49 protein-coding genes and 3 pseudogenes (2 of these 52 only partly in view) are annotated in these 56,583 nt (G+C 71.4%); 18 read left to right on the top strand and 34 right to left on the bottom strand.

Going from position 1 to position 56,583, the window contains the following annotated elements; genetic code table 11:
• The 3 genes in view from BMZ82_RS14590 to BMZ82_RS14580 are tightly spaced (at most 3 nt apart) and all read right to left on the bottom strand, a layout consistent with a single transcriptional unit that may run on beyond the window.
• Window positions 1-26 carry the 5' end (the start) of a tetratricopeptide repeat protein gene (locus BMZ82_RS14590; RefSeq protein ID WP_093775626.1) on the bottom strand. The gene continues 2,929 nt to the left of window position 1, outside the view, so the window shows 26 of its 2,955 coding nt (coding positions 1-26); it begins with the start codon at window positions 24-26; its stop codon lies off the left edge, out of view.
• Between the two features lie 3 nt (window positions 27-29).
• Complete coding sequence (locus BMZ82_RS14585) at window positions 30-1,442, bottom strand: hypothetical protein (RefSeq protein WP_093775624.1); 1,413 nt, start codon at window positions 1,440-1,442, stop codon at window positions 30-32.
• Window positions 1,442-2,845: a hypothetical protein gene (locus BMZ82_RS14580; protein ID WP_177244494.1), complete on the bottom strand. Its 1,404-nt coding sequence runs from the start codon at window positions 2,843-2,845 to the stop codon at window positions 1,442-1,444. The genes BMZ82_RS14585 and BMZ82_RS14580 overlap by 1 nt, the downstream gene beginning before the upstream one ends.
• Before the next feature lie 98 nt (window positions 2,846-2,943).
• Between BMZ82_RS14580 and BMZ82_RS14575 the strand changes: the two genes are divergently transcribed.
• From BMZ82_RS14575 to BMZ82_RS14570, 3 genes are read left to right on the top strand one after another with little or no spacing between them, the layout of a single operon-like run.
• Entirely contained in the window at window positions 2,944-3,366 is a 423-nt protein-coding gene (locus tag BMZ82_RS14575) for a hypothetical protein (RefSeq protein WP_093775622.1), read from the top strand.
• Window positions 3,363-3,494, top strand: a complete 132-nt coding sequence (locus tag BMZ82_RS41790; RefSeq protein ID WP_256251914.1) for a hypothetical protein — start codon at window positions 3,363-3,365, stop codon at window positions 3,492-3,494. Before BMZ82_RS14575 ends, BMZ82_RS41790 begins: the two co-directional genes overlap by 4 nt.
• A gap of 1 nt (window position 3,495) precedes the next feature.
• On the top strand, window positions 3,496-4,350 hold the full coding sequence (locus BMZ82_RS14570) for a DUF3592 domain-containing protein (protein ID WP_093775620.1): 855 nt from the start codon (window positions 3,496-3,498) through the stop codon (window positions 4,348-4,350).
• Between the two features lie 45 nt (window positions 4,351-4,395).
• Here the strand turns inward: BMZ82_RS14570 and BMZ82_RS14565 are convergent, their stop codons facing one another.
• The 4 genes from BMZ82_RS14565 to BMZ82_RS14550 form a co-directional block, all read right to left on the bottom strand.
• A complete protein-coding gene (locus BMZ82_RS14565) occupies window positions 4,396-6,024 on the bottom strand; it encodes a serine/threonine-protein kinase (RefSeq protein WP_093775618.1) in 1,629 nt (542 codons plus the stop codon).
• Between the two features lie 129 nt (window positions 6,025-6,153).
• A complete protein-coding gene (locus BMZ82_RS14560; protein WP_093775616.1) occupies window positions 6,154-7,593 on the bottom strand; it encodes a DHA2 family efflux MFS transporter permease subunit in 1,440 nt (479 codons plus the stop codon).
• A complete protein-coding gene (locus BMZ82_RS14555) occupies window positions 7,593-8,438 on the bottom strand; it encodes an alpha/beta fold hydrolase (RefSeq protein WP_093775614.1) in 846 nt (281 codons plus the stop codon). Before BMZ82_RS14555 ends, BMZ82_RS14560 begins: the two co-directional genes overlap by 1 nt.
• A gap of 56 nt (window positions 8,439-8,494) precedes the next feature.
• The gene (locus BMZ82_RS14550) at window positions 8,495-8,953 is read right to left on the bottom strand and encodes a cupin domain-containing protein (RefSeq protein WP_093775736.1); all 459 of its coding nucleotides are present in this window, start codon (window positions 8,951-8,953) and stop codon (window positions 8,495-8,497) included.
• Between the two features lie 175 nt (window positions 8,954-9,128).
• Here BMZ82_RS14550 and BMZ82_RS14545 point away from each other — a divergent pair, with 175 nt between their 5' ends.
• From BMZ82_RS14545 to BMZ82_RS14535, 3 genes are all read left to right on the top strand, one after another.
• A complete protein-coding gene (locus tag BMZ82_RS14545; RefSeq protein ID WP_093775612.1) occupies window positions 9,129-9,734 on the top strand; it encodes a TetR/AcrR family transcriptional regulator in 606 nt (201 codons plus the stop codon).
• Window positions 9,735-9,988: 254 nt separating this feature from the next.
• Window positions 9,989-10,900, top strand: a complete 912-nt coding sequence (locus BMZ82_RS14540) for a DUF2236 domain-containing protein (RefSeq protein ID WP_256251913.1) — start codon at window positions 9,989-9,991, stop codon at window positions 10,898-10,900.
• A gap of 391 nt (window positions 10,901-11,291) precedes the next feature.
• Entirely contained in the window at window positions 11,292-13,589 is a 2,298-nt protein-coding gene (locus tag BMZ82_RS14535) for a LuxR C-terminal-related transcriptional regulator (protein ID WP_256251912.1), read from the top strand.
• A gap of 31 nt (window positions 13,590-13,620) precedes the next feature.
• On the opposite strand, the gene BMZ82_RS14530 is transcribed toward BMZ82_RS14535, so the two are convergent.
• Window positions 13,621-14,460, bottom strand: a complete 840-nt coding sequence (locus BMZ82_RS14530) for an MOSC domain-containing protein (protein ID WP_093775610.1) — start codon at window positions 14,458-14,460, stop codon at window positions 13,621-13,623.
• A 214-nt stretch (window positions 14,461-14,674) separates the two neighbouring features.
• Between BMZ82_RS14530 and BMZ82_RS14525 the strand changes: the two genes are divergently transcribed.
• Entirely contained in the window at window positions 14,675-15,112 is a 438-nt protein-coding gene (locus tag BMZ82_RS14525) for a glutaredoxin domain-containing protein (protein WP_093775608.1), read from the top strand.
• A gap of 17 nt (window positions 15,113-15,129) precedes the next feature.
• On the opposite strand, the gene BMZ82_RS14520 is transcribed toward BMZ82_RS14525, so the two are convergent.
• The 7 genes and pseudogenes from BMZ82_RS14520 to BMZ82_RS14490 form a co-directional block, all read right to left on the bottom strand.
• Window positions 15,130-15,924, bottom strand: a complete 795-nt coding sequence (locus BMZ82_RS14520) for an aminoglycoside phosphotransferase family protein (RefSeq protein ID WP_256251911.1) — start codon at window positions 15,922-15,924, stop codon at window positions 15,130-15,132.
• On the bottom strand, window positions 15,917-16,096 hold the full coding sequence (locus BMZ82_RS14515) for a hypothetical protein (protein ID WP_143098858.1): 180 nt from the start codon (window positions 16,094-16,096) through the stop codon (window positions 15,917-15,919). Before BMZ82_RS14515 ends, BMZ82_RS14520 begins: the two co-directional genes overlap by 8 nt.
• A 237-nt stretch (window positions 16,097-16,333) precedes the next feature.
• A pseudogene (locus BMZ82_RS14510) lies at window positions 16,334-17,239 on the bottom strand (amidohydrolase family protein); the annotation flags it as partial.
• Between the two features lie 144 nt (window positions 17,240-17,383).
• A complete protein-coding gene (locus BMZ82_RS14505; protein WP_256251910.1) occupies window positions 17,384-17,662 on the bottom strand; it encodes an Atu4866 domain-containing protein in 279 nt (92 codons plus the stop codon).
• A gap of 94 nt (window positions 17,663-17,756) precedes the next feature.
• On the bottom strand, window positions 17,757-18,929 hold the full coding sequence (locus tag BMZ82_RS14500) for an MFS transporter (protein WP_256251909.1): 1,173 nt from the start codon (window positions 18,927-18,929) through the stop codon (window positions 17,757-17,759).
• 140 nt (window positions 18,930-19,069) lie between these two features.
• Window positions 19,070-19,759 carry a hypothetical protein gene (locus tag BMZ82_RS14495; protein ID WP_093775602.1) on the bottom strand — a complete coding sequence of 230 codons (690 nt, stop codon included), beginning with the start codon at window positions 19,757-19,759 and terminating at the stop codon, window positions 19,070-19,072.
• A gap of 67 nt (window positions 19,760-19,826) precedes the next feature.
• Window positions 19,827-20,966 (bottom strand): serine/threonine-protein kinase, encoded by a 1,140-nt coding sequence (locus BMZ82_RS14490; RefSeq protein ID WP_256251908.1) that lies wholly within the window; start codon window positions 20,964-20,966, stop codon window positions 19,827-19,829.
• A 188-nt stretch (window positions 20,967-21,154) separates the two neighbouring features.
• Between BMZ82_RS14490 and BMZ82_RS14485 the strand changes: the two genes are divergently transcribed.
• Together BMZ82_RS14485 and BMZ82_RS41785 are read left to right on the top strand one after the other, a co-directional pair.
• Window positions 21,155-21,583: a BlaI/MecI/CopY family transcriptional regulator gene (locus tag BMZ82_RS14485; protein WP_093775600.1), complete on the top strand. Its 429-nt coding sequence runs from the start codon at window positions 21,155-21,157 to the stop codon at window positions 21,581-21,583.
• 261 nt (window positions 21,584-21,844) lie between these two features.
• Window positions 21,845-21,946, top strand: a pseudogene (locus BMZ82_RS41785) (M56 family peptidase); the annotation flags it as partial.
• A gap of 380 nt (window positions 21,947-22,326) precedes the next feature.
• Here the strand turns inward: BMZ82_RS41785 and BMZ82_RS14475 are convergent.
• The 3 genes from BMZ82_RS14475 to BMZ82_RS14465 form a co-directional block, all read right to left on the bottom strand.
• On the bottom strand, window positions 22,327-22,947 hold the full coding sequence (locus tag BMZ82_RS14475) for a ScbR family autoregulator-binding transcription factor (protein WP_256251907.1): 621 nt from the start codon (window positions 22,945-22,947) through the stop codon (window positions 22,327-22,329).
• 208 nt (window positions 22,948-23,155) lie between these two features.
• Window positions 23,156-24,391 carry a cytochrome P450 family protein gene (locus BMZ82_RS14470; RefSeq protein WP_093775596.1) on the bottom strand — a complete coding sequence of 412 codons (1,236 nt, stop codon included), beginning with the start codon at window positions 24,389-24,391 and terminating at the stop codon, window positions 23,156-23,158.
• A gap of 267 nt (window positions 24,392-24,658) precedes the next feature.
• Window positions 24,659-25,342: a ScbR family autoregulator-binding transcription factor gene (locus tag BMZ82_RS14465; protein WP_093775594.1), complete on the bottom strand. Its 684-nt coding sequence runs from the start codon at window positions 25,340-25,342 to the stop codon at window positions 24,659-24,661.
• A gap of 340 nt (window positions 25,343-25,682) precedes the next feature.
• Between BMZ82_RS14465 and BMZ82_RS14460 the strand changes: the two genes are divergently transcribed.
• A complete protein-coding gene (locus BMZ82_RS14460; RefSeq protein WP_093775592.1) occupies window positions 25,683-27,587 on the top strand; it encodes an acyl-CoA dehydrogenase family protein in 1,905 nt (634 codons plus the stop codon).
• Here BMZ82_RS14460 and BMZ82_RS14455 read toward each other — a convergent pair.
• From BMZ82_RS14455 to BMZ82_RS14425, 7 genes and pseudogenes are all read right to left on the bottom strand, one after another.
• On the bottom strand, window positions 27,560-28,384 hold the full coding sequence (locus BMZ82_RS14455) for an SAM-dependent methyltransferase (protein WP_093775591.1): 825 nt from the start codon (window positions 28,382-28,384) through the stop codon (window positions 27,560-27,562). The genes BMZ82_RS14460 and BMZ82_RS14455 overlap by 28 nt on opposite strands.
• A gap of 152 nt (window positions 28,385-28,536) precedes the next feature.
• Window positions 28,537-29,359, bottom strand: a pseudogene (locus BMZ82_RS14450) (FAD-dependent oxidoreductase); the annotation flags it as partial.
• Window positions 29,360-29,564: 205 nt separating this feature from the next.
• Entirely contained in the window at window positions 29,565-31,727 is a 2,163-nt protein-coding gene (locus BMZ82_RS14445) for a glycoside hydrolase family 127 protein (RefSeq protein WP_177244493.1), read from the bottom strand.
• Between the two features lie 34 nt (window positions 31,728-31,761).
• Window positions 31,762-33,708, bottom strand: a complete 1,947-nt coding sequence (locus tag BMZ82_RS14440; RefSeq protein ID WP_093775587.1) for a glycoside hydrolase family 127 protein — start codon at window positions 33,706-33,708, stop codon at window positions 31,762-31,764.
• Between the two features lie 85 nt (window positions 33,709-33,793).
• Entirely contained in the window at window positions 33,794-34,615 is an 822-nt protein-coding gene (locus BMZ82_RS14435; protein ID WP_093775585.1) for a carbohydrate ABC transporter permease, read from the bottom strand.
• 41 nt (window positions 34,616-34,656) lie between these two features.
• Window positions 34,657-35,649, bottom strand: a complete 993-nt coding sequence (locus BMZ82_RS14430; protein WP_093775583.1) for a carbohydrate ABC transporter permease — start codon at window positions 35,647-35,649, stop codon at window positions 34,657-34,659.
• A 71-nt stretch (window positions 35,650-35,720) separates the two neighbouring features.
• Complete coding sequence (locus tag BMZ82_RS14425; protein ID WP_093775581.1) at window positions 35,721-37,040, bottom strand: ABC transporter substrate-binding protein; 1,320 nt, start codon at window positions 37,038-37,040, stop codon at window positions 35,721-35,723.
• Between the two features lie 223 nt (window positions 37,041-37,263).
• Here BMZ82_RS14425 and BMZ82_RS14420 point away from each other — a divergent pair, with 223 nt between their 5' ends.
• The 3 genes from BMZ82_RS14420 (at window position 37,264) to BMZ82_RS14410 (ending at window position 43,259) form a co-directional block, all read left to right on the top strand.
• Window positions 37,264-38,292: a LacI family DNA-binding transcriptional regulator gene (locus BMZ82_RS14420; protein WP_093775579.1), complete on the top strand. Its 1,029-nt coding sequence runs from the start codon at window positions 37,264-37,266 to the stop codon at window positions 38,290-38,292.
• 198 nt (window positions 38,293-38,490) lie between these two features.
• Complete coding sequence (locus tag BMZ82_RS14415) at window positions 38,491-41,751, top strand: discoidin domain-containing protein (RefSeq protein WP_093775577.1); 3,261 nt, start codon at window positions 38,491-38,493, stop codon at window positions 41,749-41,751.
• Window positions 41,748-43,259, top strand: coding sequence for a family 43 glycosylhydrolase (locus tag BMZ82_RS14410; RefSeq protein ID WP_093775575.1), 1,512 nt, complete (start codon window positions 41,748-41,750; stop codon window positions 43,257-43,259). Before BMZ82_RS14415 ends, BMZ82_RS14410 begins: the two co-directional genes overlap by 4 nt.
• Here BMZ82_RS14410 and BMZ82_RS14405 read toward each other — a convergent pair.
• The 7 genes from BMZ82_RS14405 to BMZ82_RS14375 all read right to left on the bottom strand — a co-directional run bounded on the left by BMZ82_RS14405 (window position 43,216) and on the right by BMZ82_RS14375 (window position 50,920).
• On the bottom strand, window positions 43,216-43,761 hold the full coding sequence (locus BMZ82_RS14405; RefSeq protein ID WP_256251906.1) for a MarR family winged helix-turn-helix transcriptional regulator: 546 nt from the start codon (window positions 43,759-43,761) through the stop codon (window positions 43,216-43,218). The genes BMZ82_RS14410 and BMZ82_RS14405 overlap by 44 nt on opposite strands.
• Before the next feature lie 77 nt (window positions 43,762-43,838).
• Entirely contained in the window at window positions 43,839-45,167 is a 1,329-nt protein-coding gene (locus tag BMZ82_RS14400; RefSeq protein WP_093775573.1) for an ABC transporter substrate-binding protein, read from the bottom strand.
• Window positions 45,168-45,405: 238 nt separating this feature from the next.
• Window positions 45,406-46,830 (bottom strand): alpha/beta hydrolase, encoded by a 1,425-nt coding sequence (locus BMZ82_RS14395; protein ID WP_093775571.1) that lies wholly within the window; start codon window positions 46,828-46,830, stop codon window positions 45,406-45,408.
• Window positions 46,827-47,612 carry a LamG domain-containing protein gene (locus tag BMZ82_RS14390; RefSeq protein ID WP_093775569.1) on the bottom strand — a complete coding sequence of 262 codons (786 nt, stop codon included), beginning with the start codon at window positions 47,610-47,612 and terminating at the stop codon, window positions 46,827-46,829. The genes BMZ82_RS14395 and BMZ82_RS14390 overlap by 4 nt, the downstream gene beginning before the upstream one ends.
• A 57-nt stretch (window positions 47,613-47,669) precedes the next feature.
• A complete protein-coding gene (locus BMZ82_RS14385; RefSeq protein WP_093775567.1) occupies window positions 47,670-48,857 on the bottom strand; it encodes a PP2C family protein-serine/threonine phosphatase in 1,188 nt (395 codons plus the stop codon).
• Between the two features lie 130 nt (window positions 48,858-48,987).
• Complete coding sequence (locus BMZ82_RS14380) at window positions 48,988-49,746, bottom strand: IclR family transcriptional regulator (protein WP_093775565.1); 759 nt, start codon at window positions 49,744-49,746, stop codon at window positions 48,988-48,990.
• Window positions 49,747-49,948: 202 nt separating this feature from the next.
• Window positions 49,949-50,920 (bottom strand): alpha/beta hydrolase, encoded by a 972-nt coding sequence (locus BMZ82_RS14375; RefSeq protein ID WP_093775563.1) that lies wholly within the window; start codon window positions 50,918-50,920, stop codon window positions 49,949-49,951.
• Between the two features lie 217 nt (window positions 50,921-51,137).
• On the opposite strand from BMZ82_RS14375, the gene BMZ82_RS14370 reads away from it, so the two are divergent.
• On the top strand, window positions 51,138-51,590 hold the full coding sequence (locus tag BMZ82_RS14370) for a MarR family winged helix-turn-helix transcriptional regulator (protein WP_218159029.1): 453 nt from the start codon (window positions 51,138-51,140) through the stop codon (window positions 51,588-51,590).
• Window positions 51,591-51,632: 42 nt separating this feature from the next.
• On the opposite strand, the gene bla is transcribed toward BMZ82_RS14370, so the two are convergent.
• Window positions 51,633-52,616: a class A beta-lactamase gene (gene bla / locus BMZ82_RS14365; RefSeq protein ID WP_093775724.1), complete on the bottom strand. Its 984-nt coding sequence runs from the start codon at window positions 52,614-52,616 to the stop codon at window positions 51,633-51,635.
• A 300-nt stretch (window positions 52,617-52,916) separates the two neighbouring features.
• Between bla and BMZ82_RS14360 the strand changes: the two genes are divergently transcribed.
• On the top strand, window positions 52,917-54,188 hold the full coding sequence (locus tag BMZ82_RS14360) for a PP2C family protein-serine/threonine phosphatase (protein ID WP_093775561.1): 1,272 nt from the start codon (window positions 52,917-52,919) through the stop codon (window positions 54,186-54,188).
• Window positions 54,189-54,248: 60 nt separating this feature from the next.
• Here the strand turns inward: BMZ82_RS14360 and BMZ82_RS14355 are convergent, their stop codons facing one another.
• Window positions 54,249-54,689: an ATP-binding protein gene (locus BMZ82_RS14355; RefSeq protein ID WP_093775559.1), complete on the bottom strand. Its 441-nt coding sequence runs from the start codon at window positions 54,687-54,689 to the stop codon at window positions 54,249-54,251.
• Window positions 54,690-55,005: 316 nt separating this feature from the next.
• Between BMZ82_RS14355 and BMZ82_RS14350 the strand changes: the two genes are divergently transcribed.
• The 3 genes from BMZ82_RS14350 to BMZ82_RS14340 all read left to right on the top strand — a co-directional run.
• The gene (locus BMZ82_RS14350) at window positions 55,006-55,881 is read left to right on the top strand and encodes a helix-turn-helix domain-containing protein (RefSeq protein ID WP_093775557.1); all 876 of its coding nucleotides are present in this window, start codon (window positions 55,006-55,008) and stop codon (window positions 55,879-55,881) included.
• A gap of 80 nt (window positions 55,882-55,961) precedes the next feature.
• Window positions 55,962-56,201, top strand: a complete 240-nt coding sequence (locus BMZ82_RS14345) for a DUF397 domain-containing protein (RefSeq protein WP_093775722.1) — start codon at window positions 55,962-55,964, stop codon at window positions 56,199-56,201.
• A gap of 145 nt (window positions 56,202-56,346) precedes the next feature.
• Window positions 56,347-56,583 carry the start of an SAM-dependent methyltransferase gene (locus tag BMZ82_RS14340; RefSeq protein WP_093775555.1) on the top strand. Its footprint extends 570 nt past the window's final position, so the window shows 237 of its 807 coding nt (coding positions 1-237); the start codon lies at window positions 56,347-56,349; its stop codon lies off the right edge, out of view.

The following is a 56,583-nucleotide window of genomic DNA, read 5'->3' as shown; positions in this document are numbered from 1 at the left end:
ACCGCCGCGATCTCCTCGTCCGGCATCTGTCAGTAGTCCTCGTCCATCGTGGCGGCGGCGGTCTCTGCGAGGAACGGTCCCAGGGAGGCGTCGTGCGGCGAGGCGTCGTACGCCTGGGGCTCGGCCGCGACGGTCAGTCGCCGCCGGACCATGGCCCGGACGGCGGCACGGGCGACACGGCCTTCGTCCGCACCGCCCTGACCGTCCTCACCGTCCTCACCGCCCTCACCGCCCTCACCGCCGTCGCGGCCCGGGTCGAAGCCGGGCAACACGACACCGACCTCGATACCCGACAAGTCCAGCCCCGGGCCCAGGTCCAGGTCCAGGTCCGCTCGGCCGGTCCACACGTCGTCCCGTCTGGCGAGGGGGACGCGGTTCTGGTGGCCGCCGTTCACGCGGAACTCCGCGACGAGGGGCGCGCCTGCGGCGGGGGCCGCGATGTGGGCAACGGCCTCGACCTCGATCCGCCGCCGCGCGCCGAGCGCGCGAGCGGTCCACGACACCGCGTCCTCGGCCGCGTCGACGAAACCGGGCGGGTAACGGCGCCAGTCGTTGGTCCCCGTGCCTCGGGCGATCACCCGGCCGCCCGCAGCGATGGGTTCGCCGGCCGCGAGGGCGTAGCCGTCGTGCCGAGCGAAGAGCGCGCCTGGACCCACCGGCCGCCCCAAGTCCAGCCCCTGCGCCCGCTCCAGGGACGACCGGAGGCGGCGTAGGGCCGGAGCGTCCAGTCCGGCGTTGTCCGCCGCGGCGTCGATCAACCGCAGGACGTTCTCCAAGTGGCGTGCCGTGTGCGGCGGTTGGGCCGTCGCGCGCCACCACTGGACGAGCGGATCAAGGGCGGCCAAGTGCTCCTCGATCAGTTCGGCCGCGCAGTCGTCGGGCTGATCGCCACCGCCGTCACCGTCACCGTCGCCTTCACCTGCGCCTCCGCCCTCGTCGAACAACTGCTGGCAGCGGTGGGTGAGTGCGGCCAACTCCAGGCCGTGCAGGTCCGGTTCGAGCGCCGGTATGCCGTCCGGGTACGACGCCGGCCACCATCGGGACGCCCAGTGCCCGAGGCCGAGGCGGGCGGCGCTGCCCGCGAGGGCGGTCAGGTCCGCCGCCACCCGCACACCGGCCGCCGACTCCCCCGCCGCACTGTCGTGAACGGCGTGAAAGTCGTGGACGGCGGCGGCGACGCGCTCCCCGTAGAGCGCCCAGAGCCACTGCTGGGCCCGTCCCTCGTCATGGATCTCCGCCGACGGCGGTCCGGGCGCGCCGAGGACGGGCCAGGTCAGCGCGGCGCCCGCGACGTCGAGGACGGCCCAGGTGAACTCGGGGCCCACGGCGCCCACATCGCCGTAGAACGCGGCGGCGGCGCCGGAGTCGAGAGCCGCCGCGGCGACGCGGATCGTGCCGTCCTCGCCCCGCGTGACATGGACGTCCGCCTGCGACCGCGCCATCACGCGCTCCTCGTCTCGGCCACCGGCGCGGGTGCCGTCGGCGTCGACAGGGTGCGCAGCGCCGACCGGACCTTGGCGCGGTGGTCCATCATCACCGAGCGGGCGACCCCGTCCAGCAGGGACCAGGCCTGCGCGAGGTCCCCGAGCGGGGCGTCGCGAACGTCCCGCCCGTGCAGCCGCACCCACAGCCGTCGCATGTAGGCGGCCCACGGGGTGCGGAGGTCCTGGGCGAGGGCGTCCAGGACGCCGCCGTCCGGGTCGGGGCGGGGGGACACGGTCATCCGGCGGGCGCGCAGAACCGAAGCCTCGCGTCGCCAGCGGCTGTTGACGGCCCTGTGCGCCGCCGTCCGCCCCGGTACGGCTCCCCCGGTGCCCAGCGGATCGAGGCCGACCGCGAGCCGGCCGCCGAGGACGACGGCGACGCGCAGGCTCTCGTCGTGCAGGCCGAGCGGAGCGCAACTGCGGCCGGTCTCCCGGGCGATGAGTTCCGGGACCGTCGGCAGTTCCTCACGCCGGGCCGACGACTGAAGGACGACGAAGAGCCGTTCGTAGAGCGTGCGGTCCAGCGGCGCGGGAAGCGTGGCCGTCGACGCGCCCCGGCCGACCTCCGGACGCGGCGGCAACTGCCGTACGGTCAGCCCCAGATGGGCCGGCACGTCGTCGCGGCCCCAGACGCCGTCGGTGCCGTCGTGCGCCCACAGGGCGCGGCCGAACAGGCCGCCGTGTCCCGCCGCGACGAGGGACACGTACGGCGGTGCGTTGCTCGCCCGGTCCGGCGCGCCGCATGCTTCGAGGGCCTCGGCCGCCAGGGCGACCGCCGCGACCGCGTCGGCGGCGGGGGCCGCGCTCCGGTTCTCCCAAGCGGTGGCCAACTCCCCCTCCAGCCGGGCGCGTTGGGCTGGGTCGGTCAGGTAGTCCTTCAGTGCTTCCACGGTGCGTCCGCTGGTCGTGTCCGCCACGTCCTCCACGACGTCCCTGGCGATCGCGTCCGCTTCGGCGTCGGCGCCGGTCGGGGGCGTTCCGTGCTCGGTGGCCAGTTCGAAGCAGCGCTGGAAGTACAGGTCCTGCGGGTTGCCCGCGACGATGCCGAGGGCCCGGCGGGCCTTCTTGAGCAGCGTGAACCACTGTGCCGTCGCCGCGAGACGCGTACCCGACTCCCGGATCAGCCCGTCGAGGCACGCGGCCTGCGCCGGTCCGAGGAAGTCCGCCGCGAGTTCGGGACGCAGCGCCGGTCTGACGATCAGCGGCAGCACGATCAGCTTGACCGTCCTGGTCAACGGTGCCCCGCCGGGGCCGCTCAGCGATTCCAGCCCCGGCCCGAGGCCACGCCAGGCGTGGTCGATGACCAGGGCGCGCGGCCGGCGCTCGCCGCCGGCCGACCGGCTCGGGGAGGGGGAGGGCATGTCAGGAGGGTACGCCGACAAGAAAACAGCGGACGAACCTGGGATCGGCCGACAAACCTGGGATCGGTAGGCGTCATCGGCCCTCTAGCGTCCGGGGCATGGGAATCTTCGGAAAGCGCAAGAGCCGCGAGGAGCGGGCCGCCGAGATCGCCGGACAGGTGGCGAGCGGCAAGGGTTTCTACGGCCGTGCCACGCGCGCGTTCCTCAACGACGAGGACTACGGCAGGGTCCGGCAGTCGATCGGCGCGTACAACGCGGGCCTGGACGTACAGCAGTTGCTCGCCGCGGGCGCGCCGACCACACCTGCGGCCGTCGTGTCGATCGGCGACACCGGCAGGCTGGTCAACCACGACCCGGTAGTGGATCTGGTCCTCCAGCCGTCCGGGACCACCGAGCGGGTCGCCCTCCAGACCATCGTCTCGAAGCTGCGGATACCGCGCGTCGGCGACCAGGTCCTGCTGGTCGCCGACCCCGCCCGGCCCGGCGGCTACCTCTACGCCGGCGACGGCATCGCCCCGTGACGCCGACACCGCCCACACCGCCGCCGTCGTCGTACGAGGCTCCGACGTGCGACGAGCACCGGCTCCCCGGCCTCAAGGCCCTGGCGGACGTGCTGGCGCGGTCCGTGGCCGAGCGACGGCAGCCCTGAGATGGGCGGGTACGAGGTGCTGGAGCTGTGGTGGGTGGTGCCCTCGGGGGTGGCGCTGCTCGGCTACGGGCTCGCGCTGGCCGGGTTGACGCGGGCCCAGCGGGCGGTCTGGGTGAAGGCGCAGGTCGTGGTGGTGCGGCAGCCGGCGCACGGTGCGCCCAAGGGGCCGGGGATACCGGTGACGGTCGCGTTCCGGGACCCGGCGACCGGCGAGGAGTTCGTCCTGCCGAACGACGGCAAGCACGGGAGCGCGATCGAAGTGGCCTGGGTGGGCCGGGAGGTCGACGTGCGCTACCCGCCCGGGCAGCCGCACCGGTACCGCATCGTGCCGAACATGGTGGACGAGCGGAACGGCCGAGGCATGCCGGACTGCGCTGTCGCTCTGCTCCTGCTCGGGCTGGCGATCCACGCGGCCGTCGTCGGAGGCTGGCCGGGGGCGCTGCTCGGCTTCGGTTCCCTGTTCACCATCGCCGGGGCGCTCAGCCCCGACATCCGCATGGCGCGCGTCCGCAACGCCCTGCTGGCGTCGGCCGTCGCCGTCCCGGCGCGGGTCGTGGCGGTCACCATGGACGTCCACATCGACGGGGAGGGTGACGAGATCGTCAGCCACACGCCCGTCGTCACCTTCACCACGCGCGAGGGCGTCGACGTCACCGTCCTGTCCCGCGACGGCATCCGCGAGCCGAGCCGGTCCCTCGGCCGCGACCTCACCGTCCACTACGCGCCGTCCGACCTCACCGTCTACACGCCCGACCCCGCGGCCGACCGCCGGGCCAACGCGTGGGCCGTCGCCACGGTGGTGATGCTGCTGGTCACGGGGATCGCGGCGGTGGTGACCGGTGCGGTCCTGCTGTGACACCCGGCGGGCGGGGCGGCCTGAGCGTCGGGCCCGGCGTCGGCGTCACGGCTGGTGGGTGACGCTCACCTGCACGGTCAGTGCGCCCTTGTTGTCCTGCACGCACGCCTCGGCGGCGTCGTTGATGGCCAGTTGCAGGGGGCCGGCCATGGCCGCCTGGAAGGTCAGCTTCTGTCCGACGGCGTGGACGGGGGCGTCCTGCTTTCCGGCCTGCTTTCCGGCGAGGCGTGCCAGCAGGGTGCCGAACGGGGCCGCGGGCTTGATCTTGCAGCTCTTCGCGCCGTCCAGCGACTGGTCGGTGGCCGCGTCGTAACCGGCCGGTCCGGTCATGGGTTTGTTGCGATAGTCGACCGTCCACTCGCCGGAGACGAACCGCACGGTGACCCGGTCGCCCTTGCGGACGGAGACTCCGGTCACCGGCTGCCAGCCGGTCGTCGACTCGACGACCTTGCTGACGGTCGCCGTCGTCGGCTTCGCCTTGAACGGCGGCATCCCGGTGACGAAGAGGCCGCCTGCGACGCCCGCCGCCAGCACCGCCGTACCGGACAGTGCCCACCACACGCGCCGCTTGGCGCTCTTCGGGCGGGGCTGCTGCCCGGGCGGGGGCGTGTGTGACGTGGTGTGCGGGGCCGTCGTCGGCGCGGGCTCCCAGGCCTGGACGGGTCGGACGGGTCGCTGGTGGCCGCTGGTCACGGTGTCCGCGTCGGTCCAGGCGGCCGACGGGCGCGGCACGCGCTCGGTCGGGGACGGCAGTGGCCCGGCGTCCGCCTCCCCCGCCGCGATGCGCCGCAGCGCGGACCGCGCGCTGGCCGCCGAGGGGCGCTCGTCGGGGGACTTGCGCAGCAGCGCCTCGACGACCGGGCGCAGCGGGCCGAGCCCCTCCGACAGGTGGGGTTCCTCGTAGGCCACCGCGTGCAGGGTCGCGGGCCGGGCCGGTCTGCGGAACGGGGAGTGGCCGCCACAGACGGTGGCGAGGGTGACGCCCAGCGACCACAGGTCGGAGGCGGGGCCGACATCGGCTCCCATCACACGCTCGGGCGCCATGTACTCGAGGGAGCCGATCAGTTCGCCGGTGGTCGTGAGGAACTCGCCGTCGTCCAGGGCGGCGATGCCGAAGTCGGTGAGGACGGCGTTTCCGTCGCGGCGCAGCAGGACGTTGGCGGGTTTGACGTCGCGGTGCAGGGTGCCGGCCGCGTGCACGGCTTCGAGCGCGGCGAGCAGTTGCAGGCCGAGGGCGGCGGCGTGCTGCGGTGGGAGCGGTCCGGTCTCGGCGATGTGCTGGGCCAGCGAGGGCCCTTCGACGAGTTCCATGACGATCCACAGCCGGTCCTCGGACTCGACCAGGTCGTGGACGCCGACCACGTGCGGGTGCGGCACCCGGGCGACCGCGCGCGCCTCACGGATCGCGCGGCGCAGGCGGGTGCGGTGCTCCTCGTCGCCGTGGGTGAGGATGTGCAGTTCCTTGGCCGCGACCGGACGGTCCAGGAGTTGGTCGTGGGCGCGCCAGACGGTGCCCATGCCGCCTTTGCCGAGGACGTCGCGGAGCAGGTACCGACCGGCGATCAGCCGTTCCGGGCCACGTCCCGAACCGTGCCCTGAGCCCTGTCCCGAACCGTGCCCCGAGCCGTGTTCCGAACGCGTCGCCGCTTGGTGATCGCCATCTCCGGATATCACGCGCTCTCACGTTTCCTTCCCGGCGGGCTCAACGCCCCCCGGCCGTCGTACGGTCGTCGTTCGGTCGGTCATCGCCCGTTCGAACGGGGCCGAGCATAGCGGAGTGCGTCGTGGGTCACACACCGTCAACTACCGCTTCGCCAGCGGCATCTGCTCCGTGGGGGGCCGCTGCGACAGCCGGACGGCTTCGGCGGTACGGGCCGCCCAGGGGCCGGAGGTCAGGATGCCCAGGGCGAGGATGGCCAGTCCGCAGCCGGTGATGATCCACCAGGCGGCCGGGCGTGCCCCGGCGGCGATCACCGCGCCGGTCACCGCGATGCCGAGCGCGGCGCCGACCTGACGGCTGGTCGCTGCGATCGCGGCGGCCACCCCGGCCTGGGCCTGCGGCAGGCCGGCGACCGCGGTGTGGGTGATGGGAGCGTTGACGAATCCGAAGCCCAGCCCGAACAGCGCGTACGCGGCGAAGAGCAGCGGGCCCGAACCGTCGGCGGCGCGGGTGGCGGGGACGGCCAGCAGGCCGCCGGCGGTGATGCCGGCCCCGGCGAGCAGCAGCGGGATGCGGGGGCCACGGCTGCCCACGAGCCGTCCGGCCAGCGACGGGCATACGAGTGACAGCACCGCCATCGGCAGCAGCCGTACCCCGGTGTCCAGCGCGCTGAGCCCCAACACCTGTTGCAGGTAAAGGGTGTTGGCGAACAGGAAGCCGCCGAGCGCGGTGAAGGCGCACACCGCCATGACCGTCGCCCCGCTGAACGGCGCGCTGCGGAAGAGGCGCGGTTCGATCAGCGGTTCGTCGCGCCGCGTCTCGTAGGGGACGAAGGCGGCCGACGCACCCGCCGCGGTGATCAGGCAGGCCACGATGACGGGTGAGGTCCAACCCCGGCCCGGCGCCTCGATGATGGCGTACGTCAACGTGCCGAGCGCGGTGATCACGAGGAGTTGGCCGACCGGGTCGACCCTGCGGGGCCGGGGCGCGCGGGACTCCGGGACGAAGAGGGTGGCGAGCAGCAGCGCGGCCAGGCCGATCGGCACGTTCAGCCAGAACACCGACCGCCAGCCGGCCGTCTGGACCAGGACGCCGCCGAGGATCGGCCCGGCCGCCATGCTGACGCCGACCACCCCGCCCCACACGCCGATGGCCCGTGCCCGCTCCTTCGGTTGCGGGAAGGCGTCGGCGATGACGGCCATGGCGACCGGGGTGAGCATGCAGCCGCCCACCGCCTGCGCCATGCGGAAGACGATCAGCCAGCCCAGCGAGGGCGCCAGGCTGCACAGCGCCGATCCGGCGGTGAACAACGCGAGTCCGAGGAGGAAGACGCGCCGCCGCCCGACCCGGTCGGCCGTGGAGCCGGCCAGGATGAGCAGCGAGGCCAGCACGATGGTGTACGCGTCGAGTGTCCACTGCAGGCCCGACACCGAGCTGTGCAGGTCCTCCTGGATCGACGGCAGGGCGACGTTGAGGATGGTGGTGTCGAGGCTGACCAGCAGCACGCTCAGGCAGCAGACGGCGAGGATCGACGAGGGTCTGCTGCGGTCGGGTTGAGACACGTCGGCCGCCTTCGTGGTCATCAGTGCTGCGGCTGCTGCGACTGCTGCGGCCGGTGGGTGGCGTGGGCGTCGGCGAAGTCCCAAAGCACCGGGAGGAGTTGCTCGGGCGTCTCGGCCTGGGGCATGTGACCGGTGCCCTCCAGCAGCAGGAACTCCGCGTCGGGGATAGCCCGGGCGTAGGCGCGTCCGTAGTCGGCGTCCACGACCTGGTCGCCGGCGCCCCACGCGACCAGCGTCGGGTGGGCGACCTTGGCGAGGCGCTCGGGCAGGGTGGGGTCGGCCATGTCGTGCGGGCCCGAATAGACCTGCAAGGTGGCCCGGTTGGCGGCCATGACCGCGCGCTGCGCGTCGGTCAGCTTGCTGGGGTCGAAGCGGAACTTCGAGGGGTCGTAGAAGGAGAGGGCGGCGAGTTCGACGGGCGTGAGGGAGAAGGTCTCGGCTATGGGGTGGCCGGCGACGGAGATGCCGACGGCGTTGACGAGGGTGACGCTGCTGATCCGGTCACTGCCGAGGGCCGCCAGTTCGGCGGCGGTCCAGCCGCCGATCGAGTTGCCGACGACGGCGACGTCCCGCAGGTCGAGCGCGTCGAGCAGCTCCGCGTAGACCTGGGCGAGGGTCGTGACGTCGGACAGCCACTCGGGGCGGTCGGTGCCGTCGAAGCCGGGGTGGACGGGGGCGAACACCCGGGCCGGCCGCTGCGCGGCGAGGAACCCGGCGAACGGGGCGACGGTCTGCGGGCCGCCGCCACCGTGCAGGAGCAGGAAGGGGTGGCCTTCCTGACCGGGGTGGCCTTCCGGTCCGTAGAAGTCGACGGCGACGTCGACGGTGCCCTGGGCGAGGGTGAGGGTGTGGATGCTGCGAGTCATGCGGTGCTCCTCAGACGATCAAGGGGAGAGTGGGGGCGGGGCGAATACGGGCTCTGCTACGCGAAGTCGGTCGCGGGGACCGTGGCGTAGCGGCTCATGACCTCGACGGTCGACTCCGGGGTCAGTTCCCGGCCGCCCGCGATCATGTTCCGCAGGTCGCGGAAGTACTGCACGTACAGGTCGGGCGTGAAGGTGTTGAGCATCACCGCGGGCATGTCCCCGAGGTTGGCGAAGGTGTGCGGGGCGCCGGGCGGGATCATGGCGAGCGTGCCGGCCGGGGCCACGTGGGTCGTCTCCCCGACGGTGAAGTGGATGGTGCCGGAGACGACGTAGAAGCCCTCGTCGTGCTCGGCGTGGCGGTGCTGCGGCGGGCCCTGGGTGTGCGGGGCGACGGTGATCTCGCCGATGCCGAGGCGGTGCCCGGTGGTGCTGCCGTCCTCGAGGATCCGCATCCGCGTGGGGCCGAGCTGGATCGTCTCGCCGTCGTCGGGGCCGACCACGGAAACCTCGCCCACCTTGTCCATCGTTCCTCCTGCGGTCCTTCGTGAGAGCTGACTCTCAGGAGAGTACGGAAGTGGGGTCCCGTCATGCAAGTCCACTCTCATAACGAGAGGCAAATGCTAGGATGTGAGTGGATCGGCAGCAGGCCGGACAGGTCAGAACAGCAGGACGGAAGGGTGGAGCCCGACGATGACGGCGCAGGCGGGAACCGGCCGCACCAACCAGAAACAGCGCACGCGGACGGCGATCGTGGCCGCCGCCCGGGAGCTCATCGGCACCGGAGCCGAGGTGACCATGCCGGCGATCGCCCGTGCGGCCCTGGTCTCCGAGGCCACCGCCTACCGGTACTTCCCCGACCTGCCGTCACTGATCAGCGAGGCCCTGGCCGGCGTCTGGCCGCCCCCCGCCGAGGCGCTCGAGCCGGTCGCGGACTCCGCCGACCCCGTCGAACGCGTCGCCTTCGCCTGCGAGTTCCTGCTGCGCGGCGTGCTCGCCCGGCAGGGGTCGGTCCGCGCGATGATCGCCGCGACCGTGACCCGACCCACGGCGGCGAGCGCGCGCCCCGGAATCCGCTTCGGACTGATCGACCACGCGCTCCGACCCCTCGAACACACCCTCGGGGCGACCGATCCGGAAGCGTTCGCCCAGCTCAAGCGGGATCTGGCGGTGGTCGTGAGCGCCGACGCGCTCTTCACCCTCACCGATCAGTGCGGGCTCGATCCCGACGCGGCCATCAGCAGCGCCGTCCGCACCGCGAGCACCCTGACCGAGGCCGCGGTGCGCACGCTCGTGTAGCGCCTCGGGCGCACCGCGGCCTCCGCCCCGCCCAGGAGTGGTGTGGTGTAGATCACGGTGAGCCACGGCAGCGCGGAGGGGAACCGGCCCGTCCCCAACTCACGGGAAAGCACGGGGAATTACCGGGAATCACTGGGGCTCTCGCGGAGTTCGAGGCAGAGGGGGGATCGGTGTTGCGCCTTGTATGCAGTCGTAGCCACAGCCGTAGGTCCATTTACGGGCCCATACACAGGCCCATCCGCGGATACAAGTGGGTGGACCGCGAACTGGCGCGTATGGACCCGGAGACCGACTGGGAGCGGATGATCTCGCTCTACGTCGGCCACCGCGTCCCGGAGTTCGCGCTGGCGATGATGGTCTATCCGGGGACCATGCTCATGATGCAGCCGGCCTCGGGGTCGGCCACCCTGGCCCACACCGCGAAGCTGGAGACGAGGCCCCACCGGCGTTTCCAGGACGGCAACGACTTCCTCATGGCCTGGATGGTGGACGGCCTGTCCAGCGAGCCGGGCCGCAGGGCCGCCGAACGACTCAACCGCATCCACCTCGGCGTCGCCCGCAGAACCCCGCGGTTACCCGGCAATTTCGACGACGTCGACGACTTCGTCTATCCCCTGGTCCTGCTGGCCACCTTCGGGGACCGCCTCCAGACCTCGCTGGGACTGCCCGGCACGAGCGACCACATGAAGACCGCGTGGCACCACTGGGCGCGCACGCTCTTCCGCCTCCTGGAGCGCGAGTCCGGCCCCTTGGCCGACGAGGCGTTCCCGGTGGACTGGAGCGCGATGACCGAGTTCGCCCTGAAGTTCGAGTCGCGGCCCTACGAGCAGACGGACTCCGGCCATCGCGTGGCGACCGCGATGATGGACTTCTTCGCCAGGCGCTGGTTCCCCGCCCCGTTCCAGGCGTTCGGCAGGGACCTGACCCGCTACCTCACCGGCGAACGAGTCTGCCGAGTCCACCGGGTCGGCTGGATCAGCCCCCGCCGCGAGCGGGCCGTCCGCGTCTTCCTGAAGTCCGCGTTCCGCGCTCAGCGCCTGCTGCCCGACTACCGCACCCCGCTCCCCGAACGCCTCCGCCGAACCCGACGCACCCCGGCACAGCTCAGGGAACTCGAGCCCTACCGGACCTCGGGCGTCGAAGGGGCGCGCCCGGGACGGGGATGAGCGCGGGGGTGAGCACAGGGAGGCGCATGGAGAGGAGTGCGGGCAACCAAGCGTGTTTGTTACGTGACAACACGTCACCGCGCCCATGTGTCATTGGCCTCACAGGGAGATCCGCGAGGCCGGGATACTGATCTTGCGGGGACGTGCGGGGACGTGCCGCGCCGTACGGGGTCGTACGGCAGTTCCCGGACCGGCACTGCGGTGACCCCGCCGTCCGCGATCTCCGCGCGGGACGACGCGGACCGCCCCGCTCGACTGTCCCCTCGGCTGTCCCCTCAAGGTTGGCGAAACGTTACTCTGGACACTGCTAGACCGGTTCACGCATCTTTGGGTAGGTTTCCGGAACCATGAGCGGCCCGGCCCGGTGCGGCAGTGGGAGGTGAGGGGGAACGTGACCAGCCTGATTCCGGAGACGGGGAACCTTCCCGCGGCCTTCACGACGTTCGTGGGCAGGCGGCATGACATCGCCGAGGTCCGCCGCGTCCTCGGGGCGGCGCGGCTGCTGACGCTGACCGGAGTGGGCGGCGTCGGCAAGACGCGGCTGGCGCTCGAAGCGGCCGCCGCGTCCAGGAAGGCGTTCCCGGACGGGACGTGGCTGGTCGACCTGGCGCCGTTGCGCGACCCGGCGTCGGTGGCGAGCGCCGCCGCGACCGCCGTGGGGATCCTGGACCTGGGCGTCAGGCCCACCCTGGAGCAGCTCGCGACGCATCTGGCCGGCCGCCGGGCGCTGATCGTGCTGGACAACTGCGAGCACCTGATCGAGGCCTGTGCCGAACTGGCGGGGACGCTGCTGTCGGCCGGCCCCGAGCTGCACATTCTGGCGACGAGCCGCCAGACGCTGGGCATCGCGGGTGAGCACGTCCTCACCGTGGCCCCCCTGTCGGTGCCGGACGAGGCGGTGGAACTCCTGCGGGACCGGGCCACCGCCCTGCGGCCCGAGTTCCAGATCAACGACTCGAACTGGGACTCGGTCATCCGGCTCTGCGACGGTCTGGACGGGCTGCCCCTGGCCATCGAGCTGGCCGCTTCCCGGCTGCGTACGCTCACCGTCCAGCAGACGGTGGACCGGCTGGAGGACCGCTTCACGCTGCTCACCGGGGGCAGCAGGACCGCGCGGCCGCACCAGCGCACGCTGCGCGCGCTGATCGACTGGAGCTACGAGCTGTGCGGCCCCGCCGAGCGGCTGCTGTGGAACCGGCTGTCGGTCTTCACCGGCAGTTTCGGCCTGGACGCGGCCGAGGAGGTCTGCGCCGGCGAGGGCGTCCCCCGGCACGAGGTGCTGGACCTCCTCGACCGGCTGGTCACCCAGTCCGTGGTCCTGACCACCGAGTACGAGGGCCTGCCCCGCTACCGGCTGCTGGAGACCATCCGCCAGTACGGCCGGGAACGGCTCGCCGAGTCCGGCGAGGAGCCGCACGTGCTGCGCCGGCACCGCGACTTCTACGTCGCCCTCGCGCAGCGCATCGCCGACCGCTGGTACGGCCCCGGCCAGGAGGACGCCCTGACGCGCCTGCGCGCCGAGCACGCCAATCTGCTGGTGGCACTGAACTGCGGCACCGACCCGCAGGTCACGCTCGCGCTGGCGGCGGCGCTGCGCTTCCACTGGTGCGTGGGCGGATTCCTCGGCGAGGGGCGTCGCTGGCTCGACCGGGCGCTGCTGGCCGCCCCCGAGCCCACCGTGGCCCGGGCCCGGGCGCTGTGGGTCGCCGCCTGGGTGGCACTGCTCCAAGGCGATCATTCGACGGCCGACGAGTGGCTGGACGAAGCCGGGGAGCTGGGCGAGCAGTTGGACGATGCGGTGGTGATCGCGTACGTCACCGGCCTCCGCGGCTCGTCGGCGTTGTTCCGGGGGCGGATGGAGGAGGCCGTGTCCCTGTTCCAGCGTGCGATCGCCATGCCCCCGGCGGCCGACGGGCCGGGCGTGGTGGTCTTCCTGCTGTTCCAGTTGGCCGCCGCCCAGACCCACCTCCGGGACCCGCGCGCGACGGAGACCGGCGAGCGAGCGGTCGTCCTCGCGGCGGCGCACGGGGACCGATGGGGCCGTGCGCACGCGCTGTGGGCGCTCGGCTACGACGCCTGGGCGCGCGGCGACCTGGAAGCGAGCATGGCACTGACCCGGGCCGGACTCGAACTGGAGCGCGGCTTCAACGACCACATCGCCACCTCGCTGATGCTGGAGCAGTCCGCCTGGGCGACCGCCTCCAGCGGTGACTACGAGCGGGCGGGACGGCTGCTGGGAACCGTGCGCTGCCTGTGGCAGAACATCGGCACCGGCATCTCCGCGTTCGGCCCTCGGCTGGCCGAGTACCACGTGCTCTGCGAGGAGTCGGTCGCCCGGGCGCTGGGCCCGGCGGCGTACGAGCGGGCGCTCGTGGTCGGCGGCAGCCACGACACCCCCTGCCAGGCCATCGAGTACGCCCTCAAGGCCGACCCCGGCACCGGCACCGGCCCCGGCACCGCCCCCGAACCGGCGGCCACGGTCTCCGCCCCGAGCCCGCTGACCCGCCGCGAGCGGGACGTGGCCGCACTGGTGGCCAAGGGCATGAGCAACCGTCAGATAGCCGCCGCGCTCGTCCTCTCCCAACGCACGGTGGACGGCCACGTCGAAAACATCCGGGCCAAACTCGGCTTCCGCTCCCGCGCCCAGATAGCAGGCTGGTGGGCGGAGAACCAACCCCCTACGGCGTAGCGCCCGTAACGGAACCCGGGCCTCGGCAAGGTCAGTTCTGTCGGGTGAGTGGGTCGTTCAGCCGGATGGTGCCGGGTTCCAGGACGTCGAGGTATACGCCGAGGCAGGCCAGTCGGCCCAAGTCGTAGACGGGGATGCGGTGTTCGCGGGCGATGGTGCGCATGACGGCGGGGTCGGCCGCCAGTTCGTCGTGGCCGAGGGTGGGGACCACGCAGCGGGGCGTGGGCGTCATCACGCGGAACAGTGCCTCGCCCACGCGCACCTGCCCGTCCACCCACGTGTCCTCCACGAAGTCCCGTCCCTCGCCGGTGTCGACGACCAGGTTCGGGCGGAAGCGGCGCGGGTCGAAGTCGCTGCCGGGATGCGCGGCCCGGAGCCTTGCCAGGGACGATGTGGTGACGAGGTGCACCCTGCCGAAGTCGAAGAACGTCCCCGAGGCGACCTTGCCGACGGTGATCTCCGCCCCCGTGCCGTCCACGGACGCCGTCGCCCGCGCCGAATCCGGGACACCGCCCTCGTACTCGGGCACGGCCCGCTCCAGCGTGTTGTTCTCCGGCGCGCTGGCCGAGACGAACACCTGACGGCCCAGCAGCTTGGACAGGCGGGCGTCCAGCTCGGGGTCTTCGACCGGGAGGATCGTCCCGTCGGGCAGCTCGACGCGAACGGCGCCGTCCTCGGTCGACCGGCTGCGGCAGTCCAGCAGTTGCCCCCACTTGCGCGGGTGCTTCGCGCTCCCGACCGCGCCCGTGTCGTCGAGCACGGCGTACGTCCGGTCCCCGGAGAGCCCGGCGTGGGTGACGGCGACGGACGGCACCGTCTCACCGAGCATGGACTTCACCGGATACCGGTACAACGCAGCCACAGTCCCCATGGCGATGCATCATTGCACCCCCGCCCGGGCTCGCCGCCCTCCCGCTTCCCCACGAGCCCGCAGCGTTTCGAAGGCGGCCGTGGTCGGGCCGGCCGGTTCGGCCTGGTAGACCACCAGTTCAGGAACAGCCGAAGGCCGCTCCCACGTCCGAAGAACGCCCAGGTGAGCGGCGCAGCTCGAGACCCATTTCGACTCATCGATAGCCTTCGTCCTCATGACGCGCACTTGGATCTTGCCGATGCTGCTGGTGCTCTGCGGCTCAGTCCCCGCGGCTGGGCTGATCGTGAGCGGGACCCCTGGCGCAGCCGTAGCCATCCTGCTGGTCTTTGTACTGCTCGCAGGCGTGAACTCGCCTCTGATCTTCCCGAGGTCGACCGGCGTGCTGGTGGCACAACGCCGCGCAGCGGTCGATGGCCGGCCGGTCGTCTTCTGGCGACCCGGCTGCACATACTGCATGCGGCTGCGCATACGGCTGGGCCGCAGCGCCCGTCAGATGCACTGGGTCAACATCTGGCGCGACCCGGATGCAGCGGCAGCGGTGAGGGCAACCAACAACGGCAACGAAACCGTGCCGACCGTCATCGTGGCGGGCCGGCCGCACACCAACCCCGATCCTGCGTGGGTGCGCGAGCAACTCTCCCGTTCTACGTGATCACGACGCAGCCGAGGTTAAAAGACAAGCTTCATGGCAGCCAGCCCGCGGGCGCGCCGGATCGCCGCCTCGTCTGCATGCGCGTATGTGTCGAAGAACCGTGAGGCCGTGCCCGCGGGCAGCAGCACCCATGCGGCGGCGAGGTCCCACGCCGGGTCGCCTGCGCACAGGGCACCGAAGTCGACGATGCCCGAGAGCGTTCCGTCCGAGACGACGACGTTCGTGGGATGGAGGTCGCCGTGCACCCAGACCCGCGGCCCTTCCCATGCGTGGGCGGCAACGGCGTCGTCCCAGACGGCCCGGACGTCGGCAGCGATGTCGTCGGGGACAACGGCCTGGAAGAAGTTCTCGAAGCCGTCCGTGCAGTTCCTGGGATGGGCACCGAAGTCCGTAGAGATCGGCGCCTCGGCGGGCGCCTCCACATGGAGTGCCCGAAGGAAGCCCGCCAGCGTGTCGGCCGCGTGGCCGCCGCGGCTGATCGAGCCGTGGTCCAGCGGCACGCCGGGAACCCACGTCATCACGGTCCAGTGCTTGGGAAAGCGCTCGGACGGTTCGCCGAACCGCACCGGAGTCGGCACCGGAAGCGGCAAGCGCGGGGCCAGCACCGGTAGCCACCGCCGCTCCTTCAACTGGAGCTCCGGAGTAGGGTCCATGCGCTGCATGCGCACGGCCAACTCATCACCAAGGCGCCACATTTGGTTGCCCCAGCCGCCCGCCACCTCCCGGATGGCCAGCCCCGCAAGGTCTGGATGTTGCTCCTGCAGCAGGTCGCGGACCAGGTCTGCGGTGATCTCGGTGTCGGTGTCAGTCATGCGAAGTCACAGTACTGAGGCGGCAAGTGGAGCGGCGGTCGTGGTCCCGTTCTTCGTCGTCGGCGGCGGACGCGAGGATGTTGTGGACGGAGAAGGACACCTCCGTCACCCGGCGGTCTTTGCGCAACTTCGACGCGTTGTGCCGGGCCTGTTTCACCGTGTAGTAGGACATCCCGATGTCCTCGGACCGACGGAACAGCGAGTCCTTCACCGCGAACAGGCCGTCGGGCCCGGCACCGCACCGCCGATCTCATTGCCGACCCGCTTGCGCAACCGCCGGTCCCGACGCCACTGCCTCGCCCGACAGGCCACCGAACAGAATCTCGTACGAGCTGGAGCACCCGGCCTCGGCCGTTCACCGCAGCCCTCGCACACCCGTCCCGTCAGGCGGTGGTCGTTGTGTCGAGTACGCGTCGGACGTGGGCGCGAGGGCGACCGTGGTGCCGGACTCCCCCATCGCCTTCCACGCCTCGGTGGTCAGACCGGTGGCGTGGATCAGGGTGACGTCGGGGCCGAGGATGCCGCGCTCCGCCCAGGACAGCACCGCCTGCGACGAAGCCGTGCCGAAGACGGCGTCGACGCTCACGCCGATGCCCAAGTCTGCCGCGATGAGGGCGAGTTCGGGGCCGTAGGCGAGGGCGGGGCCGGCGATCTCGTCGGTGGCTAGCGTCGCCATGCGGAGTGTGAGCAGTTGGTCGTCGCTGGTGAAGTACTGGTTCTTGAGGCGGGTCAGGTCGGCCGGCCACTGACGGTCCCACTCGCCGAAGTGCGGTCCCATCGAGGCGTGGACGCCTCGGATGCCGGTGTCCCGGAGAGCTTCGATCGCCGCGTCGGAGTGCTCTCGGGTACGGGAGTTGTGGGAGAAGTCGAGCATGGTGGTGATACCGCTGTCGAGCGCGGTCAGCGCCGCCAGTCGGGTGCCGATGTACATGTCCTGCGGCCGGTAGACGGTGGCGTAGCCGGCGAGCGTTGACATCACGTAGCCGCCGAGGTCGTCTACGTCCGGCATGATCCGGCGCAACTGGGCTTCCCAGGCGTGCCGGTGGGTGTCGACGAGGCCGGGGGCCAGGATCGTGCCGGCGGCGTCGACGACGACCGCGCCGTCGGCGGCCAGGTCCGGTCCGATCGCGGCGATGGTGTCGCCCTCGACGAGCAGGTCGCTGCCGCGCAGGATGCCAAGGCACGGGTCCATCGTGACGATCGTGCCGCCGGTGAACAGGATGCGGCGACGCGGATCGGCGGACTGCCCTCGCAGTTGCTCGAGAAGTCCGGCGCTGGCGGTGTCCTCGGTGTGCGTGACGGGCGTGATGGGCATGGCTAGCCCCTTTCGGGTGGCACTGGGTCTGGGCTGGAGCCGCTCGTGGTGTGAGCGGCTTCCGTCCCAAGACTCGATCCGCGCCCGTATCGGAACCAGGCCGCCGTTTCCCTAGGTGCGGCGCACCCACGACGGCCTCGTCGGCTACGCCCGGTACAGGACGAGGTGCTCGTGGAAGAGAACGCCGTCCCGGACGTCGCCGGTGGCCGTGAAGCCGGTGTCGTCGACGTAGTCGATGTGAGTGCCGGTGACGGTGTAGCTGCCGGTGTAGGCGCTCCGCCGGTTGCCACGGGCCTCGTCGTAGCGGCCGTTCGGGAGGAGTTCCTGACGGATGTGGCCGTCCGCCGTCACCCACATACCGACAAAGGGGTGCGGCGCTGTGGTCGTGTGGACTGCGTTCGTCTTCATGGCGTTCGTGTTCATGGTTCTACGGTCGCTCCCCTGCGCACCGGGAACCAGGTCGCACCATTCCCAGGAACCCGGTTCCAGGCTTCAGGCTTCTAGTTCCAGGGGCAGTTCACGCCCGTCGTCCTGGCAGTGATCGTCCGCCGAGTAGTACGGCGTAGGCGCAGGCGGTCAGCAGACCGCCGGCGAGGAAGGTGGTCCGGACGTCGGTGAGGGCCAGGATCAGGCCGCCGAGCGCGGCGCCGGCCGCGATGCCGGCGTTGTAGGAACCGGAGTTGGCCGCGAGGGCCATGTCCGTGCGGCCCGGTGCGCACCGCAGCATCTCGTTCTGGGTGGTCATGAACACCGGGCCGACCGCACCACCCGTCAGCACCAGGAACACCAGCGCCGCCACGGGATCCGTACCGGCCGCGTACAGGCCGAGCATGCCTGCCGCCTGCGTGACCACGGCGGCGGTCAGTGCGGACTGCGGATGGCGGTCCAGCAGGGCCCCGGTGATGGTCACCCCGGCCAGACATCCGACGCCGAAGGCCACGAACAGGGCGCTGACGGTGCTGCGGGAGAAACCGCTGACGTCGACCAGGAAGGTCGCCAGGTAGGTGTATCCCGTGAACGCCCCGGTGGCGGACAGGGTTCCGGCCGCCAGCACGGTCCGGAAGCGGCGGGTGTCGGGGCGGGTTCCGTAGGCGGCGTGCTCTTCGTCCGGGCGTGAGGTCGGGAGGAGTACGGCGATCGTCACGAGAGAGAGGAGTCCCAGGGCCGCGAGTACGGCGACGGGGACCTGCCAGTCGCTCTGTTGACCCAGCCAGGTCCCGGCGGGGACACCGAGCACGAGGGCGAGCGAACCGGCGACGGACAGCGCCCCGACCACGCGCCCTCGGACCCCGGGTGCGAACAGGCCCACCGCGACCGGCCCCATGACGGCCCAGAACAGCGCCTGGGCGAGCGCGGTCAGCAGCCGTGCCGCGAGGAGCAGGCCGTAGGACGTGGCCGACGCCGCCATCAGACTGGACGCGACGAGCGCGGTCAGCACTCCCGTGAGGACATGGCGTCGGGGCGCGGCCCGCGTGAGGTGGGCGAGCGGCAGCGACGCGACGGCGACGGTCACGCCGTAGCCGGTGAGGAGGAGACCGACCGCCGACACCGACACCGACAGGTTCTCGGAGATGAGTTCCAGTAGGCCGACCGGCAGGTTCTCCGCGGTGTTGAAGGTGAACGCGGCCAGCATCAGGGCCCCGAGCACCGCCGCCCTCCGCCAGGAAGCCGTCGGTGTCGTCCGTGCCATCGGTGCCGGCTGTGTCGGCGAGCCCGTGGCCGCACCCGTAGGGTCGCCGCCCGTGCCCGTCCGTCTCGCCCGCTCCATGGCACCGTCCATGGAGCAACCTCACCGACCTCGCCGCCCCGCCGCAACCGATTTCATCTCCGCTAGGAGCCCTGCCGGGCCGCCTGCCGGAGTGCTCGGTCGAGGGCCGGTTCGCCCTGGCCGAGGAGTGTCTTCTCCAGGCTGTGGTCGTCCGAGCGGCCGGTCCGCTCGCCCTGGGCGAAGGCGTCGGTGTCGACGATCCGGCCGCACCACTCGCCGCGCCCGACGACCTGACCGTCGAACGGCACCACCGCGCCCTCCCCGAGCGCGACCCACCGTTCCTCCTCCCAGCGCAGGGCGAGGATGTAGGTGTGGCCGGGTATGACGCGCGGGGCGTCGCCGGTCAGGTCCGGGACACGGGTCGTACCGTCGGAGCGCAGCAGCCGCCAGCCCGCGGCCTCGTAGTCGAGGGAGGCTCCGACGGCGGGATGGGTGCGCGTGCCGGAGGTGAACGGCTTGGCCTGCACGGTCAGTTCGACGGTCCGCTGGAGCTGGTACCCGTAGGCTCCGACGGACAGTTTCCGCCGCCCGCTCTCCCGTTCCCGTACGGCCCGGCCGACGACCACGACATCGGCGTACCGCACCCAGTCCTGCGCGGTCCCGGACGGATACCGGTTGGCCGCGAGCCCGCACCCGTTGACGGTGTCGAGCGCCGGCCAGCCGACGAGGATGCCCGCCGTCACGCCGACGGCGGCCAGCACGGCAAGGGCGGGTCGCCCGACCGCGCGGGCCGTTAAGAGGTTTCTGCGCATCCGATGATCTTGATGGCGATGGATCGGTCAGGCCGTGACGGGGGTCACACTTCCCGTCACAGGCATGTCACGGACATGCCACAGGTGGTGGACATGCCGCAGGTGGCGGGGCACACCGCGAACCCTGAGGGGGCGTAGCCGTGGTCCCGGCCAGGGCCTGCCGGATCTCGGCCGCGGGGAACGGCGTGCGTTTGCTCTGTGTGAGCAGGCGACGGTGGAAGTCGTCCAGGACGACCGCGTGCCGGACGTGCCGGTCGATGATCGCGCCGATGTCGGACGGCACGCCGTCCGGCCGGTGGCCGTCGGCCCAGGCGCGCAGGAAGGCACCGTGTTCGACGCCCCCATGCACCTCGTCCGGCAGATGGTGGCGCAGCAGGTGGTTGGGGGCGTAGGAGCGGTCGTACAGCAGGTGGTCGGTGAGGAAGGCGCGCTCGGCCGCCGAGAGGTCGAAGTCGCGGCTCGAGGCGAGCCCGAAGTCCGCGAAGTACACCTGGCGGCCGTCGGTGAGCAGGTTGGCGAAGTGCGCGTCGAAGTGGACCAGTCCGCGCCCGCTCATGAACTCGGTGCCCCGGACCAGCGCGTCCTCGGCCCACCGATGGGGCGACTCGCCGTCCGGCCCCCGCCAGGCGGCCGCACCGGCTTCGCGGAGCCAGGCGGCGAGCGTGTGGGGCACGTACTCCAGGAAGAGCACCAGGCTGAAGGAGGACGCTCCGACGGCCTCCAGTCGGCGGCGCACGGCCGGCGAGCCCTCCCAGTGCGCGACGGCCCCCTCGACACCGCCGAGCCCGTCCACGAACCCGGCGGGTGCGCTGTCGGGCAGCACCCGCCAGTGGTACAGCAGCGGGAAGCCCGCGTACTCGTTCGTCAGCGCCCAGCCTGTGGTCATGAGGTGCGCGGCCAGTTCGCGCCAGGCGCCGAACCCGGCCGACCCCGCCCCGTACTGGTAGTAGAGGGGAAGGTCGAAGACGTTGGCGGTCGACCGCACGTGCTCCGGTCGCAGCTCGACGTCCGTCAGCGGGACCCGTTTGACGAAGACGCGGGTTCCCGCGACCTCCATCTCCGCCGACCTGCCGCCGATGCCGGAGCCCAGACTCGGCGCGGCGGCCACCACCTCCTCGATCCGGCGGTCACTGAGGAGAGACAGCCGTGCGCCCACGGCCGCGTACGCGGACACCCGCGCGCCATGCCCCGACTCGGTCACATCCATCGACGGCTCCAGCCTGACAGCGGAACGGACTGCCGTCGATCATGCCAGGACCCCGGACCCGGCTGCCGGTATGGACCGGGCAAGACGGCGATATCGCACCGGGCACCGGGCGGGCTACAGTCATGGCGACTACAACCCCGTAGACGGTTTACCGCGTTGCGGACGACAGAGCGCCGAGGAGCGTTTCCATGGCAGAGGGACCCGGAGACCGGACGGCCGGAGACCGGTCGGCCGGCGGGCGGTCGGAGCGGCGGCCCGCGGGTGAGCTGGAGGCGAGCGTCCTGGCCGCGCTCTGGGCCGCCGACACTCCCCTCACGCCGGTCGCGGTGCAGGGCGCGCTGGGCGGGGGCTTGGCCCGCACGACAGTGACGACGATACTGACGCGCCTGCACGCCAAGGGCACGGTCACCCGCGTCTTCGCGGGCCGTGGCTATGCCTACGCCCCGGCGCAGGACCCGCCCGGTCTGACGGCCCGTCGTATGCACGCCGAGCTGGACAAGGACGCCAACCGCGGGACCGTCCTGGCCCGCTTCGTCTCCGGCCTCGGCCCCGAGGACGAGGAGCTGCTGCGGTCCCTGCTCGACGACGGCCCAGCGGACCCCGAAAGCTCTCCGTGATCTACGACGTGTGGATTCCGCTGGTCATGCCGCTGCTCGCGGAGCGTCTTCGCCTCGGGCCGCCTCCTGGACCCTGACGGCCCTCACACTCGCCCTCGCCCTGTCCAGTACCGCGGCCATGGGCATGCTCGCGCTGGCCGGCGCGACAGTGCTCCGCGCGCGACGACACGTCCACTAACTGCGCGCCGTCCGGCGGCAGTTCGGCGGACGGCCGGGGGCCGGGATCTCTGGGTACGGCAGGACGAGCGCCCCGAGGCCTACGTGCTACCGGGGCGACCAGGGCGGCCGGGCCGCATCGTCGTGACCTCCGGAATGCTGCGCTCCCTCAACGCACCCGAACGCGAAGTGCTGTTCGCCCACGAACGTGCCCATCTCGCCCACGGCCACCACTACTTCCTCGCCGCGGCCGAACTCGCCTCGGTCCTGCATCCCGCACTGCACGGCCTGCGGGAACCGATCGCCTACGCCCTGGAGCGCTGGGCCGACGAATCGGCCGCCGAGACGACCGACGAGACGACCGGCGACCGCGCCCTCACGGCCCGCGCCATCGCCCGCGCGGCCCTCGCCGCCCATGCCGGCGGCCCCGCCACCCGACCCCGCCTGTCCCCCACGGCCACCGCAGGACCGGCCCCCCGCCGCGTCTCCGCCCTCCTCGCCACCACCGCGCCCACCCCGCACACGGTCGGTGAAGTCGCCCAAGCGAAGCAAGGGGAACAGAGGGAAGAGAGGGAAGAGAGGGAACGCTATTCCGTCTGTTCGTCCACGGCCGGGCCGGTTCCCGGCCGGAGCAGGGCCGGGTCGGGGATCGGCGTGGCCGCCAGTCTCGGCAGGACGAAGGTCCACAACTGGGTCATGCGCTCCACCGAGAGCCACTCGCGGTCCGCCGCGCCCAGCACCTCGAAACCGGCCGTCGCCGCCACGATCACGGTCGTCGCCGCGTCGGCCGAGACGTCCTGCGCGAGCTCCCCCGCGCGCTGCGCCTCGACGACGAGATCGTGCACCCACACCTGCCACCAGCGCAGTATCTGCATCCCGTTCTTGCGGGAGGGGTCTCCGCTCAGCCGGAAGCCCGCCCTGATCACGGGATCGGCGACCACCGCGAGCAGCAGACCGCTCACCATGTCCACCAGTGACTGGAGCAGCGTGTCCGCCTCGCTGCGGCAGCCCTCCGCCAGTTCCTCCACGGCGTCCGCCGCCGCCCTCTCCACCGCACCGGCGAGGTCGTCCTTGCTGGCGAAGTGGAAGTGCAGGGCCCCGGTGCTCACACCGGCCCGTGCGCTGATCGCGGGAAGGGACGCCCTGGCGTAGCCCTCGGCGGCGAACACCTCGGCCGCCGCACGGACGAGGGACTGCCGTGTGCGCACCGCCCGAGCCTGTCTGACCATCGTGGTTCCCTCCCCCACCCGGCCTGGACGGACCACGCAGGGCCACGCCCCGCGCCCCGCGCCCCGCCGAAACGTGGAGAGCATCCCACCACGAACACCCCGCGGTAAACCGCGCGTTCGGTATCTTTGGCGCGGCCGGCGCCCGGTGAGGGGGGAGAGCGCGCGGGCCTGGAGTTACGTCCCCTGGTCAGACGGACGCGGGAGCGAGCCGCACGGGCAGTGAACGGTAACTGTTCATCAGGAAGCTTGGCAGCGGCTGGAGTTGGGTCGGTTCGCAGGCGAGTTCCATTCGGGGGAAGCGTTCGAAGAGCGCGGCGAAGGCGCTCTCCGCCTCCACCCCGGCGAGCGGGGCCCCCATGCAGCGGTGCGGTCCGTGGCCGAAGCCGAGGGTGTCGCGGTCCGTGCGCAGTACGTCGAACCGGTCGGCGTCCGGCCCGTAGCGCTCGGGGTCGCGGCCGCCGGCCGCGAAGGAGACGAGGATGGCCTCGCCCTTGCGGATCAGTACGCCGTCCAGGTCGATGTCCTCGACGGCGAACCGCATCGGCGAGTACGCCCCGGGGGTGTGCACGCGCATCGCCTCGGCGGCGACGTCCTGCCAGGTCGCCCGGCCCGCCCGCACGTGCTCCCACTGCTCGGGCCATCTCAGCAGCGCCCCGACCGCGTTGGTGATCAGGGCGGCGGTGGTGTCCTGCCCCCCGGCGATCATGAGGAAGAGGGTGCCCAGCAGTTCTTCCTCGCTGAGCCGGTCGTCCTGGTCGCGTGCCTCGATCAGCAGCGACGTCAGATCGTCGCCGGGTTCGGCCCGCTTGGCCTTCACCAGCTCCGACAGCAGGGCGAACGCCTCCAGCCGTGCCGCCTCGATCTCCTGCCCGCTGATCGTCGTACCGAACACCTTGTGCAGTGCCGCGCACAGGGCGTCGGTGGCCTCGCCGTGTGCCACCCCGAACAGCTCACAGATCACGCGCATGGGCAGCAGTTCCGCGTACGAGGCGCGCAGGTCGATGGGCGCGCCCGGGTCGGTCGCCGCGAGCCCGTCGACGAGTTCGGCGGCGATCTGCGCGACCCGCGGCCGCATCGCCTCCGAGCGGCGCGCGGTGAACGCCGCCGCCACCAGCCGGCGCAGCCGGGTGTGCGAGGCACCGTAGGCGAACAGCATGTTCTCGTTCGCCACCCACGGATACAGCGGCCAGTCCTGGGTGATTCTTCCCTCGATGAATTCGGGCCAGTGCCGGCGCGCGTCCTTCGACACCCGGGAGTCGGTCAGCAGCCGCTCCACGTACTGCTGCCGCACCACCGCCCAGGCCGCCACACCGCCCGGCAACTCCACCTGGACGGCCGGTCCTTGACCCCGCAGCATCGCCGCCTCCGCGGCGAGGTCGCGCCCCGTCACGTCCAGGGCATAGGGGCAGGCAGTCGTATCCATCGTCGTACTCCCCGAGTTCGTCCTGCTCACATCGGCCTTTGCGCTTGCCCGGGAGAGCTGGGTTTCCCCTCGCTCTCCCGCCGGGACGCACGACGACGTCCCGAACGACCGTTCACCCCTCACCACTCCCCCGGCGGCCCCACGCCCAACCACCGCCTCAGCCGCCTCACCACCGCAGGGACACCACCACAGAGACGCCAGAACACGGGAAAACCGGGACGCCGGGCCGCCACACGACGACCGGCCTGGCCCCGCCCGGTGCGGCGGTCACCCGGCCGCTTGGGTCTCTCCCGCTCCCCAACTGGCCTTCATGGCCTCCTCGTAGACCCTGGCCCCCCGGTCCGCGGCCGTGTCGAGCTGCAGCAGCACCGCCGGCACCGCGACCCCGGCCATCAGGTGCCGCTGGAGGTCCGCCACCCGCTCCGGCAGATCCGCGTGACCCGTCATGATCTTGGACAGGACCTGCACGCCCGTGAACGCCCCCACGAACATGCGCGCGGCCGCGGCCACATCGACATGCGGGAGCAGTTCGCCCTTCTCCTTCGCCCGGCCCAGCACGTCGGCGTTGTGCGCGATCCAGCCGCTCATCGGCAGCCGTCGGTCCAGCTTGTCGCTGGGCACGCCCTGGTCGACCGTCAGCCGGATGCTTCCCTGGACCAGCGGGTCGCCCACGGACAGCAGATGGGCCAGCACGAACGCCTCGTCCATTCCCTGCTGGAGCAGCAACTCCCTTGCCGGGACCGGCGGAACGGCCTCCAACTGACTGGCCAGGACGGCCTGCGCGAGCTCCTCCTTGGAGGAGAAATGGAAGTACAGAGCCCCCTTGGTCACCCCGGCGCGGGAAAGGATCTCCGCGATCGTCGCCGCCTCGTATCCGACCTCCGCGAACACCGCCGCGGCCGCGACGAGGACTGCCCGTCTCGTCCGTACAGCGCGTTCCTGCAGCGCCACGCCCCCACCTCCGAGGTAGCTCCCCGTGATTCCGGCTCCGAAAAATATACCGGGAGGTCTGTCTCCTGCCACCTCCCGGGCATCGCACCCCGCCCCGTTCCCCGTAATCCCGAAGTTCCCCTGCCGCCTCCCGTATTCCGCCCTTCACCGGGCGCAACGGGCGCAACGGCCCTGCTCCTGCGGCACAAGGACCCCTCAAAACCCGCCACCCGCGCGATCGTAGTTTGCCGATTTCTGACTTGATAAGAAAACCGGAAGGTCCGTATCTTCTGGATCTTCTGGCTCACTGCACACAAAGGCATCCAGCTACCGGATCTGCGACAACGGGGGGGAGAGGGTCATGGCCCTTCTGGCATTTCACAGCGGAGAGCGCCCCACGGGGGCACAGCGCGCCGATCACGTATCGGGTCAGACGGCCCGGCCGGACCCGGCCGACGCCGTGACCGCCCGCGAGCTGGCGCGGCTGCTGTTCGACCAGGACGGTGAGCGGGAGCGGGTCCACGCGCCGTGGCGGAGCCTGATCGCCCAGGGCGCCTTCCGGCATCAGCCCGGTCTCGGCCCCGAGCAGCGTGCCGCGCAGTCCTACGCCCGGTTGCGCCTGGTCAACGACACGCTCGACGACCCCGAGGCGCTCGCCACCGACCCGGCTCTCCTCACCGGTCTGCACGAATGGGCCGCGATCGTCGACGGGGGCGGCGGGCTGACCACCGTGGCCAGCATCCACTACAACCTGTTCCTCGGCAGTCTCCTCGACCACGACGACAACGCCCCGAGGGACCTCGCCGAGTTCACCTCGCTTCGGCGCATCGGCACCTTCCTGTGCACCGAGGTCGACCACGGCAACGACGCGCCCGCGCTGGAGACCACCGCCCGGCTCGACCCCGAGACCGGCGGTTTCGTCCTGCACACGCCCCACCCCGGCGCGGCCAAGTTCATGCCCAACACCAGCACCCTGGGCGGCCCCAAGTCCGCCGTGGTCGCCGCCCGGCTCCTCATCGACGGCCGTGACGAGGGCGTCTTCCTCTTCCTGACGCCCCTCACCGACCACGACGGGCCCTTGCCGCACATCAGCATCACGCCTCTCCCGCTGCGCCCGAACGCCCCCGTGGACCACTGCCTCACCTCGTTCGACCATCTCCCCCTCCCCCGTCGGGCACTCCTCCAGGGTGCGCACGGGCGGCTGAACCCGGACAACACCCTCACCAGCGTCCTCGGCAACCGCCGTAAGCGCTTCCTGACCTCGATCGCACGTGTCACCGCCGGCAAGCTGTGTATGAGCGCCGCGGCGATCGGCGCGTCACGGGCGGCGCTCGCGATCGCCGTCCGGTACGGCGAGCAGCGCCATGTCAGCGGGTCCCGGCCGGACCGGCGTGTCCCCGTCAACACCCATCGCACCCACCACAGCAGGCTCCTGGAGTCCGTCGCGACGGCCTATGCGATGACCGTGCTGCACCGTTCCCTCACCGCCGCGTGGAGCCGGCACACCGCCGACGACCGCGACGACGTCGAACGCCTCATCGCCCTCACCAAGGCCTGGATCACCTGGCAGGCCCGCTCGATCACCCTCGAAGCCCGCGAACGCTGTGGTGCGCAGGGCCTGTTGCCCGCCAACCTGCTCGCCGGGTTCCCCGAGTACGTCGAAGGGACCATCACCGCCGAGGGCGACAACCTCCTCGTCAGCACCAAGGCGGCCGCCGAACTCCTCCACCACCCGCCGACCGCGCCCCTCGCCGACCCCGGCCCGCCCCACCTCACCAACCCCCGCCATCTGCGCGACCTCCTGGCCCACACCGAGCACGCCTTCCACACGCAGGCCGGCAGCGCCCTGCGCAACGGCCCCTCGCGCGACCCGCAGGCCCGCTGGAACACGGCGTCCACGCCCGCGCTCCACAGGGCCCGCACCCACACCCTCGTCCGGGCGGCCGACGCCCTGCTGGCGACCCTCGCCCGCACCGGTCACGAGCCCACGCAGCGACTCCTGACCGAACTCACGACCCTCTTCCTCCTCACCCAACTCGCCCCCCACACCGGCACTCTCCTCGCCGACAACCACATCACCGCCGAGGACGTCCACCAGTTCCCCGCGACCGTCGACGCCCTGACGCACAGCCTGCGCCCCCACCTGACCACCCTCACCGACGGGTTCGACCTGCCGCCGCTGTACCTCGACTCCCTCCCCCTCCTGCACAGCGGCGGCTCGCGGGCGGAAGACCACCGCTACGGCTTGCGGCCCACGCCGCAGTAGGCGTCGACGGCGGCGGCGAAGTTGGCCGGATCCTCGGGATTCGGCCGCCACTTCGTCACCTGGACGATCCCCGGTTCCACCAGGTCCAGTCCGTCGAAGAAGCCGCCGATCTCCTCGACGCGGCGCACGTAGTAGGGCACGGCGCCGCTCGCGTTGTACGCGTTCGACGCGGCGATCATGCCCTCGCTGGTGGCCGTGCTGTCGCTGATCACCAGGTGGCTTCCGGAGGGCAGGCCCGCCATGAGCCGCCGGACCAGGTCGCGTCCCTGCTCGTAGTCGGCGACGTGGCCCAGCGTGTTGAGGATCATCAGGGCGACCGGCCGGGAGAGGTCGAGGGTGCCCGCGGCGGCCTTCAGCACGGCTTCCGGGTCGTAGAGGGTCGCTTCCAGATAGGCGGTCCTGCCTTCCGGCGTGCTCGTCAGGAGGGCGTGCGCATGGGTGAGGACGACGGGGTCGTTGTCGACGTAGACGATCCGGGCGTCCGGGGCGACGCGCTGGGCCACCTCGTGGGTGTTGTCGGCGGTGGGCAGACCGGTGCCGACGTCAAGGAACTGACGGATGCCCACCTCGCCGGCCAGATGGCGCACCGCGCGCCCCAGGAAGTGCCGGCTGGTGACCGCGACGTCGACCAGGCCGGGGAAGATCTCCTTGATCTGCTCGCCGATCTCCCGGTCGACCTCGTAGTTGTCCTTGCCCCCGACGAAGTAGTTCCAGAACCGGGCCGAGTGCGGCTTGGACGTGTCGATCCGGCCGGGTGCTGCGGCGGTCGCGGCGGTCTGGGCGGTGGAGTCGGACACGGCAAGGCCTCCTGCGCGGGTGCGGTGCTGATCAGTGCCCCAACCTAGGCCAACTTTCTTTCTGCACAGGTAAGTTGATGGTGTCCGCGACAGCCTTGCGCGCCGTTTCGGCCACCTCGGCGGCACGGCGCACAGGCCCGGTGGCAGGTGGCTCAGGTCGCGGTGTCACCGAGTTGGCGTCTCATGTACGGAGTCATCAGGTCTTCGCCTTGGCCAGCACCGTGGTGCGGGCGCCGAGGACCGCGCTGTCGCCGCCCGGCACGGGCAGCACGGTCAGTCCGTCGGCCGAGCCGAAGGGCACGATGACCGGGGTGCGCTGGGTCGGCCGGTAGAGGCGGGGCTCCTTGCGGTGCTTGCCCGAATTCCGCAGCCGGAGGCGGATGTTGTAGGCGGCGAGGTCGGCCTGGGCGAGTGCGGTGGGGGTGATCTTCTGCTCGGTGGCGTCGTTCACGTCGCCGATCGCGAACACGTCCGCCCGCCCCTGGACCCTGAGTCGCCGGTCGACCTGGACCTGCCCGGCGGCGTTCAGCCAGTCGCCGTGTCCGGCCAGGCGCAGCCAGAGCGTGTTGGGCGTGGTGCCCGTCGCCCAGAAGGAGAGGTCCGCCTCGATGGCATTGCCGTGTGCGTCGCGGTAGGTGCCGAAATCGTTGCCCGGTGTCATGAACATGTCAAGGCGGACGTCGACGTCGTGGGCCTTCAGCCAGGCCAGCGCCCTGCGCCCGGCCCGCTCGCTGCCGGTGGAGTGCAGCAGCGCCGACCCCGCGTGGGCGAGGGTGACGCGGGCGTCCGGCCGGCCAGCCGGATCTCCGCGCTGAGCTCGACGCCGGAGGGACCGCCGACGACGACGAGGACGTGTTCGGCGGCGGCGACCCGGTCCTGGTGGCCGGATAACGACTTCATCATCTCTGCGGTGGTGGTGCCGGTGAAGCGGGCGGGTTCGGGGTAGTCGGCCCCGGCGGCGATCACCACTACGTCGCCGTCGCGCACGCGTGTCTCCTGTTGCATGGGGGGATGACGAGCGGCACGATGTGGGGCTTCTTCGGCCACTCGGACTCTCGATCGCCCTATCGCTTGAATCTTAAAGTTCACAGATCGTCGCGTCGTGCGTATGTCGCGTGACGTCACGACCTCAGGTGGCTCGCGGACGGGTTTCACCGGATCCCGGAAGTCGCCCCCGGGATCAGTGCCGCAGGTCCGCGCCGACCGCCGCCGCGACCACGCGGTCCCGTTCGGCCTGCGTGAACAGGCCCCCGGCGAGCCAGGTGTCGGCGAGGGCGCGCACCGCCGCCAGGAAGCGGGCCGAGGTCGCGAACGGCGCCTGGTCCCAGAGGACGTCGAGGAAGGTCAGGCCGTCGGCGCGGGAGCGGTTCGGTACGCCCGAGACGGTCGTACCGAACACGACGACCGGCTCCGCGCGCCTGAAGTAGGCGTGGTAGCGGGTGTCGTCCGCGACGTGGAAGGGGGCCAGGGTCAGGCCGTGGGTGGTGAAGTACTGGGGGCGGCCCTCGGGGCGGACCGCGTCGGCCAGGTCGCCGCGCAGCGTGAAGTCCTTGTAGAAGGAGAACTGCCGGAAGCCGGTGGCCTGGCTCCGCGCGACCAGCAGGACCGGCCCGTGGAACAGGGACTGGACGGTGGGATCGTCCAGGGCGCGTTCGACGCGCAGGCGGTAGGGGGCGGAGACCGTGACCCGGTCGCCGGGCTGCCAGGTCCTGCCGAGGGTGAGGTAGCTGCCGGGAACCGCCCGGACCGTCTGCCGGACGCCGTTGACTGCGACGGTGAACCCCGCCGTGGCCCAGGACGGCACCCGCAGCTTCAGGTCGAGCGCGCCGCCGCCCTCCCGGAACGTCAGCGTACGGACGCCCTCGGCCGGGTAGGCGCTCGTCTGCTCGATGACGAGCCCGCGCTCCGGCCACCGCAGGGTCGAGGCGAGGTAGAGGTTGACGTACAGGGCGTCCCCGGCGGCGGAGCGGAAGTAGACCGAGTCCTGGTACTTGGTGTGGTTCTCCGTGCCGGTGCCGCCGCAGCAGGTACCGGTGTTGTCGTACTCGCGCACCACCCCCGGACCCATGCCGACGAAGTAGGTGACCTCCGGGCTGTCCACGCCGGGGGCGTCCCGGCGGGAGGCCAGGATGTGGTTCGTCAGGCCCCGCTCGTAGTAGTCCATGTAGCCGGGGTCCGGCTCACGGAAGAACAACTGCCTGCTCAGCTTCAGCATGTTGTACGTGGCGCAGCTCTCCGCGTTGTTGTCGCCCAGGGTGGCCGCGATGGCGCCTCGGGCCCGGAACATCTCGCCCTGGCCGGTGCCGCCCAGGCTGTACGTCCGGGGACCGGCGACCATGCCCCAGAAGTTGCGGGCCGCCGCCGCGTACTCCTCGTCCCCCGTGTGGTCGAACAGCCTTATGTAGCCGGTGAATTGAGGGATGTGCTGGTTGGCGTGCCGGCCCTCCAGGATGTCGCGGTCGGCGGCGCAGGCGGCCAGCAGCGCGGTGTTGTCGAAGCAGCGGGCGGCGGCGAGGTGTTCCGCGCGTCCGGTGAGGGCGTACAGGTCGGCCAGCACTTCGTTCATCCCGCCGTACTCACCGGCGATGTAGATCGACCACATGCGATCCAACTGCGCCTTGGGCAACCGGCCGAGGCGGCTGTGCACCCAGTCGCCCATCGCCGAGGCGATGACGAGGGCCTGCGCGTTCCCGGCCAGGGTGTACGCGTCCAGGAGCCCCCGCATGATCTTGTGGCAGGTGTAGTAGGGCGCCCAGATGGTGGGGTAGGTCGTGTAGCTCTCCAACAGGATGAACTGCGTCTCCGGGTACGCCGCCAGGTAGCCGGGGTGGCTCGGTCGCGGCGAGCCGTGCTCGGCCAGCGCCTGCTGGCACTCGCCGAGCGCGGCCACCAGGTGGTCGAGCTTGGACTTCAGCCCCTCCTCGCGCGTGTCGGCGTACGCCTGGGAGAGGAGGGTGAGGAAGTGGCCGCCATAGTGGCCGCGCAGGTTGCCGTCGGAGGTCTCCCAGCCGCCCGGCGGCTGGGCACCCCGCGTGTCGAGGCCCGCGTTGGCCCGGAACACGGCCAGGATCCGGTCGGCTGGATAGGCCCTGGCGTACTCCAGCATCAGGTCACGCTTGCGCCGGAAGACCCCGTCGCCGAGGGCCACTTGGTCCAGCGGGAAGGGCTGCACCACCCATGTCGACGGGACGGAGACGGCTGAAGCCGTGGTGGACGCGGGACGCTTCGAGGCCGAGGCGGAGGCGGTACGAGCCTGCGCCGGGGCGGAGTTCAGAAGCGGGACGGCGGCCCCGGTCCCTGCGGCCAGCCTCAACAGACGGCGACGAGTGGGGGGTTGGGACATGCTGGGACTCCGATCGTGGGGGGGGGAGGCACGGTCACGGTGCCGACGGCCGTTGCTCGGTGGGCGGTTGGGCCGTCGTCGGGAGCCATACGCGCATCGTCGAGGGGCCGCAGTTCGCCCAGGAGTGGTAGGGGACCAGGGTGATGCCGGTGCGCTCGGCGGTGGGTGCGGTGGGCTGATCGAAGGGCTGGTAGGGCCATGGGGAGTCGGCCGATTCCCCCTGTGTGGCGGCGAGTTCGCCGGGGGCTACGACGGTGTCGTCCGGCCCGTCCTGGGGCTCGGCGGACGGATCCACTCGTACGACGTCGATGTCCCGTTGGTCAGGCAGGTCCACGGACTCGGCGCAGTAGACCAGCGGGCCGCGCTGGACGGCGACGGTGCCGCGTACGGCGTCGATGCGCGGGTCGGGCGCGATCCAGCGCGGTGCCATGGGCAGTTCGAGGCGTATCTCGTCGCCGGGGCGGAAGCGGCGGGTGAGCGTGGCCGTGCCCGGGGCGACGGTACGGCGTACGCCGTCCGGGTCGACCAGGCGGGTCGTGGCGCCCTCGGTCCAGGCGGGGACGCGCAGCGACAGGGTCCACGGGTGGTCCGAGGGCGACCGGTCGACGTGCACGGTCACGGTTCCGTCCGACGGGTAGTCGGTCCGCACGCGCAGGGCGATGCCGGCGGTGGTGATCTCCGCGTCGGCGTACTGGTGCAGTTGGATGCCGTGGTCGTCGGCCGTCGCCAGGTAGGCGGGGAGCAGGGCCAGGGTGCGGGCCACGTTGGTGGGGCAGCAGGACACCGCGAACCAGGGGGCACGCAGGCTCGATTCGGCGCGCGGGCTGTCGGTGTCGGCGGGCGCTGCGGTGCCGCGGCGGCGCCGGTGCAGGGTGTTGGCGTAGAAGAAGGCGCGGCCGTCGTCGGACGGCGAGGTCGCGACGACGTTGAACAGGGTCCGCTCGGCCAGGTCGGCGAAGCGCGGCTCGCCGGTGGCGAGGAGCAGCCGCCAGCTCAGCATCACGGAGGCGACGCCCGCGCAGGTCTCCGAGTAGGCGCGGTCCGGCGGCAGGACGAAGTCGTCGCCGAAGGACTCGTCCCGGTGGTGCGAGCCCATGCCGCCGGTCAGGTAGGTGCGGCGGGCGACCGTCGTCTCCCACTGCCGTACGACCGCGGCGAGCAGTTCGTCGTCGCCGGTCTCCACGGCCACGTCGACGGCGCCGGCGGCGAGGTAGAGGGCGCGGACGGCGTGGCCGCGCAGCACGTCGGCGGTCCGGACGGGGACGTCGTCCTGGTAGTAGGCGCGGCCGAACTCGATCTCGGCGAGGGTGCCGTGGCCGCGCCGGTCGACGAACAGTCGGGCCTGGTCGAGGTAGCGCTGCTCCCCTGTCGCTCTGGCGAGTTCGACCAGGGCGGTCTCGATCTCCGGGTGGCCGCAGACGCGTTCGATGCCGCCGGGGCCGAAGGCGGCGCACACGTGGTCGGCGGCCCGCCGGGCGATCTTCGCCAACTCGCCCTCGCCGCGGGCGCGGGTCTGGGCCACGCCCGCTTGGATCAAGTGGCCGTAGCAGTACAGCTCGTGGCCCCATTCGAGGTCGCTGTAGCGGGGCTGCTGGCCGGGGCGGCCGAAGGCGGTGTTGAGGTAGCCGTCGGGTTCCTGGGCGGGGGCGATCGTCTCGGTGAGTGCGGCGATCCGCTGGTCGAGGGCGGTGCCGTCGCCGTGGCCGGCCTCCCAGGCCATCGCTTCGAGCAGTTTGTAGACGTCGGAGTCGGCGAACTCGCGGCCCCGCCGGTCGCGGTGGATCCGGCCCTGCGCCGCGGCGCGGAAGTTGCCGATCCAGCCGACGCGTTCCATCCAGTCCCGGCAGTGGTCGAGTGTCGCGGTCGCGTTGACGTGTCGGCGGCGGGCCCAGAAGCCTCCGGTGATGCGGACCTCGTCGAGACCGAGTGGCCGCAGCCGTCCCCGGGTCGGCGCCACCGGCAGGACGGCTGACCGCGTCATGTTCTCCCTCACCAGTTCATGCCTTCGGTTCGTCCTCTCGGTCGGCCGTTCGGGTCATGGCGTGCGGAGTGTCCACGGTGGTGCCTCAGCCCTTGAGCGCGCCCGACATGAAGCCCCGTACGTAGTGCCGTTGCAGCAGCAGGAAGAGCAGGAGGCAGGGGACGGCGAGGACCACCACCCCGGCTTCGGTGGCGCCGTAGTCGACGGCGCCCATGCTCTGCTGCCGCAGGTTGGCGACGGCCAGCGGCAGGGGCGCTTTCTCGCTGTCGGAGATGAGGATCAGCGGCGCGATGAAGTCGTTCCAGGCGGCGAGGAACGCGAAGAGCCCCACCGTGATCAGCCCCGGCCGCACCGCCGGCAGGAGGACGCGGCGCAGCGCGCCCGCCGTGCCGCAGCCGTCGACGAGCGCCGACTCCTCCAGTTCGCGCGGGACCGCCTCGAAGGAGATCCGCATCATGAAGGTGGCGAAGGGGAGTTGGAACATCGCCAGCACCAGGGTCAGCCCCAGCAGCGAGTTCTGCAGATGGAGCCGGCCGAGCAGGACGTAGAGCGGGATGAGGAGGGTGGCGTACGGGACCATGAGGATGGCCAGGGTCAGCAGGAACAGCAGGTTCTTGCCGGGGAAGTCGAAGCGGGCGAAGGCGTAGCCGCCGAGCAGGGAGACCCCCAGGGTCAGCGCGACGGTGAGCGCGGCGACGACCGTGCTGTTGCCGAGGTAGCGCCACAGGCCGGCGTCGTAGTCGAGCAGCGTGCGGTAGTTGCCCAGGCCGTAGCCGGACTGCTGCGCCGTGCCCGGTTGTGCGCTGACCGAGGCCCAGGCGTTCCACAGCAGGGGGAAGAGGAAGATGACGGCCAGTCCGCCGGCGACGACGTAGTAGGGCGTCCGGCCGAGGGCTCGGGTGAGCACCGGTGTCTCCTTTCGCTAGCGGGTCGGGGGTCGCGAGCGGGTCAGGACTCGTCGGTGCGGCGCAGGCCGCGGAACTGTGCGGCGTTGAGCAGGAGCAGCGCGGCCAGTACGACGATCGACAGGGCTGCCGCGGTGCCGAGGTTCAGCCGCTGGAACGCCTCGCGGTAGATCAACTGCACGACGGTGACGGTGCTGTTGTCCGGTCCGCCCTTGGTGAGGACGAAGAACTGGTCGAAGGCGAGCAGCGATCCGGTGACGCAGAGCAGGAGGGACAGCGCGAGGGACGGACGCAGCAGCGGGAGGGTGATGGAGCGGAAGATCTGGCCGCGGCTCGCGCCGTCCATCCGGGCCGCCTCGTACACCTCGTGCGGGATGCGCTGGAGGCCGACGAGCAGGATCAGCATGTAGAAACCGGCGAACTTCCACACGACGAGGAACACCGTCGACAGCAGGGCGGAGTTCGGTGTGCCGAGGAAGGACACCGGGTCGTCGACCAGGCCGAGTCTCTCCAGGGCGCTGCTGAGCGGGCCGGTGGTGGGGCTGTACAGGCCCCAGAAGAGGAGCGAGGCGGAGGCCAGGCCGAGGGCGCCGGGCAGGAAGTAGACCGTACGGAAGAACCCTGCGCCGGGGCGGGACTCCTGCACGAGCAGGGCGAGGAGGAGCGCGAGGCCCAGGAGGGCGACCGTGACGATCACGGTGTAGAGGAGCGTGAAGCGGACGGACGGCCAGAACAGGGGGCTGTCGGTGACGTCGGTGTAGTTCTCGGGGGCGTTGCCGCCCCTGTCGCCCGCGAGGAGCGGCCAGTCGCTGAGCGACATCTGCCCGACGAGGAGGAGCGGCAGCAGGAAGAAGACGGCGACGAACACGGCCGTGGGCGCGGCGTACCCGAGGCCCTGGAGCGTGCGGGAGTGCCGGCGGGGCGCGGACCTGCGGGGTCGGCGGGCCCGGCGCGCTGCCGGGGTCCGGGGACGCGTGCGGGTCCGGGTCCGGGTCCCGTGCTCGGCGGTCGCCCGGTCGGGGGCCTTCACCTGCATGGCTCTCCTCTGCCGGGTGCGGTGGGAGGGGTCGTGCCGGGGCCGTGCCGTTCTCTGTCGTGTCGCGTGGGTCAGTCGGTCAGTGAGGCGGTGACGGCCTTGTTGTCCTTGTCGACGGATGTGCCGTCGCCGAAGACGGCGTCGCGCATCAGGGACAGCCAGGGGCCGTTGGGGTCGTTGAAGGTCTGGCCGAACTTCAGCGCGTACGGGGTACGGCCGTCCGCCACCAGTTGGTTGATCATGACCAGGCGCGGGTCGGCGGCGGAGTACTTGTTGGCCGCGAGGTCGGTGCGCGCCACGACGTCCTTGTGGGCGGCGACCACGTTGACCTGGGCGTCGTCGCCGAGGGACCAGGCGAGGAAGTTCCAGGCCTGGTCGGCCTTCCGGCTGGTGGCGGCGATGCCGATGGCGTCCCCGCCGACGAAGGTGGACCTGCCGCCGTCGGGTCCGGGGATGGGCGCGACGCCGAGGTCCAGGTTCTTGGGCATCAGGCCCAGGGTCGTCGACGGCATGGGCATGACGCCGACCTTGCCCTTGGGGAAGACACCGGTCCAGGTCGTGCCGGTCTCGTCACGCGCGCCGGGGGCGACGATGCCGTCCTTCACCCAGCCGCGGTAGGTGTCGTAGACCTTCTTCGCGGTGGCGGAGTCGAGCTGAGCCTCGGTTCCCTCCTGGTTGAGCACGTCCGCTCCCCCGGCCCAGATGGACGGCCACCAGGTGAAGACGCCGCAGCCGCCGCAGTTGCCGCCGAAGTAGGTGCCGTCGACGCCGCCGCCCAGCGCGTCCACGGCGCGGGCCTGCCGGTCCCAGTCGGCGAGGGTGGCGGGCGGCTTCGCGGGGTCGAGTTTCGCCCGCCGGTAGAGCTCCTTGTTGTAGAAGAGCACCGACAGATCGAGGGTGTGCGGGACGACGTACTTCCTGCCCTCGTAGGTGCCGGCCTTGATGTGCGACCGGGCCAGCTTGTCGGCGAAGGGCAGGGCGTCGATGCGCCGGGTGAGGTCGGCGAAGAGGCCGCTGGTGGTGTAGTTCGGCACGAACACCACGTCCGAGGCGAACAGGTCGGGGAGGTCCTTCGAGCCGGCGGCGGCACCGACCTTGGCCTGGTAGTCGTCGGTCGGGATGACGGTCAGCGCGATCTTGTTCTTGTGGTGGGCGTTGTAGGCCTTGACCAGTGCCTCGCTCTGCGGCCGGGTCGCGGCGCGCGTCCACATCGTCAGCGTGCTGCCGTCGTCGGCGCCCTTGGCGTCCCCCGCCTTGCCGCCGCTGCCCCCGCTGCCCGCGCCGCCGTCCCCCGACCCGCAGGCCGTGACCAGGCTCGCGGCGGCGAGGAGCGCGACGACGCCGGTGGCGAACCGGCGGACGGGTCCACGTGGTCCGGTCGTGCTCCCCATGACGATCCCCCTGGGTGTGGATGGAACGGAAAGGAGCCGAAAAGGCTTTCTGAAAGCTAGGACCCGGCTGACTGCCCGTCAATCCCCTTGCAGGGAACGGTTGTACGAGACGTGGGGGTCGCCGTACACGCGCTGCCGAAACCTGTGAAATCCTCCTGGACCCGCCCGCACCGAAACATGTCGCGTACGGTTTACGCACGCGACGCGCGACAGGAGAACACCCATGACACCGGCCGTCGGCCCCTCTCGTTCGCAGCCCACCACACTCAGCGACGTCGCCCGGCTGGCCGGCGTGTCCATCGCGACCGCGTCCAAGGCCCTCAACGGCCGCAGTCAGGTGCGCGCCGAGACCCGGCAGCGGGTGATCGAGGCCGCCGAGCGGCTGGCCTTCCGGCCGAACCAGCTCGCCCGCGGGCTGCTCGTCGGGCGGTCGGGCACCGTCGGTCTGCTCACCAGCGACCTGGAGGGCCGGTTCAGCATCCCGATCCTCATGGGCGCGGAGGACGCCTTCGGGGCGGGCGAGGTCGCGGTCTTCCTGTGCGACGCCCGCGGCGACGCGATCCGCGAACAGCACCATGTGCGGGCGCTGTTGGGCCGCCAGGTCGACGGTCTCATCGTGGTAGGCAGCCGGACCGACCCGCGCCCGCCGCTGGGCCGCACGCTGCCCGTGCCCGTGGTCTACGCGTACGCCCCGTCGGAGGATCCGGCGGATCTGTCCATCGTCCCGGACAGCGTCGACGCCGGCCGGATCGCGGTGGAACACCTCCTGGCCTGCGGCCGCACCCGGATCGCGCACATCACCGGCGACCCCGGGTACGCGGCGGCCCACGACCGGGCCGAGGGCGCTCGGGCCGCGCTCGCCGACGCCGGTCTCAGCCCGGTCGGCGAACCACGGTTCGGGGCCTGGTCGGAGGGGTGGGGGCGGGCGGCGACCGCGCTGCTGCTCGACCGGCACCCGGACGTCGACGCCGTGCTGTGCGGCAGCGACCAGATCGCCCGGGGCGTGATGGACGTCCTGCGCGAGCGCGGGCTCCGGGTGCCGGAGGACGTGGCGGTCATGGGCTTCGACAACTGGCAGGTCCTGACCGCCTCTTCGCGCCCGCCGCTGACCAGCGTCGACATGAACCTCGAAGAGGTCGGCCGGGCGGCGGCCCACGCCCTGTTCACCGCGATCGGCGGGGCCCGGCGCTCGGGGATCGAGACGGTGCGCTGCCGCGTGGTCATCAGGGGATCGACGGCCCCGCTGTCCTGAGCGGTGCCGTCCGGACGTCGCGGTTCGGCGAACTCGGTTATCGGCGCACTGTCTTGACACTTCGTCAGCTCACTCCTACGTTGCGAAAACCTTTCAGGTGAGTTTCCTCGAATGCATGTCAGGTGCATGATGCAGGCTCCATGACCCAGGTTGCATGACACCGCCCGCTTCCCGTCAACCGGAGAGGGAGCACCCCCCATGAAGCGCCTCCTCGTCGCCCTCGTGCTCATCCTCTGTTCCGTCTGTTCCGTGAACCCGGCCGCCGCCGCGCAGACCATCGGGTTCCCCAGTTTCAACGGGCCCGCGATCCCGGCCCCGCCCGTCGCCTACACGCCGGGCGACATGATGCGGAGCATCTACGACTCCGAGAGTTCGGGGACCGATTTCTGGATGGACCGGCTGCTCGCCCGTTCCGGTGACGATCCCGCCGGGCCCTGGCTGATGAGCCGTGGGCGCGCGCTGTTCATGAAGGAGCACGACCCCTCCAAGCTCGGGTTCGCGGGCAAGGTCGCGTACTGGGAGAGCATCAGCGACAACAGCGCCTACACCGTCGCGATCACCCCGGGCACCTTCACCGAGCAGGTCGGCCAGCGCTGGCAGGCCCCCAGTTACTGGAGGAGCGTGCACTCCAGCGGCTCGGTCGCGGTCACCCAGACCAAGTTCGTCACCGAGAACAACGTGGCCGTGACCAACCTGTCGATCAAGAACAACGGCAGCGCCGCCACCACGTTGCAGTTGCGGGCGACCTCGCCGTACGCCACCTCGGGCACCGGCAGTGAGCTGACCGGGCAGGTGAACGCCTACAACAACCTCACCACCATCCGGCCGAGGTTCACCGGCGACGGATTCACGGTGTCGAGCGGCGGCCTCAACCGGTCCGTCACCGTCGCCGCCGGGGCCACGGTGACCGCCAAGCTGGTGATGGGCTTCGTCACCGACGAGATCCCCGAGTCGCTCAGCGAGTACAACGCGTACGCGGGCTACTCGAACGCGACCGCCTTCGCGACGCACGTGCGCGCCTACAACCTGTGGTGGGCGCAGAACGTGCCCTACATCGACGTACCCGAAGGCGCGATCAAGAAGAACATCTACTACCGCTGGTGGCTGATGCGCTTCAACAACCTGGACGCCGACATCCCCGGGCAGACCTTCCAGTTCCCGACGTCGACCGAGGGCGTCCTCGGCTACAACAACGCGATCGCTCTCACCCAGCCGATGCACATCGACGACCTCAAGTACCTGCGCAACCCGGCCTACGCGTACGGCGACTGGCTGAGCGTCGGCCAGATCTCCAAGGGCGGACGGTTCCTCGACAACCCCGGTGACCCGGAGAACTGGTCGAACAGTTACACCCAGTACATCGCCGAGGCGGCCTGGCGGAGCTACCAGATCCACGGCGGGCAGCCGGCCATCGCCGGGAACCTCGCCCACTACGCCGAGGGCGACGTCAAGGGCCAACTCGCCTACTACGACCACGACAACAACAAGCTCATCGAGTACGACTGGGGCGCGCTGACGGGCAACGACGCCGACGCGGTGTCCTTCCACTGGAAGCCCGGCAACATGGACCGCGCCGAGTCCGCCTACCAGTACAGCGGCGCGCTCGCCGCCGCGCAGGCGTACGACGCGGTCGGCAACACGGCCAAGGCGGCCGAGATGCGCACGCTGGCGACGCAGATCAAGGACGCCATCGTCAACGTCCTGTGGAATCCGAACCATCAACTGTTCGAGCACCGGCTGAAGTCGACCAACGAGTGGGTGCCCTGGAAGGAGATCAACAACTACTACCCGTTCTCGGTCGGGGCGGTCCCCAACACAGCCACGTACAAGCAGGCGCTGCGGCTGTTCGACGACCCGGCGCAGTACCCGGTCTTCCCCTTCTACACGGCCGACCAGGCCGACAAGAAGGCAGCGGCCGACGCCGGGAACCCCGGCTCCAACAACTTCTCCACGATCAACTCCACCGTCCAGTTCCGGCTCTACTCCTCGGTGTTGCGCAACTACCCCAACTCCTGGATGACCGCGACCGACTACAAGAAGCTGCTCTACTGGAACACCTGGGCGCAGTACGTCGGCGGCAACACCCAGTGGCCCGACGCCAACGAGTTCTGGGCCGACTGGAACGGCAGCTCCATCGACTACCGGTCCTGGATCCACCACAACATCCTGGGCAGCAGCAACTGGACGGTCATCGAGGACGTCGCCGGTCTGCGCCCCCGCAACGACGCCAAGGTCGAACTCTCCCCGATCGACATCGGCTGGGACCACTTCACCGTCAACAACCTGCGCTACCGCAACGCCGACCTGAGCATCGTGTGGGACGACCCGGCCGACGGCGTGGTGCGCTACCCGGGCGTCCCCGAGGGCTACTCGATCTACGTCAACGGCAGCCGGGCCGCGACCGTCGACTCGTTGGTGCCGTTCACCTGGGACCCGGCGACCGGGGACGTGACCACGAACGGCACGGTCACCTACCACACGGCCGTCGCCGGCCTCCAGGCTCCCAACCAGGTCGTGCAGAGCAGCCCCCGGATGGTCGACATGCTCGCCAAGGCGGGCGTCGACCTGACCGGCACGCCCACCAACCTCGCTGCCGGGGCGACGACTTCGGCGTCGTACACCGGATCCGGCAGCAGCACCGCCGGCGCGGTCGACGGGTATCCCACCAACGAGCCGTTCTGGGGCGCGGGCGGGTCCCCCAACAGCCAGGACTGGTACGAGCTGAACTTCGGGGCCGCCCGCACCCTGAACGAGATGCGCCTGTACTTCAAGGACAGCCGGCCGGCGAGCACCACCTACCGCGCGCCGTCCGCCTACACCATCCAGTACTACGACGGCAGTTCCTGGGTGACCGTGCCGGGACAGTCCAGGAGCCCGGCCGTGCCGCGGGCCAACTACAACGTGGTGCAGTTCCCCGCGCTCACCGCCCAGCGCGTGCGGATCCTGGCCACCAACGCCGCCGGGGCCAAGACGGGCCTCACCGAGGTCAAGGCGTTCAACCGGGGCGGGGTCCAGCCGCCCGCGCCACCGGCCAACCTCGCGGCGTCGGCGACGCCGTCGGCGTCGTACACCTCCTCCTGGGAGAGCGTCGCCGCCGTCAACGACGGGATCGACCCGCCGTCGTCCAACGACACGGTCAACCCGCGCTGGGGCACCTGGCCGCAGACCGGCCAGCAGTGGGCCGAGCTGACCTGGCCGACGGCGCAGACCCTGAACAAGGCCGAGGTGTACTTCTTCGACGACGACGACGGCATCGACATGCCGGCCTCCTGGAAGCTCCAGTACTGGAACGGCAGCGCGTACGTCGACGTGCCCGGCGCGAGCGGCTATCCGCTGGTCAAGAACCAGTACAACGCCGTCACCTTCACCGCCACGAGCACCACCCGGCTCCGGATGCTGCTCACCGGCAACGGCACCAACTCCGTCGGCCTCCTCGAAGCAAAGGTGTACGGACCGTGACCCGTTCCCGATGCCTGTCCGCGCTCATCGCCCTGTTCACCGTGGCGGTCGCCTTCCTGGTGGTGCCGCCCGCCTCCGCCGCCGTCGCGTTCACCTCGACCGGGGTCAACCAGAACGGCGGCAACTGCCTCGACCTGCCCGGGAGTTCATCGACCGACGGCACCCGACTGCGGGCCTTCGCCTGCTCGTCGGGCGCGAACCAGAACTTCGGCTACACCCTGCTCTCCGGCACCAGTGACACGTACACCATCACCACGCAGTCCGGTCAGTGCGTGGACGTCTACGGCGCGTCCACGGCGGACGACGCGGCGATCATCCAGTGGCCGTGCCACGGCGGTACGAACCAGCAGTGGCGGCTGGTCGCGGTGGCGGTCGGCGGCACCGACAGGACGTTCAACCTGGTCTCCGTGAGCTCGGGCAAGTGCGTTGCGCCGAGCGGCGGTTCGTCGGCGTCGAACACGAACCTGGTGCAACTGCCGTGCGCCGCCGCGAACGGCAGGGTGTGGCGGCTGCCCGCATTCACCGGCGGTGGCGGCACCAGCCCGCACACCTTCACCAACCCGCTCTCCCAGCACGGCCCCGACCCCTGGCTGACGTACTACGACGGGTACTACTACCTGGCCACGACCACCTGGAACTCGACGATCACCATGCGCAAGGCGAGCACGCTCGCCGGGCTCGCCACGGCCGCCGACCAGGTGATCTTCAACCTCACCCGGCCCAACGGCGCGGGCACGATGTGGGCGCCGGAGTTCCACCTGCTCGACGGCCCGAACGGCAAGCGCTGGTACTTCTACTACACGGCCGGCCGGGAGCCGTACGACCTGGGCACCCAGCGGATCCATGTCCTGGAGAGCGCGGGCCTGGACCCGATGGGGCCCTACACCTTCAAGGCCGACCTGCTCGACCCGACGCAGGACAACACATGGGAGCTGGACCCGGGCATCCTGCAACTCGACGGCCGGCTCTACCTGTTGGGCACCTTCTACAACGGCTCGCAGCCGATGTTCATCCGGCCGCTGTCGAACCCGTGGACGGCGAGCGGCACCCGCCGGGTGCTGTCCACGCCGACCTACAACTGGGAGACGGTGGGCGGCGCGGTGAACGAGGGCGCCGAAGTGCTCCAGCACGGCGGCAAGACGTTCATCGTGTACTCGGCGAGCCACTGCTCCACACCCGACTACAAGTTGGGGATGCTGACGTACAACGGGGGCGACCCGCTCAACGCGTCGTCCTGGGTCAAGTCCCCGAACCCGGTCTTCCAGCGGTCCGACGCCAACGGCGTGTACGGCCCCGGCCACAACGGGTTCTTCAAGTCGCCCGACGGGACCGAGGACTGGATCGTCTACCACGCCAACAACTCCGCGAACGGCGGCTGCGACATGAACCGCACGACGAGGGCGCAGAAGTTCACCTGGAACGCCGACGGCACACCGAACTTCGGCACCCCGGTGGCCCTGGGCGTCACCCTGACGGCACCGTCCGGGGAACAGCCGGCCGCCCGGTGAAGGCGGCGAGGCCGTCCTTCAGGCCCTGGCGGAACACGGACCGCTGTTCCTCCGGCATGTCGAGCAGCAGCCGGTCCTCCAGCGCCAGCACCGCCGGTTCGCACGCCGCGAGGAGTTCCTCGCCCTCCCCGGTGAGCCGGGCTTCCATGATCCGCCGGTTGCCCGGGGCGTGGGCGCGCTCGAGCAGTCCACGCTGCTCCAGCGAGCACACGATCTCGTGCATCGTCTGGGGTCGGACGAAGGAGCGGCGCGCCAACTGGGCGGAGGAGAGCCCGCGTCGGTGCTGGAGCACGGCCAGGGTCGTGTACTGGACAGTCGTGAGCCCGTACGGCCGCAGTGCCTCGTCCATGAAGGAGCGGATGGCCAGTTCGAGTTGCTTGACGAGATAGATCGTCAGCGGGCCCTGGTGACCTTCGGGGCCCGCACCCGCATACCTGCCCGGACCCGGATCCCGATCGGCTTCCTCCGCCATCGTGCGCACCTCTTCGGTCGTCCAGGTCACATCGGCGTGCCACGGTACCCCACCGGACATGGGGCGGCCACGGATCCGGGCCGACGCCCTGTCCCCACGGCCAACGATCAGCGGAGGGACTCGAGTTCGCCCCCGAGCGGGATGTCCGTGAAGGCGCCGTTGTCGACGACGACCGGTTCGACGTCGAACCCGCTGCGGGACCCGGCCTTGCGCCACTGCGCCATGACCAGCGGCTCCGTGGACACGTTCTTCACCGGCCCGGACGTGAAGTCCAGCGGCCCGGCGACGGTGGTGAGCTTGGCCTTGCCGAGGGCGGCGGCCAGTTCCGCCCGGTCCTTGGGGTCGGAGGTCGTCTTCAGCACATGGAGCGCGACCTCGAAGAGCGCCATGTTGGACCCCAGGATCTGGGTCCACTGACTGTGCGTCGACTGCTCGTAGTCGTCGGCCAGTTGCTGTGCGGTCTGGCCGGTGAGCGTGGAGGTGTACGGGAACGTGGGCGACCACCAGAAGCCTGCGCTGAGACCGTATCCGAGGGGGCCGAGCGCCTCTATCTGGGAGGGGACGAGGCCGGTCTTCGCGAGGGTCGCGATCCGCGGCCGGTAGCCCTGCTGCCGGGCCTGCTGCCAGAACGCGGTGAAGTCGCCAGGCAGCGGGAAGGAGTTGAAGATCTCAGCGTCCCCCCGCTTGAACTCCTCGATCTGCGCCGAGAAGTCGCTCGTCCCGTCCTGGTACGCCCCCGGGTCGACGATCTCGAACCCGCTCTTCTTCAGCTCCGGCCCGAGCCCCTGCCGGATCGCCTTGCCGTCGGGGTCGTCGGGCCACAGCACGCCGACCTGCCGGTTGTTCGCCACCCCGCCCTTCGTCCACAGCGAGGTGTACGCGGCCTTGATCTCCGCGACGCCCAGGAAGAAGTGGTACGTGTAAGTGAACGGCTTCTCGGGGGTGGCGCCGCGGCCGAAGAACCAGGTCTCCCACGGCACGGCGGTCGACAGACACGGCACCTTGGCCGCCTCGCACACGTCGGCGACGGGGTTGACCGTCTCCGGTGTGGCGGTGGCGAGCATCAGATCGATCTTCTTGTCGTTAATCAGATCGGTCGCGACCTGCGCGGCGGTCTGCGGATCCGACTGGCTGTCGCGGTCGAGGATCGCGACCGAGTACTGCTTGCCGCCGATCCTCAGCCCGTCCTTCACGGCGGTGCGCAGCTTCCTCAGCAGGAACACGTTCGGCTCGCCGAAGCCCGCGGCCGAGCCCGTGCTGGGCGAGACATAGCCGATCCGCAGCCTGGAGCCGCTCTGCGCCGAGGACTCCCCGACAAGGCCGCAGCCGGCCAGCAGACCGCTCGCGGAGACCAGACCGGCGGCCCCGGCCACCCCCCGAAGGAGGGTCCTTCGGGGCAGGTCGGCGTTCGCGGGTGTGCACGTCGTTGTGCGCATGGAGGTCTCCGGACACGTCGAAAGAGCGGAACCGAGGGCGCTGGAACACCCTGCCCGATATCAGGAACCCTGATGATGACCATGATGATGCACACGGTTACGCGGGATGACAAGAGGTTGCCGTGCCGGCCGGGACGTTCCTCACCTTGCTCCGCCGGACAAAACACATCGGCGGGGCGTCGGTGTGACGCCCCGCCGATGTGCGGCGCCGGCTACCGGGCGCCCGTGTTGTCGTCCGTCAGCGCAGTGCGGTGAGGAACGGTGCGAGGGTGCGGGTCAGGGTGTTGTGCGGGGTGTCCGCGAACAGCGGGTCGAGGTGGGTCATCCCGTTGTCCGTCTCGTACGTGCCGTAGGGGATACGGGAGTTGGTGACGACATCGCGCGCGCCCGAGACGATGGTGCCCTTGGCGTAGCTCGTCTGGAAAGCGTAGAGCGGGGTGTCCAGGGCCTCGGCGTGCCACAGCCGCAGACCGAGCGAGCGGGCCAGGTCGGTGTCCACGTAGGGGTCGGCGACGTCGAGGTCCACCGACAGCCGGGACGGCCAGTACCACTCCCACACGGCGGGCTGCGGGCCGCCCGCGTAGGCCGCGGCGACCCGGCTCATGGGGGTGATGCCGGTGTCGACCCAGCCGCGCACCCCGTCGGCGTCGGCGTCCGCGAGGTGTCCCGAGTGCACGCTGATGTCGTTCGGCCAGCCGAATCCGACGTCCACCAGGGTGCCCAGCAGGCCGGCGTTGGTGAGCGGGGACGACGGTCGCAGGGCGTCGGGCAGCCGGGGCTGGAGGACGGAGCGGCCGGCCGGGTCGTGGTGCGCGTACCAGCCCGCGAGCTGGTACCAGATCTGGGTGCTCTCCGCCCGGGAGCCCAGTCCGACGCCGCTCAGGGTCATGTCGAAGACGGCTCCGCCGTCGATGGCCGCGAGCCGCTCCCGCACCTGCTCGGGCGAGTCGCTCACCGGCTGGCCGGTTCCCTTGAACGCGCCGCGCACGCCGCCGTCGACCACGACGAGGGCCGCGAGGTCGCGGTATCCGGGGCGGCCGTCGAAGTCCCAGGCCGCGTAGGTCATCGCGGTGGTGGCGCCCCAGGAGTGCCCGCCGAGCACGACCCGGCGACGGCCACCGCAGGCGGCCATCCGTACAACGGTGTCCAGGTCGTCCAGGGTGCGGGCCAGGCCCCAGCCCGCCGTGTAGGCGGCGGCAGTTGGGTCCTGGGAACGGTAGTGGCCGTCCAGGTAGTACCCGGCCGGGTCCGGTGTGGCGAATCCGGTGCGGTCGGCGAGGTTCTCCTCACGCCGGTCGAAGGCCCACACCTGCACGCCGGGCACGGCCGCGACGAGGTCCCGGGCCAGCAGCCGGAAGTCGCCGGCGGCCCCGAACATGCCGGGGACCAGCACCAGGACCGTGTGCGCCGTGTCGGGGCCGATCTTGAGCACATGGACCCGGTCCGTCCCGGCCGGGCCTCCTCCCGCGCCCACCGCCACGGGAACGTACGGCTCCGGACCGACGGCTCCCCGCCGACTCCCGGCCCCGGCAGTCTTCGTAGCAGCGGTAGCGGCCGTGGCGGCTGTAGCGGTTGTGGCGGCCGGGCCGGTCAGGGCGGTGGTCAGGGCGAGGCCGCCGACCGTGCCGCCCAGCAACGCTCTGCGTGACAGACCCCGCGTCATGACGCACACCCGCCCACGCGCCGGGTGCTCAGCGCCACGTCGTCCATGCGGACGTCGTAGGAGGAGGGGGTGGGTCCCGACTGGTAGAGCTGCCAGCCGAGCTTCAGCTTGTCGAAGCGGGGGAAGACGAAGTCGTCGGCCGTGCCGCCGTGGTTCTTCGTGGAGACCGTCAACTCGGGCCGCTCGACGCCGTCCTGGTAGACGGTGACGCGGTTGTCGGTCGCGTCGAGGTGGAATTCGACGCAGCTCCAGGTGCCTGCGGCGGCGGGGGCGGAGGTCTGCCACGCGGTCCAGTCACCGGTGGGGCCGAGGTCGGAGCCGACGCCCCAGAAGTTGCCCTGCGAGGTGGGGGCGTACTGGCCGCCCAACGGGCGTACCAGCGTGGGGGCGTCGGAGCCGGAGGCCTCGGCGATGGTCCAGTGCGCCCAGTCGGGGGCGGTGGGGAACTGGTCCACGCGCAGTCGCAGCCGGGCCCAGAAGCTGTTGCCTGCGGGCGCGTGGTCGAGGTCGGAGAGGACAAGGAAGGCGCGGCCGTTACCTTCGGTGCGCAGCCGCAGTTCACGGCCGTGGCCGGTGGTGCTGGGTTCGACGGTCAGCGAACCGTTCGCGGTGTCGGTGGTCCAGCCGCGGCCGGCGGTGACCGGGCCGAGCGGGAGCCGGTCGAAGCTCTCTCTGACGAGGGTTCCCTGCGGGAGGGGCGTCGCCGAGGCGGTGGGGGGTATCGCGAGCAGCACGGCTGACGAGGCCAGCAGCGCCGCGGCGATCTTCCGCATGCGTGTCATGGACACAGTGTGCAACATCCGTCACAGTGGTCACACACACTGCCCCCCTCCCAACGGTCAGCCGGAAAACGCCTGTTGGGGTACGGCCTGGCCGGGAACGGCGGAGCCGGGGACCCCGGGGCCGGTGGTGGCCGGCTTGCGGATCAGGAGCAGCGCCGCGTCGTCGTGCAGCCGGCCGCCGACATGCGTGAGCAGTTCGTCGTGGATCGCGTCGAGGGTGCGGGCCGGTTCGTCGGAGAGGTGGCGGGCCAGGCCCTCGACGAGCGGGTAGAACGCGCGGTCGCGGTCGCGGGCCTCGATGACGCCGTCCGTGTAGAGCAGCAGTTGGTCTCCGTCGGCGAAGGGCAGCACCTGGAGGCTGGGCGTCTGGTCGGTCAGGGCGCGCAGGCCGAGGGGCGGCGCCGGGTGGGTGGCCTCCATCGCGGTGACGGTGCCGGACGCGCCGATGAGCAGGGGCGGGGCGTGGCCGCAGTTCACCACTTCCAGTTCGCCGGGGCGCGGGTGTCCGGCGACCACGGCGGTGACGAAGTCGTCGGCGCCCAGGTTGCGGGCGAGGCTGCGCTCGATGCGGTCGACGACGGCGAGGAGGTCGGGCTCGTCGTACGCCGCCTCGCGGAAGACGCCGAGCACGAGCGCGGCGGTCCCCACGGCCGGCAGGCCCTTGCCGCGCACATCGCCGACGATCAGCCGTACGCCGTACGGGGTGGGCACCAGGGCGTAGAGGTCTCCGCCGATCCGGGCCTCCGCGGCGGCGGCGCTGTAGCGGACGGCCACCTCGAACGGGCCGACCGTGGCCGGCACCGGCCTGAGCAGCGCGTGCTGGGCGGCCTCGGCGACCGACCGGACGGCCGCGAGGACCCGCTCGCGGCGCGTGCGCAGCGCGCCGGCCAGGGCACTCGCCAGGGTGACGGCGACCAGGGCGGCCAGGACGGCCGCCACCTCGCGGCCGGGCGCGCCGTCCCGGGTGCCGAGTGTCACGCCGAGGGCCGCGGCGAGAACGCCGACGCACACGACGCCGCGCGGGCCGTTGGTGGTGGCGGCGAGCGCGGGCCCGGCCGCCAGCAGGGGCAGCCAGATCATCCCCGCGCCGCCGACGAGATCGACGAGCACGACGACGAAGACGATCAGGACGGGCAGGAACGGCAGGAGCGGCGCGAGAGGGTTCGCCACTCGGTGTCCGAGGCGGGACAGCCGCGTCGGGCTGTGCTCGCCGGCGTGGTTCCGGTCGTTCCGGGCCTGACTCATGCTTCGTACGCAGTCCTCACCTGTACGCCGGGACGGCCTGCACACCGGCCACTCCCGAAATGTCCGTTTCATCTAGGAAACGGGATCGGACCGGGTGCTCACAAGAAGCAGGTTTTCAGATAGTGAACGATCAGGTGGTGAGCGAAAGACCCCTGGTCACGCGGTTCGCGGTCGGGATCAGCCGGGTGAGGATCTCCTCAAGCCCGGGCAGCCGGTCCGCCGACAGGGACACGCCGAGCGAGCCGAGGGTGTCGCCGCTGTAGACGGGTACGGCGACACAGACCGTGCCGAGGGCGTACTCCTCCAGGTCGGTGACGGCCGGGGCGACGGGGGAGGCGTCCAGTCGCCGCAGCAGTTCGGGGGCGCTGGTGATGGTCCTCGGGGTGAGGTCGGCGAGGTGGTGCCGGGAGAGGTAGTCGTTGCGGGCGTCGTCGTCCAGTTCCCGCAGCACGGACTTGCCGAGGGCGGTGGCGTGTCCCGCGTCCTCGAACCCGACCCACAGGTCGACGCGGGGCGCCCGGGGGCCGTCGACGATCTCGGCGACCCTGATCTCGCCCTCCTCGTAGAAGGTGAGGTAGGCGGCGGTCGCGAACTCGTCGCGGAGCGCGGCGAGCGTGGGGCGGACCCGGCTGAGCAGGGCCTGCGCCCGGCCCTCGGTGCGCAGCGACTGCACCTTGTCCCCGAGCACGAACCCGCCGTCCGGCAGTTTCCGCAGGTAGCCGTCGTGGACGAGGGTCCGCAGCAGGTGGTAGGCGGTGGCCAGGGGCAGACCCGTCTCACGTGCCAGCAGTTTCGCCGGCGCGCCGTTCTCGTGCGCGCTCGCCGCCTCCAGCAGCCGGAAGGCCCGCTGCACGGAGGTGATGAGCGTGGGTCCGTCCCGCTCACCCATACGACCAGCCTGCGCCAGACATACGGCGGAGGCAAGGCGCGGGGGCGCTGCGCCGCCCGGGAGGGCGGGGTCGGTGGGGGTCGGTGCCCGGTCGGGGGTGGCACCGCCCGTGGGGGTCGGTGCCCGGTCGGGGGTGGCACCGCCCGTGGCGAGGCAGGCGAACACGGTGACGCGGCCGGGCCGCGTCACCGCAGCGCGTGTGTCAGGCCGTGGTGAACGCCGTGCGCAGGGTGGTGACGGCGAGGTTGATCGCGGCTTCGGCGGCGTGGGTCTCACGCAGGGCGTTGAGCATCACGAAGTCGTGGATGACGCCCTGGAAGCGCACGGCGGTGACGGGGACCCCGGCCGCGCGCAGCTTGTTGGCGTACGCCTCGCCCTCGTCCCGCAGGACGTCCGCCTCGCCCGTGACGACCAGGGCCGGGGGCAGGCCGGTGAGCTGCTCGGTGGTCGCGCGCAGCGGGGACGCGGTGATCTGGGCGCGCTCGGCCTCGTCGGTCGTGTACTGGTCCCAGAACCACTGCATACCGTCGCGGCGCAGGAAGTAGCCCGTGGCGAACCGGTGGTAGGACGGGGTGTCGAAGGCCGCGTCCGTCACCGGGTAGAACAGCACCTGCTGCACCAGCGGGACACCCCCGCGTTCCTTGGCCATCAACGTCAGCGCGGCGGTCATGTTGCCGCCGACGGAGTCGCCGGCGACCGCGATGCGGGTGGCGTCCAGACCCTTGGGCGCGCCCTCCTCGACGATCCACCGGGCCACCGCGAAGTTCTGCTCGATCGCCACCGGGTAGCGCGCCTCGGGCGACAGGTCGTACTCCGGGAACACCACCGCCGCCCCCGCGCCGACGGCCAGTTCCCGCACCAGCCGGTCATGCGTGTGCGCGTTGCCGAACACCCAGCCCGCACCGTGGATGTACAGGACCACCGGCAGGACGCCCTCCGCGCCGGCCGGCTTCACGATCCGGGCCCGGACGCTCCCTGTCGGACCACCGGCCACGGTGACCCACTCCTCGTCGACCGCCGGCAGGGCGATCTCGCCCGACTGCGCCTCGTCCACCGCCTTGCGGCCCTCCGCCGGCGGCAGATCGAAGAGGAACGGCGGGTTCGCGGTGGCCTCGGCGAAGGACTGCGCTGCGGGCTCGAGGACGGGGCGGGCGGCGGGAGTGGTGTCGGTCATGGCGAGCTCCTCGGTTCGGGTACCGCGGGCAGTTCCGACGGTAGTCCTCGTCCGGAACGGCGGCACATCCACAACAGTAGCGCCCAATTGAGTCGTGCACAACCAATTAGGGCAGGACTTCTTCATGCTCGATCGATTAGTGGGCGATAGAATCGGGAGGACTTGAACGATAGAGTGGTGGTTTCCCGTGACCAGCGCAGCAACCAGGAGCCATGCCGTGGACCGAGCCGCCGAACCGACCGACCGGTCGCTGCTCCTGGACGACCAGCTCTGCTTCGCCCTGTATGCCGCCTCCCGGGCCGTGACCGCCCGCTACCGGCCGCTGCTGGAGGAGCTCGGCCTGACCTACCCGCAGTACCTCGTCATGCTGGTGCTGTGGGAGCAGGACTCGATCTCCGTACGCGAGCTGGGTACCGCGCTCCAGCTGGAATCCAGCACCCTCTCCCCCCTGCTCAAGCGCCTGGAGGTGAACGGCCTGCTGCGCCGCGAACGCCGCCCCGACGACGAGCGCTCCGTGGCCCTCCGCCTCACCGACGCCGGCGCGGGGCTCCGCGAGCGGGCCGGCACGGTCCCCCTCGCGATCGGCGACGCCATGGGGCTCACCCCCGAACAGGACGCACTGGCCAAGCAGCTCCTCAGGCTGGTCACGGCGAACGTCACCGACGCCTGACGAGAGCGCGCGCCGCCGGTCGGCGGGCCAGGCCGGGCCGCGTCAGGTCAGCTCCGCCGCGACCAGCTCGGCCGCCCTCGCCACCAGCGGGTTGTCCGAGGGGCCTTCGGAAGCGTGTTTGGTCGACAGGACGGCCAGCACGAGGGGTGCCCGGCCGGGAGGCCAGACGATGCCCACGTCGTTGGCGACCCCGTACGCCTGTCCGCCCCCGGTCTTGTCGGCGAGTACCCAGTCGGCGGGCAGGCCGGCGCGGAAGCGCTCGGTGTTGGTGGTGTTGGCGATCATCCAACCGGTCAGGCGTGTCCGGTCCGCGGGTGGCAGGGCCCGGCCGAGCACGAGCCGCGCGAAGGTCCGTCCGATCGCTCGCGGGCTCGTGAGGTCGGTCGTCCGCCACGGTTCCGCCGAGTTGAGCTCGGGTTCCCACCGGTCGAGGCGGGTCGTCGCGTCCCCGAGCGAGCGGGCGAACCGGGTGACCGCGGCCGGTCCGCCCAGCTCCCGCATCAGGAGGTTGGCCGCCCCGTTGTCACTGTGGGAGAGGGCTGCGGCGCACAGCTCCTCGACGGTCATACCGCCCGCGACATGCTCGTCCGTGCCCGTGATCGGCGCGTACCCCGAGGCCGTGACGTAGTCCTTCGTGTAGTGGATCCGCTCGGCGAGGTACTCACCGGCCTGGTCGAGATCCCGTAGGACCGCCGAGACGGCGAGCGCCTTGAAGACCGAGCAGAGGGGGAATCGCTCGTCCGCGCGGTAGGCCAGGGTCCGGCCCGAGCCGGTGTCGTGGGCGAAGATCCCCAGACGCGCGGAGTGCTCCCGCTCCAGGTCGCCGAACCGCCCCGAGATTCCCGCCGCCCCGGTCGCACCGGAAGCCGAGGCGTGCGCCGCTCCCGGCAGGGCGGCCACGAGTGCCGCTGCGGCGCCGAGGCCCAGCACCGCACGGCGGCCCGGGTGGGGCGCTGCGGTTGACGGCGTGGCCGAAGCCGTGGTTGACGCCGTGGTCGTCGGGTCGGCCTTGTCCGTCCGGTACATCCGGTCCATCCTCCTGCTTTTCCCGCGTTTCTGCGTTCCTGTGGTCGTGATCCGGTTGCCCGGCCACCGGGTCACGCAACTTCCTTCCCTACCCGGTAACTTGACGCGCCATCATATAGTTGCGACGGCGCGTGGTGATCCTTTGTCCCCCGCCGCGCGGACGAACCCCACTGGAAAGGCACGACCCTGCGGAACGAACCGCACAGCCGCACCGACGACGCGCCTGCCGCCCGGCCCTCGCCCCGCCGGTCCGCGTTCTCCCCCGCGGCCGACGTCATCGGCTCGGAACTCGATCTGCGGATGACCGGCAGCCATGTCGTGCACGCGCTGACCCCCGGGTTCTGCGAAGCGGCCTCCGTGTACGTGCTGGAGCGCTGGCGCGTCGCGGAGAACGCGCATCCCTGCGCGGACCCGCCCCGGATCGAGGCGCGCCGCATCGCGCTGCGCGTCGGACCGGACGCGTTCGAGGACTGGGAGGGCGTGCTGCCGGTCGGCGAGGTGATCGCCTTCCCGCGGGAGACGCCCCACGCCCGTGCGCTCGCCACCGGCCAGGTTCAGGTGCTCGACTCGATGGACCCGCACACCTCGGAGCGGCTCATCGGCTCCGGAGACGGGCACGGCGACGGCGACGCGCGCCTCGGGGACCTCCTGCGCGTGGCGTCCTACCTCGTCGTGCCACTGCGGCTGCGGGACGTGGCGATCGGCTTCGTCACCTGCACACGCGGGGCGGGCCGGGTGCCCTTCACGCCCGCGGACGCGGCGGCCGTGGCGGCGCTGGCCGCGCGGGCGGCCGTCGCCCTGGACAACGGGCGCCGTTACGAGCGTGAGCGGCGCACCGCGCTGGCCATCCGCAACAGTCTGCCGCCCGGTACGGCCCAGGAGTTCGGGGGGTGCCGCACCGCGCACGGCTGTCTGCCGGCCGGGCAGGGCAACCTCGTCGGCGGTGACTGGTTCGACGTGCTGAAACGGCCGGGTGACCGGGTCAGTCTGATCGTCGGGGACGCCATGGGACACGGCCCGGAGTCCGCCGTCGCGATGATCCAACTGCGCACCGCGGTACGAACGTTGGCAGGGCTGGACATCCCGGCGGCCGACCTCATAGGACAGCTCGACACGCTCGCCGGGGACTCCCCCGGGGTCTCCTTCGCGACCTGCATCTACGCCGAGTGGGACGCCCGGCGGCGCACCTGCACCCTGGTGGGGGCGGGCCATCCGCCGCCGCTGCTGCGCGGCCCGGACGGCCGGACGGCCCCGGTCACGCTGACCGGGGCGGGACTGCCCCTCGGGCTCGGCACGGGCGGCTACCAGGAGACGGTGCTGTCCGTGCCGGATCCGGCCCTGCTGGTCCTCTACAGCGACGGCCTGGTGGAGTCCCGCGACGCCGACATCGACCAGGAGATCTCCCGGCTCGCGCGCACCCTGGACGCGGCCGCCGCCGTAGAGCCCATGGACGGCGACGGCCACGACGCGCTGCCGTCCCTGTGCCGCCGGCTGCTGCACGATCCTTCGGGCGCGGCCGGAGCGGACGACCGCACGCTATTGCTGGCCGAACTGACGCCCGCCGGCTGCTGAGTTCGGCCGAATGCCGCACCCTTTCAGACTGCCTTCAGGCCGTTGGTTCAGGCGGTCGGTTCAGGCCGTCAGGGTCACCCACACCGCGTTGCCTCCGGTCAGTCGGGACCGGTCGACCCCCCAGGCCTCGGCGAGCTGCTCCACCAGGAGCAGGCCGCGGCCGCCCTCGTCGTCCGGTCCGGGCTCGCAGCGGGGCAGGCCGCGGCCCGTGCGGTCGTGGTCGTGCACCTCCAGGCGAAGGCACTCGTCCGTGACGAGCCCGACACCGCACAGGAACCGGGTGCCGAGCGTGTGCCGTACGGCGTTGGTGGCCAGCTCCGACACGAGCAGGACGGCGTCCGCGCACAGCTCGCCCGGCAGCCCCCACGCGTCCAGCCGCGCGCTCATGGAGCGGCGGGCCAGCGAGACGCTGGAGCGGTGGGCCGGGAGTTCGAGCCAGTGCGTCCGCTCGGGGCTCCAGGTGTCTAAGGGCTGGGGGGACGAAAGCGTGTGGGGGGACACGGTGGTCGCCTTCCGTGGGGGGCGGGAGCAGCCAGAGGCCGGGGAAGGTGAGTAAGGGGCCCACGAGGAGGAGGTGTTCCGGTCGGGCCGCTCTGCGCCGTGAACGCCTGGTTCCTCCAACTCCTGCGGGGATGGCGGAGCATGACGGGGGAACGCTTGTGTTCGGCTGGCGCGGTTCACAGAAGTAACTATGCTCGCACCCAAGTTCAAGCTGCAACCAACTGCCTGATAATTTCATCACGCCGGTATCGGACTGTTCGCGTCATCAAGTCGCTGTCAGACTCGGAGCGGTGACAGTCCTTCAGGAGGTAGGGGCGTGAGCGAAGGCCGTTCGGGCACAGTCGGCAGCAGTGCGCCCACTGTGCTGCGCATGATCCTGGGCCGGCGGCTCCAGGAGCGGCGGCAGAACGCGGGCGTGTCGCTGGAGGACGCGGCCAGGGCCCTGCGGGTGACGTCCCTGACCGTCCGCCGTCTGGAGAAGGCCGAGGTCGGCCTCAAGCCGCTGTACGTGGAGATCCTGCTCGCGCTGTACGGGGCCGACGGGCAGGAGATCGAGGAGTTCGTCGCCCTCGCCGAGCGGGCCAACGAGCCCGGCTGGTGGCACCCGTACCGCGATGTCCTGCCGGGCTGGTTCAGCGCCTACGTCAGTCTGGAGACCGCGGCCAGGACGCTGCGCACCTACGAACCGCACTACGTCACGGGGCTGTTGCAGACGCCCCGGTACGCGCGCGAAGTCCTCGGCGGGGGCTTCCCCGACGACCAGGACGAGGATCTGCGGCGGCGCGTGGACCTGCGGCTGCGCCGCCAGAGCCTGCTGGCGAGGGCCGAGGCGCCCACGCTGTGGGTGGTGCTGGAGGAGGCCGTGCTGCACCGGGTGGTGGGCTGCGCCGAGGTGATGCGGGAGCAGATCGACCGGCTGCTGGAGGTCTCGGAGCTGGCGCATGTGAGCGTCGACGTCGTGCCGTTCGCGGCCGGCGCCCATGTGGGCGCGTGCGCCCCGTTCACCTACTTCCGGTTCGAGGAACCGGAGTTGCCCGACATCGTCTACACCGAGATCCTCTCCGGTGCCGTGTACCTGGACCAGCGCTCCGACGTCGCGGCGCACCTGGAGGCGCACAACCGCATGTCCCTGCTGACCTCGGACACGGACAGCAGGTCACTCCTGAACCGTATGCGCAAGGAGTACTCATGACCGGCATGGACGGCAGCCACGACATCGACAGCCATGTCCACCACGTCCGCCACGCCCAGCACCTTCAGCACGCTCAGCACATGCACCACGTCTACAACGGGATGCCCGCGGCCGACCTGGGCGAGCAGGGCTGGGAGTCCCCGTGGAGCGGTCCCAACGGGGGCCAGTGCGTGCAGACGAAGCAGCTCGCCGACGGCCGCGTGGCGCTGCGGCAGTCGACCGACCCCGCCGGCCCGGCACTGATCTACACCCCCGAGGAGATCGCCGCGTTCCTCGCGGGCGTCAAACGGGGCCTCGCCGACCACCTCGCCGCCGGCTGAACCCACGGGACACGCGAGACCCGCGAGACCCGCCGGCGCGACCGAACTCGTACGGGCGGGATCCGGCCGCCTCCGGCCCGACCTGCCCGAAAACTCCACACCCCACCCCACACCCACCCCCCACGGACACTCCGAAAGGCACAGCATGACCACCTCGAACGCCGCGCGGGACATCGACACCAGCAGGCCGCACTCCGCCCGCATGTACGACTACTACCTCGGCGGCAAGGACCACTTCGAGGTCGACAAGCAGGCGGCCGAGACCGTCGCGGCGGCCTACCCGGGGATCTTCACGTGCGCCCTCGAGAACCGCGCCTTCATGCACCGGGCCACCCGGGTCCTCGCCCGCGAGCACGGCATCCGCCAGTGGCTGGACATCGGC

This window comes from Streptomyces sp. yr375, from assembly GCF_900110755.1.
In the GTDB taxonomy this organism is placed as follows: domain Bacteria; phylum Actinomycetota; class Actinomycetes; order Streptomycetales; family Streptomycetaceae; genus Streptomyces.
This window is presented reverse-complemented; position numbering and strand designations above follow the sequence as displayed.

What these genes read in the sequence shown, in the direction of transcription:
- BMZ82_RS14585 (WP_093775624.1), bottom strand. Translation starts at nt 1,442, where the DNA reads ATGGCGCGGTCGCAGGCGGACGTCCATGTCACGCGGGGCGAGGACGGC.
- BMZ82_RS14580 (WP_177244494.1), bottom strand. Translation starts at nt 2,845, where the DNA reads ATGCCCTCCCCCTCCCCGAGCCGGTCGGCCGGCGGCGAGCGCCGGCCG.
- BMZ82_RS14575 (WP_093775622.1), top strand. Translation starts at nt 2,944, where the DNA reads ATGGGAATCTTCGGAAAGCGCAAGAGCCGCGAGGAGCGGGCCGCCGAG.
- BMZ82_RS14570 (WP_093775620.1), top strand. Translation starts at nt 3,496, where the DNA reads ATGGGCGGGTACGAGGTGCTGGAGCTGTGGTGGGTGGTGCCCTCGGGG.
- BMZ82_RS14560 (WP_093775616.1), bottom strand. Translation starts at nt 7,593, where the DNA reads ATGACCACGAAGGCGGCCGACGTGTCTCAACCCGACCGCAGCAGACCC.
- BMZ82_RS14555 (WP_093775614.1), bottom strand. Translation starts at nt 8,438, where the DNA reads ATGACTCGCAGCATCCACACCCTCACCCTCGCCCAGGGCACCGTCGAC.
- BMZ82_RS14545 (WP_093775612.1), top strand. Translation starts at nt 9,129, where the DNA reads ATGACGGCGCAGGCGGGAACCGGCCGCACCAACCAGAAACAGCGCACG.
- BMZ82_RS14530 (WP_093775610.1), bottom strand. Translation starts at nt 14,460, where the DNA reads ATGGGGACTGTGGCTGCGTTGTACCGGTATCCGGTGAAGTCCATGCTC.
- BMZ82_RS14525 (WP_093775608.1), top strand. Translation starts at nt 14,675, where the DNA reads ATGACGCGCACTTGGATCTTGCCGATGCTGCTGGTGCTCTGCGGCTCA.
- BMZ82_RS14520 (WP_256251911.1), bottom strand. Translation starts at nt 15,924, where the DNA reads ATGACTGACACCGACACCGAGATCACCGCAGACCTGGTCCGCGACCTG.
- BMZ82_RS14515 (WP_143098858.1), bottom strand. Translation starts at nt 16,096, where the DNA reads ATGTCCTACTACACGGTGAAACAGGCCCGGCACAACGCGTCGAAGTTG.
- BMZ82_RS14505 (WP_256251910.1), bottom strand. Translation starts at nt 17,662, where the DNA reads ATGAACACGAACGCCATGAAGACGAACGCAGTCCACACGACCACAGCG.
- BMZ82_RS14500 (WP_256251909.1), bottom strand. Translation starts at nt 18,929, where the DNA reads ATGGCACGGACGACACCGACGGCTTCCTGGCGGAGGGCGGCGGTGCTC.
- BMZ82_RS14495 (WP_093775602.1), bottom strand. Translation starts at nt 19,759, where the DNA reads ATGCGCAGAAACCTCTTAACGGCCCGCGCGGTCGGGCGACCCGCCCTT.
- BMZ82_RS14490 (WP_256251908.1), bottom strand. Translation starts at nt 20,966, where the DNA reads ATGGATGTGACCGAGTCGGGGCATGGCGCGCGGGTGTCCGCGTACGCG.
- BMZ82_RS14485 (WP_093775600.1), top strand. Translation starts at nt 21,155, where the DNA reads ATGGCAGAGGGACCCGGAGACCGGACGGCCGGAGACCGGTCGGCCGGC.
- BMZ82_RS14470 (WP_093775596.1), bottom strand. Translation starts at nt 24,391, where the DNA reads ATGGATACGACTGCCTGCCCCTATGCCCTGGACGTGACGGGGCGCGAC.
- BMZ82_RS14460 (WP_093775592.1), top strand. Translation starts at nt 25,683, where the DNA reads ATGGCCCTTCTGGCATTTCACAGCGGAGAGCGCCCCACGGGGGCACAG.
- BMZ82_RS14445 (WP_177244493.1), bottom strand. Translation starts at nt 31,727, where the DNA reads ATGTCCCAACCCCCCACTCGTCGCCGTCTGTTGAGGCTGGCCGCAGGG.
- BMZ82_RS14440 (WP_093775587.1), bottom strand. Translation starts at nt 33,708, where the DNA reads ATGACGCGGTCAGCCGTCCTGCCGGTGGCGCCGACCCGGGGACGGCTG.
- BMZ82_RS14430 (WP_093775583.1), bottom strand. Translation starts at nt 35,649, where the DNA reads ATGCAGGTGAAGGCCCCCGACCGGGCGACCGCCGAGCACGGGACCCGG.
- BMZ82_RS14425 (WP_093775581.1), bottom strand. Translation starts at nt 37,040, where the DNA reads ATGGGGAGCACGACCGGACCACGTGGACCCGTCCGCCGGTTCGCCACC.
- BMZ82_RS14420 (WP_093775579.1), top strand. Translation starts at nt 37,264, where the DNA reads ATGACACCGGCCGTCGGCCCCTCTCGTTCGCAGCCCACCACACTCAGC.
- BMZ82_RS14415 (WP_093775577.1), top strand. Translation starts at nt 38,491, where the DNA reads ATGAAGCGCCTCCTCGTCGCCCTCGTGCTCATCCTCTGTTCCGTCTGT.
- BMZ82_RS14400 (WP_093775573.1), bottom strand. Translation starts at nt 45,167, where the DNA reads ATGCGCACAACGACGTGCACACCCGCGAACGCCGACCTGCCCCGAAGG.
- BMZ82_RS14395 (WP_093775571.1), bottom strand. Translation starts at nt 46,830, where the DNA reads ATGACGCGGGGTCTGTCACGCAGAGCGTTGCTGGGCGGCACGGTCGGC.
- BMZ82_RS14390 (WP_093775569.1), bottom strand. Translation starts at nt 47,612, where the DNA reads ATGACACGCATGCGGAAGATCGCCGCGGCGCTGCTGGCCTCGTCAGCC.
- BMZ82_RS14385 (WP_093775567.1), bottom strand. Translation starts at nt 48,857, where the DNA reads ATGAGTCAGGCCCGGAACGACCGGAACCACGCCGGCGAGCACAGCCCG.
- BMZ82_RS14380 (WP_093775565.1), bottom strand. Translation starts at nt 49,746, where the DNA reads ATGGGTGAGCGGGACGGACCCACGCTCATCACCTCCGTGCAGCGGGCC.
- BMZ82_RS14375 (WP_093775563.1), bottom strand. Translation starts at nt 50,920, where the DNA reads ATGACCGACACCACTCCCGCCGCCCGCCCCGTCCTCGAGCCCGCAGCG.
- bla (WP_093775724.1), bottom strand. Translation starts at nt 52,616, where the DNA reads ATGTACCGGACGGACAAGGCCGACCCGACGACCACGGCGTCAACCACG.
- BMZ82_RS14360 (WP_093775561.1), top strand. Translation starts at nt 52,917, where the DNA reads ATGACCGGCAGCCATGTCGTGCACGCGCTGACCCCCGGGTTCTGCGAA.
- BMZ82_RS14345 (WP_093775722.1), top strand. Translation starts at nt 55,962, where the DNA reads ATGCACCACGTCTACAACGGGATGCCCGCGGCCGACCTGGGCGAGCAG.